At 37.8% G+C, this 54,220-nt stretch carries 62 protein-coding genes and 2 tRNA genes; 49 read left to right on the top strand and 15 right to left on the bottom strand.

The window, feature by feature from the left end:
- Positions 1–54 precede the first annotated feature (54 nt).
- The 12 genes from GHI45_RS09505 to GHI45_RS09450 all read left to right on the top strand — a co-directional run bounded on the left by GHI45_RS09505 (position 55) and on the right by GHI45_RS09450 (position 8,184).
- A tRNA-Gly gene (locus tag GHI45_RS09505) sits at positions 55–126 on the top strand.
- 10 nt (positions 127–136) lie between these two features.
- Positions 137–222 (top strand) — tRNA-Leu (locus GHI45_RS09500).
- A gap of 122 nt (positions 223–344) precedes the next feature.
- Positions 345–1,241: a class II fructose-bisphosphate aldolase gene (locus GHI45_RS09495; RefSeq protein ID WP_147780448.1), complete on the top strand. Its 897-nt coding sequence runs from the start codon at positions 345–347 to the stop codon at positions 1,239–1,241.
- Between the two features lie 303 nt (positions 1,242–1,544).
- Complete coding sequence (locus GHI45_RS09490) at positions 1,545–2,465, top strand: SDR family NAD(P)-dependent oxidoreductase (RefSeq protein ID WP_147780449.1); 921 nt, start codon at positions 1,545–1,547, stop codon at positions 2,463–2,465.
- A 9-nt stretch (positions 2,466–2,474) separates the two neighbouring features.
- Positions 2,475–2,891: a MarR family winged helix-turn-helix transcriptional regulator gene (locus GHI45_RS09485; RefSeq protein WP_147780450.1), complete on the top strand. Its 417-nt coding sequence runs from the start codon at positions 2,475–2,477 to the stop codon at positions 2,889–2,891.
- A gap of 131 nt (positions 2,892–3,022) precedes the next feature.
- Positions 3,023–4,087, top strand: coding sequence for a toll/interleukin-1 receptor domain-containing protein (locus GHI45_RS09480; RefSeq protein WP_147780451.1), 1,065 nt, complete (start codon positions 3,023–3,025; stop codon positions 4,085–4,087).
- A complete protein-coding gene (locus GHI45_RS09475; RefSeq protein WP_147780452.1) occupies positions 4,077–4,292 on the top strand; it encodes a hypothetical protein in 216 nt (71 codons plus the stop codon). The genes GHI45_RS09480 and GHI45_RS09475 overlap by 11 nt, the downstream gene beginning before the upstream one ends.
- A gap of 12 nt (positions 4,293–4,304) precedes the next feature.
- Positions 4,305–4,772: a hypothetical protein gene (locus tag GHI45_RS09470; RefSeq protein ID WP_147780453.1), complete on the top strand. Its 468-nt coding sequence runs from the start codon at positions 4,305–4,307 to the stop codon at positions 4,770–4,772.
- A 401-nt stretch (positions 4,773–5,173) separates the two neighbouring features.
- A complete protein-coding gene (gene hemH / locus GHI45_RS09465) occupies positions 5,174–6,118 on the top strand; it encodes a ferrochelatase (RefSeq protein WP_147780454.1) in 945 nt (314 codons plus the stop codon).
- A 190-nt stretch (positions 6,119–6,308) separates the two neighbouring features.
- Positions 6,309–7,439, top strand: coding sequence for a DUF4097 domain-containing protein (locus GHI45_RS09460; protein ID WP_147780455.1), 1,131 nt, complete (start codon positions 6,309–6,311; stop codon positions 7,437–7,439).
- 42 nt (positions 7,440–7,481) lie between these two features.
- Positions 7,482–7,682, top strand: coding sequence for a PspC domain-containing protein (locus GHI45_RS09455; protein ID WP_187230113.1), 201 nt, complete (start codon positions 7,482–7,484; stop codon positions 7,680–7,682).
- 25 nt (positions 7,683–7,707) lie between these two features.
- Entirely contained in the window at positions 7,708–8,184 is a 477-nt protein-coding gene (locus tag GHI45_RS09450) for a PspC domain-containing protein (protein WP_147780457.1), read from the top strand.
- 161 nt (positions 8,185–8,345) lie between these two features.
- Here GHI45_RS09450 and GHI45_RS09445 read toward each other — a convergent pair whose 3' ends face one another.
- Positions 8,346–9,095, bottom strand: coding sequence for a biotin--[acetyl-CoA-carboxylase] ligase (locus tag GHI45_RS09445; protein ID WP_147780458.1), 750 nt, complete (start codon positions 9,093–9,095; stop codon positions 8,346–8,348).
- Between the two features lie 226 nt (positions 9,096–9,321).
- On the opposite strand from GHI45_RS09445, the gene metK reads away from it, so the two are divergent.
- The 4 genes from metK (at position 9,322) to rny (ending at position 12,730) form a co-directional block, all read left to right on the top strand.
- Positions 9,322–10,515: a methionine adenosyltransferase gene (gene metK, locus GHI45_RS09440; protein WP_147780459.1), complete on the top strand. Its 1,194-nt coding sequence runs from the start codon at positions 9,322–9,324 to the stop codon at positions 10,513–10,515.
- Positions 10,516–10,549: 34 nt separating this feature from the next.
- Positions 10,550–10,693, top strand: a complete 144-nt coding sequence (locus GHI45_RS11295; protein ID WP_187230115.1) for a hypothetical protein — start codon at positions 10,550–10,552, stop codon at positions 10,691–10,693.
- 34 nt (positions 10,694–10,727) lie between these two features.
- Entirely contained in the window at positions 10,728–10,871 is a 144-nt protein-coding gene (locus tag GHI45_RS11290) for a hypothetical protein (RefSeq protein WP_187230116.1), read from the top strand.
- A 236-nt stretch (positions 10,872–11,107) separates the two neighbouring features.
- On the top strand, positions 11,108–12,730 hold the full coding sequence (gene rny / locus GHI45_RS09430) for a ribonuclease Y (RefSeq protein WP_147780460.1): 1,623 nt from the start codon (positions 11,108–11,110) through the stop codon (positions 12,728–12,730).
- A gap of 22 nt (positions 12,731–12,752) precedes the next feature.
- On the opposite strand, the gene GHI45_RS09425 is transcribed toward rny, so the two are convergent.
- Both GHI45_RS09425 and GHI45_RS09420 read right to left on the bottom strand, forming a co-directional pair.
- Complete coding sequence (locus tag GHI45_RS09425; RefSeq protein ID WP_147780461.1) at positions 12,753–14,855, bottom strand: hypothetical protein; 2,103 nt, start codon at positions 14,853–14,855, stop codon at positions 12,753–12,755.
- Positions 14,856–14,936: 81 nt separating this feature from the next.
- Entirely contained in the window at positions 14,937–16,040 is a 1,104-nt protein-coding gene (locus GHI45_RS09420) for a hypothetical protein (protein ID WP_147780462.1), read from the bottom strand.
- Positions 16,041–16,255: 215 nt separating this feature from the next.
- Here GHI45_RS09420 and gmk point away from each other — a divergent pair, with 215 nt between their 5' ends.
- From gmk to pknB, 9 genes are all read left to right on the top strand, one after another.
- A complete protein-coding gene (gmk, locus tag GHI45_RS09415; RefSeq protein ID WP_147780463.1) occupies positions 16,256–16,873 on the top strand; it encodes a guanylate kinase in 618 nt (205 codons plus the stop codon).
- 56 nt (positions 16,874–16,929) lie between these two features.
- On the top strand, positions 16,930–17,298 hold the full coding sequence (gene rpoZ / locus GHI45_RS09410; RefSeq protein ID WP_147780464.1) for a DNA-directed RNA polymerase subunit omega: 369 nt from the start codon (positions 16,930–16,932) through the stop codon (positions 17,296–17,298).
- 57 nt (positions 17,299–17,355) lie between these two features.
- Entirely contained in the window at positions 17,356–19,716 is a 2,361-nt protein-coding gene (locus GHI45_RS09405) for a primosomal protein N' (RefSeq protein ID WP_147780465.1), read from the top strand.
- A 62-nt stretch (positions 19,717–19,778) separates the two neighbouring features.
- Positions 19,779–20,294, top strand: coding sequence for an NUDIX hydrolase (locus GHI45_RS09400; protein WP_147780466.1), 516 nt, complete (start codon positions 19,779–19,781; stop codon positions 20,292–20,294).
- 44 nt (positions 20,295–20,338) lie between these two features.
- Complete coding sequence (gene fmt / locus GHI45_RS09395; RefSeq protein ID WP_147780467.1) at positions 20,339–21,289, top strand: methionyl-tRNA formyltransferase; 951 nt, start codon at positions 20,339–20,341, stop codon at positions 21,287–21,289.
- A gap of 44 nt (positions 21,290–21,333) precedes the next feature.
- Positions 21,334–22,092 carry a hypothetical protein gene (locus GHI45_RS09390; protein ID WP_147780468.1) on the top strand — a complete coding sequence of 253 codons (759 nt, stop codon included), beginning with the start codon at positions 21,334–21,336 and terminating at the stop codon, positions 22,090–22,092.
- 54 nt (positions 22,093–22,146) lie between these two features.
- Positions 22,147–23,415 (top strand): 16S rRNA (cytosine(967)-C(5))-methyltransferase RsmB, encoded by a 1,269-nt coding sequence (gene rsmB, locus GHI45_RS09385; RefSeq protein ID WP_147780469.1) that lies wholly within the window; start codon positions 22,147–22,149, stop codon positions 23,413–23,415.
- Positions 23,416–23,580: 165 nt separating this feature from the next.
- On the top strand, positions 23,581–24,360 hold the full coding sequence (locus GHI45_RS09380) for a Stp1/IreP family PP2C-type Ser/Thr phosphatase (RefSeq protein ID WP_147780470.1): 780 nt from the start codon (positions 23,581–23,583) through the stop codon (positions 24,358–24,360).
- Entirely contained in the window at positions 24,357–26,255 is a 1,899-nt protein-coding gene (gene pknB / locus GHI45_RS09375) for a Stk1 family PASTA domain-containing Ser/Thr kinase (RefSeq protein ID WP_147780471.1), read from the top strand. The genes GHI45_RS09380 and pknB overlap by 4 nt, the downstream gene beginning before the upstream one ends.
- 88 nt (positions 26,256–26,343) lie before the next feature.
- Here the strand turns inward: pknB and rpsO are convergent, their stop codons facing one another.
- Positions 26,344–26,613: a 30S ribosomal protein S15 gene (gene rpsO / locus GHI45_RS09370; RefSeq protein WP_147780472.1), complete on the bottom strand. Its 270-nt coding sequence runs from the start codon at positions 26,611–26,613 to the stop codon at positions 26,344–26,346.
- 284 nt (positions 26,614–26,897) lie between these two features.
- Entirely contained in the window at positions 26,898–27,689 is a 792-nt protein-coding gene (gene proC, locus GHI45_RS09365) for a pyrroline-5-carboxylate reductase (RefSeq protein WP_147780473.1), read from the bottom strand.
- Positions 27,690–27,923: 234 nt separating this feature from the next.
- Between proC and glmU the strand changes: the two genes are divergently transcribed.
- The 5 genes from glmU (at position 27,924) to yqeK (ending at position 31,715) form a co-directional block, all read left to right on the top strand.
- Positions 27,924–29,300, top strand: a complete 1,377-nt coding sequence (glmU, locus tag GHI45_RS09360) for a bifunctional UDP-N-acetylglucosamine diphosphorylase/glucosamine-1-phosphate N-acetyltransferase GlmU (protein WP_147780474.1) — start codon at positions 27,924–27,926, stop codon at positions 29,298–29,300.
- A 26-nt stretch (positions 29,301–29,326) separates the two neighbouring features.
- Positions 29,327–29,914, top strand: coding sequence for an NUDIX hydrolase (locus GHI45_RS09355; RefSeq protein ID WP_147780475.1), 588 nt, complete (start codon positions 29,327–29,329; stop codon positions 29,912–29,914).
- The gene (macP, locus tag GHI45_RS09350; RefSeq protein ID WP_147780476.1) at positions 29,907–30,188 is read left to right on the top strand and encodes a cell wall synthase accessory phosphoprotein MacP; all 282 of its coding nucleotides are present in this window, start codon (positions 29,907–29,909) and stop codon (positions 30,186–30,188) included. The genes GHI45_RS09355 and macP overlap by 8 nt, the downstream gene beginning before the upstream one ends.
- Before the next feature lie 32 nt (positions 30,189–30,220).
- Positions 30,221–30,901 carry a 5'-methylthioadenosine/adenosylhomocysteine nucleosidase gene (locus GHI45_RS09345; protein WP_147780477.1) on the top strand — a complete coding sequence of 227 codons (681 nt, stop codon included), beginning with the start codon at positions 30,221–30,223 and terminating at the stop codon, positions 30,899–30,901.
- Between the two features lie 247 nt (positions 30,902–31,148).
- The gene (yqeK, locus tag GHI45_RS09340) at positions 31,149–31,715 is read left to right on the top strand and encodes a bis(5'-nucleosyl)-tetraphosphatase (symmetrical) YqeK (RefSeq protein ID WP_147780478.1); all 567 of its coding nucleotides are present in this window, start codon (positions 31,149–31,151) and stop codon (positions 31,713–31,715) included.
- A 48-nt stretch (positions 31,716–31,763) separates the two neighbouring features.
- Here the strand turns inward: yqeK and GHI45_RS09335 are convergent, their stop codons facing one another.
- The gene (locus GHI45_RS09335; protein WP_147780479.1) at positions 31,764–31,937 is read right to left on the bottom strand and encodes a bacteriocin; all 174 of its coding nucleotides are present in this window, start codon (positions 31,935–31,937) and stop codon (positions 31,764–31,766) included.
- 477 nt (positions 31,938–32,414) lie between these two features.
- Between GHI45_RS09335 and pepC the strand changes: the two genes are divergently transcribed.
- The 10 genes from pepC (at position 32,415) to ileS (ending at position 44,225) form a co-directional block, all read left to right on the top strand.
- Complete coding sequence (pepC, locus tag GHI45_RS09330) at positions 32,415–33,734, top strand: aminopeptidase C (RefSeq protein WP_147780480.1); 1,320 nt, start codon at positions 32,415–32,417, stop codon at positions 33,732–33,734.
- Positions 33,735–33,881: 147 nt separating this feature from the next.
- Positions 33,882–34,610, top strand: coding sequence for a 23S rRNA (guanosine(2251)-2'-O)-methyltransferase RlmB (gene rlmB, locus GHI45_RS09325; RefSeq protein ID WP_147780481.1), 729 nt, complete (start codon positions 33,882–33,884; stop codon positions 34,608–34,610).
- 315 nt (positions 34,611–34,925) lie between these two features.
- Positions 34,926–36,302 (top strand): cell division protein FtsA, encoded by a 1,377-nt coding sequence (gene ftsA, locus GHI45_RS09320; RefSeq protein ID WP_147780482.1) that lies wholly within the window; start codon positions 34,926–34,928, stop codon positions 36,300–36,302.
- Positions 36,303–36,328: 26 nt separating this feature from the next.
- On the top strand, positions 36,329–37,585 hold the full coding sequence (ftsZ, locus tag GHI45_RS09315; protein WP_147780483.1) for a cell division protein FtsZ: 1,257 nt from the start codon (positions 36,329–36,331) through the stop codon (positions 37,583–37,585).
- A gap of 1 nt (position 37,586) precedes the next feature.
- Complete coding sequence (locus tag GHI45_RS09310) at positions 37,587–38,279, top strand: YggS family pyridoxal phosphate-dependent enzyme (protein ID WP_147780484.1); 693 nt, start codon at positions 37,587–37,589, stop codon at positions 38,277–38,279.
- Between the two features lie 109 nt (positions 38,280–38,388).
- A complete protein-coding gene (locus tag GHI45_RS09305) occupies positions 38,389–38,991 on the top strand; it encodes a cell division protein SepF (RefSeq protein WP_147780485.1) in 603 nt (200 codons plus the stop codon).
- The gene (locus tag GHI45_RS09300; RefSeq protein ID WP_147780486.1) at positions 38,991–39,293 is read left to right on the top strand and encodes a YggT family protein; all 303 of its coding nucleotides are present in this window, start codon (positions 38,991–38,993) and stop codon (positions 39,291–39,293) included. Before GHI45_RS09305 ends, GHI45_RS09300 begins: the two co-directional genes overlap by 1 nt.
- The gene (locus tag GHI45_RS09295; protein ID WP_147780487.1) at positions 39,290–40,078 is read left to right on the top strand and encodes an RNA-binding protein; all 789 of its coding nucleotides are present in this window, start codon (positions 39,290–39,292) and stop codon (positions 40,076–40,078) included. The genes GHI45_RS09300 and GHI45_RS09295 overlap by 4 nt, the downstream gene beginning before the upstream one ends.
- Positions 40,079–40,213: 135 nt before the next feature.
- Complete coding sequence (locus GHI45_RS09290) at positions 40,214–41,095, top strand: DivIVA domain-containing protein (RefSeq protein WP_147780488.1); 882 nt, start codon at positions 40,214–40,216, stop codon at positions 41,093–41,095.
- Positions 41,096–41,435: 340 nt separating this feature from the next.
- Positions 41,436–44,225, top strand: a complete 2,790-nt coding sequence (gene ileS, locus GHI45_RS09285) for an isoleucine--tRNA ligase (protein WP_147780489.1) — start codon at positions 41,436–41,438, stop codon at positions 44,223–44,225.
- An 87-nt stretch (positions 44,226–44,312) separates the two neighbouring features.
- Here ileS and GHI45_RS09280 read toward each other — a convergent pair whose 3' ends face one another.
- Both GHI45_RS09280 and GHI45_RS09275 read right to left on the bottom strand, forming a co-directional pair.
- The gene (locus GHI45_RS09280) at positions 44,313–44,420 is read right to left on the bottom strand and encodes a DUF4044 domain-containing protein (RefSeq protein ID WP_147780490.1); all 108 of its coding nucleotides are present in this window, start codon (positions 44,418–44,420) and stop codon (positions 44,313–44,315) included.
- 69 nt (positions 44,421–44,489) lie between these two features.
- Positions 44,490–44,705, bottom strand: a complete 216-nt coding sequence (locus GHI45_RS09275; RefSeq protein WP_147780491.1) for a hypothetical protein — start codon at positions 44,703–44,705, stop codon at positions 44,490–44,492.
- A 284-nt stretch (positions 44,706–44,989) separates the two neighbouring features.
- On the opposite strand from GHI45_RS09275, the gene tuf reads away from it, so the two are divergent.
- The gene (tuf, locus tag GHI45_RS09270; protein ID WP_147780492.1) at positions 44,990–46,186 is read left to right on the top strand and encodes an elongation factor Tu; all 1,197 of its coding nucleotides are present in this window, start codon (positions 44,990–44,992) and stop codon (positions 46,184–46,186) included.
- 122 nt (positions 46,187–46,308) lie between these two features.
- Here the strand turns inward: tuf and GHI45_RS09265 are convergent, their stop codons facing one another.
- The 5 genes from GHI45_RS09265 to GHI45_RS09245 all read right to left on the bottom strand — a co-directional run bounded on the left by GHI45_RS09265 (position 46,309) and on the right by GHI45_RS09245 (position 49,974).
- Positions 46,309–46,647, bottom strand: a complete 339-nt coding sequence (locus tag GHI45_RS09265) for a DUF1831 domain-containing protein (protein WP_147780493.1) — start codon at positions 46,645–46,647, stop codon at positions 46,309–46,311.
- Positions 46,648–46,669: 22 nt separating this feature from the next.
- Complete coding sequence (locus GHI45_RS09260; RefSeq protein WP_147780494.1) at positions 46,670–47,785, bottom strand: cysteine desulfurase family protein; 1,116 nt, start codon at positions 47,783–47,785, stop codon at positions 46,670–46,672.
- Positions 47,786–47,913: 128 nt separating this feature from the next.
- Positions 47,914–49,026, bottom strand: a complete 1,113-nt coding sequence (locus GHI45_RS09255; protein WP_147780495.1) for a site-specific integrase — start codon at positions 49,024–49,026, stop codon at positions 47,914–47,916.
- A 19-nt stretch (positions 49,027–49,045) separates the two neighbouring features.
- The gene (locus GHI45_RS09250) at positions 49,046–49,465 is read right to left on the bottom strand and encodes an ImmA/IrrE family metallo-endopeptidase (protein WP_147780496.1); all 420 of its coding nucleotides are present in this window, start codon (positions 49,463–49,465) and stop codon (positions 49,046–49,048) included.
- A gap of 2 nt (positions 49,466–49,467) precedes the next feature.
- Complete coding sequence (locus GHI45_RS09245; RefSeq protein WP_147780497.1) at positions 49,468–49,974, bottom strand: helix-turn-helix domain-containing protein; 507 nt, start codon at positions 49,972–49,974, stop codon at positions 49,468–49,470.
- Positions 49,975–50,141: 167 nt separating this feature from the next.
- On the opposite strand from GHI45_RS09245, the gene GHI45_RS09240 reads away from it, so the two are divergent.
- Genes GHI45_RS09240 through GHI45_RS09215 form a run of 6 tightly spaced genes read left to right on the top strand, consistent with a single transcriptional unit; the run spans position 50,142 to position 52,742 of the window.
- The gene (locus GHI45_RS09240) at positions 50,142–50,378 is read left to right on the top strand and encodes a helix-turn-helix domain-containing protein (protein ID WP_147780498.1); all 237 of its coding nucleotides are present in this window, start codon (positions 50,142–50,144) and stop codon (positions 50,376–50,378) included.
- Positions 50,379–50,398: 20 nt separating this feature from the next.
- Complete coding sequence (locus GHI45_RS09235) at positions 50,399–50,665, top strand: hypothetical protein (RefSeq protein ID WP_228386061.1); 267 nt, start codon at positions 50,399–50,401, stop codon at positions 50,663–50,665.
- Positions 50,662–51,369, top strand: a complete 708-nt coding sequence (locus tag GHI45_RS09230; RefSeq protein ID WP_147780500.1) for an ORF6C domain-containing protein — start codon at positions 50,662–50,664, stop codon at positions 51,367–51,369. Before GHI45_RS09235 ends, GHI45_RS09230 begins: the two co-directional genes overlap by 4 nt.
- Before the next feature lie 58 nt (positions 51,370–51,427).
- Entirely contained in the window at positions 51,428–52,195 is a 768-nt protein-coding gene (locus GHI45_RS09225) for a phage antirepressor KilAC domain-containing protein (protein WP_147780501.1), read from the top strand.
- 20 nt (positions 52,196–52,215) lie between these two features.
- Positions 52,216–52,533, top strand: a complete 318-nt coding sequence (locus tag GHI45_RS09220) for a hypothetical protein (RefSeq protein WP_147780502.1) — start codon at positions 52,216–52,218, stop codon at positions 52,531–52,533.
- Positions 52,534–52,544: 11 nt separating this feature from the next.
- A complete protein-coding gene (locus tag GHI45_RS09215; RefSeq protein WP_147780503.1) occupies positions 52,545–52,742 on the top strand; it encodes a hypothetical protein in 198 nt (65 codons plus the stop codon).
- On the opposite strand, the gene GHI45_RS09210 is transcribed toward GHI45_RS09215, so the two are convergent.
- Positions 52,735–52,986, bottom strand: coding sequence for a hypothetical protein (locus GHI45_RS09210; RefSeq protein ID WP_147780504.1), 252 nt, complete (start codon positions 52,984–52,986; stop codon positions 52,735–52,737). The two genes, GHI45_RS09215 and GHI45_RS09210, sit on opposite strands and share 8 nt — an antisense overlap.
- A gap of 97 nt (positions 52,987–53,083) precedes the next feature.
- On the opposite strand from GHI45_RS09210, the gene GHI45_RS09205 reads away from it, so the two are divergent.
- Both GHI45_RS09205 and GHI45_RS09200 read left to right on the top strand, forming a co-directional pair.
- Positions 53,084–53,329, top strand: a complete 246-nt coding sequence (locus GHI45_RS09205; RefSeq protein ID WP_147780505.1) for a hypothetical protein — start codon at positions 53,084–53,086, stop codon at positions 53,327–53,329.
- Positions 53,330–53,339: 10 nt separating this feature from the next.
- Positions 53,340–53,561 (top strand): hypothetical protein, encoded by a 222-nt coding sequence (locus GHI45_RS09200; RefSeq protein WP_147780506.1) that lies wholly within the window; start codon positions 53,340–53,342, stop codon positions 53,559–53,561.
- Positions 53,562–53,680: 119 nt separating this feature from the next.
- Here GHI45_RS09200 and GHI45_RS09195 read toward each other — a convergent pair whose 3' ends face one another.
- A complete protein-coding gene (locus GHI45_RS09195; RefSeq protein ID WP_147780507.1) occupies positions 53,681–54,091 on the bottom strand; it encodes a hypothetical protein in 411 nt (136 codons plus the stop codon).
- Between the last annotated feature and the right edge of the window lie 129 nt (positions 54,092–54,220).

Below are 54,220 nucleotides of genomic sequence, written 5' to 3'. Positions count from 1 at the left end.
TCAGAGGGTCGCGTGTTCGAATCATGTAGTCGGCATATAAGTAAGTTATTACTTGCGAACGTAGTTCAGTGGTAGAATACAACCTTGCCATGGTTGGGGTCGCGGGTTCGAATCCCGTCGTTCGCTTCAGTAATTGGCCGGGGTGGCGGAACTGGCAGACGCACAGGACTTAAAATCCTGCGAAGGGAAATCTTCGTACCGGTTCGAAACCGGTCCTCGGCATCAGTAAACAGAAACATTTGTTTCTGTTTTTTTCTTTATAAATTAATTGTTTCTCATACTAGAAAAATACTTCACAAAATGTTATAATAGATAGGTAATAAATATAATCGGAGGATGATGAAATGGGAATCGTTTCAGCAGAAAAATTCGTACAAGCCGCACGTGACAATGGTTACGCTATTGGTGGCTTCAACACAAACAACCTTGAATGGACTCAAGCTATCTTGCGCGCAGCAGAAGATAAGAAAACTCCAGTATTGATCCAAACTTCTATGGGTGCAGCTAAATACATGGGTGGATACAAACTTTGTAAAGTTATGATTGAAGCTCTTGTTGAATCAATGGGAATCACTGTTCCTGTTGCTATTCACCTTGACCACGGTGATTTCGATGCAGCAATGGAATGTATCGAAGTTGGTTACTCTTCATTGATGTTCGATGGTTCACACCTTCCAATCGAAGAAAACCTTGAAAAAGCTGCTATCGTTATCGAAAAAGCTCACGCTGCTGGTATCTCAGTAGAATGTGAAGTTGGTTCAATCGGTGGTGAAGAAGACGGTATCGTTGGTGAAGGCGAACTCGCTCCAATCGAAGATGCTGTAGCTATGGCTAAACTTGGTGTTGACTTCCTTGCAGCTGGTATCGGTAACATCCACGGACCATACCCAGAAAACTGGAAAGGTCTTCACATCGATCACCTTGAAAAATTGAACGCAGCTCTTGTTGAAGCTATGGGCCACAATGTTCCTATCGTATTGCACGGTGGATCAGGTATCCCTGACGATCAAATCAAAGAAGCTATCGCTAATGGTGTAGCTAAAGTTAACGTTAACACTGAATGCCAACTTGCTTTCTGTGCAGCTATGCGCGAACATGTTGCTGTATTTAACGCTAACGAAGCTGAATACATGAAGAAAAAACTCTTCGATCCACGTAAATTCCTCAAAGCTGGTTTTGATGCTATCACTGTCTCTGTTGAAGAACGTATCGATGTTTTCGGTTCAGCAAACAAAGCTTAATTACAATTAAAAATATGATTAAATCAACGTTTGTCAGTGATGGCAAACGTTTTTTGGTGCGATTTTTGAGGTTTTGCCACACTTTTGCCACAAAGTTATTTAGAAAAGTGGAGAGAGTCGTTGTTCTACTTGCTTTTCTGGTGATACTGCATACACCTAAAAACGACCTAACCTTGTTGTTAAGCCGTTTTTGGAGTGATTTTTTCCACAGTTTATATATTTCAATCTGAATTTTTGATTTATATATAGTTAAGTACTAAACTATATATAATTAAACAATAAATTAAAAGGAGAATCAAAAATATGAGTAATAAAGCAATTATTATAACTGGCGGAAATTCAGGTTTAGGTTTCCAATGTGCTAAAAATATTGCACTGGTTGATAAAGAAGCAACAATTATTTTAGCATGCCGAAATATACAAAAAGCAGAAAGTGCCATACAAGAATTAGCCAATGAAACTGGCAATAAAAATATTTCTGTTAGAAGTTTAGATTTAGCTTCACTTGATTCTGTACGTTCTTTTGCTAAAAATATTAAAGCAGAAAATCTTCCCCCACTGTATGCTCTTGTATGTAATGCAGGCTTGAATCCAACAACTTTAACTTATACAAAAGAGGGGTTTGAAACAACTTTTGGAGTAAATCATTTAGGTCATTATTTACTTGCGAATCTTTTACTTGATACCATAGAAGACAATGGAAAAATTATTTTTGTAAGTAGTGACACACACAATCCACCTAAGATTTTTCCATTCCCTGCACCAGTTTTTGAAAATGCAGAACGATTGGCACACCCACAAGAGCAAGATAATGCAATGTTACGCTATCCAACTTCAAAATTATGTAATTTGATGACTGCTTATGCTATGTCAGAAAAAGCAAGAAAAGAAACGGAAAAAGTTGTAAATATCAATGCTTTTAACCCTGGTCTTATGGTAAGTACAAATCTTAACGGTGGTTCAAGTCATGTTCAAAATGCTATCATGATTATTTTTGGAAAAGTTCTTGGAAGATTAGGAAGTGCTGAAGGTTCAGGAAAAGCACTTGCTGAAATGGTTACAAGTCTAAAATATGACAATGTGACTGGTAAATATATTGACCGTGGAGTAGATACTAAATCTTCCACAGCTTCCTATGATAAAATCGCAATTGAGAAATTATGGAAAGAGAGTGCTGAATTAGTTCATTTACAAAAAAACGAAACAATTCTATCTTTTGAGTAAGGAGAACATATGGATATGGAGTTAAAGAAAAATTATTTGCAAACTATTTTTCAATTTAAATCGCTCATTAATGGGAGTTTGAGTGGAAAAAATTGGAAAGTAAGTTTTAATGAATTTCTTGTTATGCAAGGTATAGAACAAGGGAAAAGCATGACGGAAATTCGTGAAGAACTATTTGTTACAAAAGCAGCTATTTCTCAAAATTTAGCAAGTTTGGAAAAGAAAGGGTATATTACACGAGAAACAGACTTAGAAAATCGCAGACAGATTATTGTAAATTTAACACAGGTAGGTCTCGGAGTATTGAGAGAAACAGGTGATACTTTTGATAGTGGATTTTTAAATTTTGTTGAAAAAATGGGTGTAGATGATTTAACTCAGATGTTAGAGAAGATGAATCGAATGATTGAACTATTAGGAGAATAGAATAAATATAGGGAAAGGAGTTGTTCTTGAGTTTCTTTCCCTGATTACTTTTTTTAATGATTCTTTACCAATATTTTTTGTTTAATTCAAAATGGTATAATTAAGTAAAACATTAATGTTAAGGAAGAGATATGAATAATTTAACTAAGGTACAAGAAAAAGTTCTATTCTATTTGTGCGGATGCTATAAGAGAAATTTAGCAATGATTGATGAACAAAATAATGGAGATCCTAGATTTTTACCTGATGTAGAAAATGTTACAGAAGTATTTAAAGCTAGTCATTCTTTTATTGAAATAAAGCAAGCAATGATGGCTTTGGCAGGACGAGATAAAGGATATTTGCGCCCTTTTTTCGCAGATGATACTCTGCACATGGTTGTTATCACTGATAAAGCTATCATTTGGTATGAAGAATTAAATGACATTGAAGAATTTACAACAATAGAGTTGAGTTTGTTTGATAGGCTTTTCAATAAATCTGGTTATGTACTTGATTTTTCTAATGCGAGCTTTGACTCTTTTACTAAAAATAGTATAGGAATTGGAATTCAAGAGTTATACCAACTTTCAAAGGGAAAATCGTTAGGGGAATTTTGGCGAGACCCAAGATTTACTAGAGAAACGAAGCTTAAACTTTTAAAAGAAATGCTTGAGTATTATGAATTTCTTTATGAAGAGGGAGATACAAAGAATAAGCAATTTTTAGCAATCAAACGAAATTTTTTTGAATCTCAGACAGAACAGAGTAACGAATCTCAATTTGAGTATGATGTGTTTATTTCATATACGCATACAGATTCTGCATATGTAGATGATTTAATTGCTATATTGAAAAAAGAAGGAATCAATTTTTGGAGAGATAAAGAGATAATGAGTTGGGGGGATAGTATAAGAAGAAAAATTGATGATGGGTTGGTTAATTCTAGATTTGGAATAGTTATTTTATCAAGTGAATATTTAAATAAGTATTGGACTAACAACGAGTTAGATGGGCTCTTTGCATTAGAATCTGGTGGAGGTAAAAGAATTTTACCGATTTGGCATAATATTTCTATTGATGAGATAAAATCAAAAAGTCCTATTATCGCTAGTAGACTAGCAAAAAATTCAAGTCAGGATAATCTAGAAGAAATTGTTGCGAGTCTAAAACTTATGTTAAAAACTATTAAAGAAAAGGAAAGTAATGAATTCTAAAATTTTATATGATGAAACAAAAGAGCTTGATTTAGAAAAATTGGAAAAATTAAAAAATCCATTTACGAATGTTACCAATACGGGAACACTTGTTGGAGGACTTGGGAAATTTTCAAGTATAGATATAACTTTTACTAATATTGCTCAAACATTTTTTGGATCATCCTACGTTTACCTTGTTCATGTTTTAGAAGGACAAACTTAGGGAGACTTAGAAGTGTTGAATATTCTTCATAATCTAATTATCGGAGTTGAGCTAAGTCTGAAAGCTAACTTAAGCACATATCGCCAACTAATAAGTGATGAGTGGATGTTTGATAAATTTGATATTGAGCATACTCATAAGCTAGGTAAATTGATAGGAAAAATCCGAGAATGTGCAAAGTTAGCTGATGATGAACAACTCCAAAAGGGCGAATTTACTTGGACAAATAATAGGTTAAAAATAATTGAGAAATTTGTTGAATTTACAAATGAACAAGGATTGGATTTTCAAAGTACTAGATATCCAATAAATATTAAAAACAAGGCTGCTCAATATATAGAATCTGATATCAATGTTGATTTAGTGACTCTAGGGGAATGGATAGAAATTCTATACAAGGCTTGTGAAGAATTATTTTATGTTTATGATGTGTTAGATAATGCTAGAGGTGCAGTTGACTATGATTTTTATCGTGGCTAATAGTTGATATTATATTTGCCACATACTGAACCTTGCCACAAATCTGCCACACAAACAAACGGCACATGAAGAATTATAATAATCACCCTCGTTTATTTAAAATCAAAAGAGCTCATAAAAACAAGATTTTCAACCAATAAAGAAGCATTCACCCCAATCCAACTAAATTCAGCAAACAAAGCTTAATTCTTACAAAAGAAATCAAAGTCTGTCAGTACTGACAGGCTTTTTTTGTACTTTAATTTTAGGTGTCTCTCGTAGGAGGTCTTGTTTGTTAATTTACGAACAAAATATGTTTGATAATTCACAAAAATTGTTATAATATTAAATGAATATTTATATTATTGAGTATAAAAATATTATTATGTTTATTTATTTTATTTAGAAGTGGAAGTTGTTTTGTGGAAAAGAGTAAAGGCGTATTATTAGTGGGTTTGGGGACACCTCAATCTTGTGAAGTCGATGATGTTCGAGCTTATTTAAAGGAATTTTTGAGTGATCCGTTGGTTATTCAGAAACCGCGTTGGTTTTGGTTGCCATTGTTAAATGGGATTATTTTAAAAGTTAGACCTGCCAAATCTGCTGAAATGTATAAAAAAGTATGGCGTGAGAATGGTTCTCCATTGATGGAATATACCATTAATCAAACAGAGCAACTCAATGCAATTTGTGAGGATTATCAAGTTGACTTTGCCATGACTTATGGGCAACCGCGGATTGATGATAAAATTGCTGAAATGCGTGCCAATGGCATCACAGATTTAACGGTTCTTCCTTTATATCCTCAGTATTCTTTGACTACAGTTGAGCCTATTGTAAGGCAGGTTGCGGCAGTTGATCCGAATATACCAGTGATTAAGGAATTCTGCCAGCTGCCGTCCTATACGGATTTGCTGGCTGAAACCATCAATGAAAAATGGGCAACGGGTGCTTATGATAAATTAGTTTTAAGTTATCATGGCATTCCTGTTTCTTATGTCACTAAAAAACAGGATATTTATGAGGAGCAATGCAAGCTGACGACTGCAGCAGTGGTTGAAAAATTAGGCTTGAGTGAGTCGCAATATGAACACGATTATCAATCGAAATTTGGACCAGACAAATGGCTTGGCCCGGCGACGATTGACCGTATGGCAAGCTTGCCCAAAGAGGGCTGCAAAAAAGTGTTGATTTGCTCACCTGCTTTTGTGGCAGATTGCTTAGAAACGTTGTATGAGTTGGAAATCGAGAATAAAGATGTCTTTGTGGAAAATGGAGGGGAAGTCTTTGACTTTGTTCATCCATTTAACGAGTCTGCTGCCTTTACTGAGGTCTTGAAAGAAGTTGTTTTAGAAGCAAACAAATGAAAATGAAAAAGTTGTCAGCACTGACAGCTTTTTTTTGCTGTTTTATTTAAATCTTTTTTAAAAATCAGCCCAAAGTCTTATTTCACTGTCCCAAATTCATGAGATAATAAGAGTGTGAGGTTGAAAGAAATCTCAAACAATAAAAACGAATTTAAAAAAAATAATCGACATTTCGATTGGAGGAACAACAATGGCTGATAATAAAGATAGAATTTTGGACCTGATGCGTCGGGGAATTATTTCTGAAGATGAAGCAGTAGAACTTCTTGAAAAAGGAGATTACTCAAATACTGATGAAGCAAGCGAAGCTGCTGCAGATAAAATTCATTTCAATTTTGATTTCCGTGATGGAAAGAAAAAAATGGACGACACTGATGCAGAAGGATATACTGAACACGATGTTGATTTTGCAGATGCAATGAAATATACATTCGGTAGTTTATTTGAAAAAGGCAAAGAAGTCTTCAAAGGCGTTGCCAAATCTGTAGATGATAACATTGATTTTGGAAATGGTTTTCCAAAAGTAAAATCAGTTTCGAAAGAAGTTGAAAAAGATATTGACGGCGAATTCAATACGATTGCTGTTGACATCAAAGGTGGTAAGCTTTCCGTTAAACCTGGTCAAAACACACATCTCAAAGCAAAATATGAAATCTATGGTGCGATTGAAAACAATGATGTTGATGCTTACTTGGCAGACAAAACTAAAGCTGAAGTGATTGACGGTGTCTTGACAGTGTCAAGCACAGGCAGGATTAAAGCAGATATGGAACTTTATCTTCCAGAAAAAACTTATGAAAAGGTTGCATTGAATGTTCTTCATGGAGAAACGAAAGTTGAAAAATTGACTGCAACAGAACTTGAAGTGAGTCAACTCAACGGAGACATCGAAATCAGTCAAGCAACCAGCGACAAACTCGTAGTTTCACTTAAAAATGGTGAAATCAAAGTGGTTGACGGTAAAACAAAAGACATGGCTGTTGACAGCATCAATGGTAATGTCCGCGTGACAAATGACTTTGAAATTGCAAATTTGAATTTGGTCAACGGAAATGTTCTCGTGACTGAAAGCTCAGATGCAGCACGTCAGTTGAATGTGAAAAATGTCAATGGTGACATTAAAGTATCAATTCCAGAAACACTTGGCTTGGTTGGCCACATCAGAACAATCTTTGGTGGTTACAAGACACGTCTCAAACTTGACAATCCATTTGAAGCGGGCCGTAATGGTGCAGCTGTTGTCAGAACTGGCGAAAACAGTTTGACCTTTGAATTGGAAACAAAATCTGGTACAATTTGGTTAAAAGACATTGACAAATAAGAAGTAGAAGTCATGTCTTTCGAAAAGAAAAGGACAGGAACAATGACTTCAAGAAAATTAACAAAATCGAATAATAATGTATGGGTGACGGGGGTCATCGCTGGACTTGGTGAATATTTCGGCTGGGGGGCTGGAAGAATAACTGCCATGCGGGTTGTCTTTATCATCTTGCTAATCGCAGGATATGGAACGCCACTCTTTGCTTATATTGTTGCAAGTTTATTGATTCCCAAGAAAGCTTGAACAAATAAAATAGAAGGGAAAACAAATGAAATCAAGACAATTAACAAAATCAACAGATAATAAAATGGTTAGTGGCGTGATTGCGGGAATCTGTGAATATTTCGGCTGGGGGGCTGATGTTGTAACAATTCTTCGTATCTTGTTCCTTATCATGGCTTTCAGTAGCATGGGCGGATTGATTTTCTTATATATTGTAGCAAGCTGGATTATGCCAAGCGGCTATCAAAAAGGTAATCCTTATCAGAACCAACGCAATCAATATCAAAATCGTTGGGACGCCAAGGCAGATCGCTTTGAAGAAAAAATGAATCGTAAAGCACAAAAATGGGATGAAAAATCTCGTGGTTACGAAGACAAATGGACACAAGGTTCATGGAATTCAACCAGCCAAAACAGTTGGCAAAATCCATGGGAATCACAAAATCAAAAAGGTCGAAAAATTAAAGAAGCAGAACCAATTCATGATGAAAAATCAAATGAAGATGACTGGTCAGACTTTTAATTATCGTTTAAATAAAGCTAAAAAATTTGAAACTTTCCCGCTTTAATTTGATTATTTCATCAAAAATTAAAGTGTTTATCATAAATGAACTCGTGCGGTACCACGTTAAACTGCCCTCCTTTAAATAATAATAATAAATACACACTAAAAAAATGGACTGATTAAGTCCATTTTTTTAATGAAATTTCACCGCTGGAAATAATTTTTTTCTGTCCATTTGAAAGTTGCACGATGAGCTCTCCTTCGGGCGTTAAATCGATGGCCTTTCCTTCATAAGCAAGCTGATTTTCGTCAAAGCTGATCCTTCGTCCCAAGATGAAAGAGTGAGACTTGTAAATGCTGAAATAATCGGCATTCATCAAGCTGTAAAACTCATTCCAAATCTCTGCTATCAGTTCATTGCGCGTGATGGTGGGTTCGTTTTCTGTAAAAAGAGAGGTTGCTTTATCGGCAAGTTCATCTGGAAATTCTTGAATTGAGAAATTAAGACCAATACCGATAATTACTTCCATGTTGTCAGCATTGACAGTAGCTTCCGCCAGGATACCAGCCATTTTTTTCCCATCAAGATAAATATCATTGACCCATTTGATTTGTGGCTTTTTATCGGTTCGTTTTTCGATAGCACTGATAATGGCTGCACCAGCTAAAATGGTGAAATTAGGCATTTTGTCAGCACTGACAGGCCATTTGAGCAAGAGACTCATGTAAATGCCGCTGCCTTGACGAGCAAAGTAAGCACGTCCAAAACGGCCATAAGCTTGCGTTTGATTTTCCGCTAAATAAAGGCAGTTGTCCTGTCCATCAGCTTTGGCATCTTTTTGTGTTGATGCTGAATTTTCTAAATTTTTTACGTCATAAAGATAAGAATTTTGACCTAAAATTTTATTTCTATCTAAGATATCGCTCATAAAGCAATTATATCAATCTGTCAGAAGAAGTTCAAAAAATAAAAACAGGAAAAGTACAAAAATTGAAAGAGCGGGGGCTTAAAAAAGTTCAAAAATATGGTAAAATAGAGATGTTACAAGTCCCGAAAGGCTCGATGGAAAACATTGAGGTGGCAGTTTGCCGAAAAATCCTTGTAACCGAATAATTGGCGCTGGTCGTCAAAATGAAAAGTAGGGGGACATTAAATTGTCAGAAAAAAAATTATTTACTTCAGAATCAGTTTCCGAAGGACACCCAGACAAAGTCGCTGACCAAATTTCAGATGCGATTTTAGATGCGATTGTGGCGCAAGATCCAACCGCGCATGTGGCTTGTGAAACAGTTGTTTACACAGGAACAGTCAACGTTTTTGGGGAAATCTCAACAACAGCTTATGTTGATATTGCTGGTGTTGTTCGTGATACCATCAAAAAAATTGGCTACACGGACAGTGAAAACGGCTTTGACTATAAGTCTGTTGGCGTTCATGTTTCGTTGGTTGAACAAAGTTCAGACATTGCCCAAGGGGTTAACGATGCACTTGAGGAACGCGGAAATTCTGAAAAAGATCCACTCGATGCGATTGGGGCAGGAGATCAGGGTTTGATGTTTGGCTATGCTACAACAGAAACAGCTGAATACATGCCACTTGCGATTTCACTTTCACACAAACTTGTCAAAAAATTGGCAGACTTGCGTAAATCAGGCGAAATTTCATATTTGCGTCCAGATGCTAAATCACAAGTAACGGTTGAATACGATGAGAATAATGTAGCAAAACGCATTGATACCGTCGTTATTTCAACACAACACGCACCAGAAGCAACACTTGAACAAATCGAAAAAGATGTGAAAGAAAAAGTCATCAAAGCGGTTATTCCAGCAGAACTTTTGGACGATGAAACCAAATATTTCATCAATCCAACAGGCCGTTTTGTTATCGGAGGCCCTCAAGGCGATTCTGGATTGACAGGCCGTAAAATTATCGTAGATACTTACGGTGGTTATGCACCTCACGGTGGAGGAGCTTTCTCTGGAAAGGACGCAACAAAAGTTGACCGTTCTGCCTCATATGCGGCACGTTATGTTGCTAAAAATATTGTAGCAGCAGGACTGGCTCAAAAAGCACAAATCCAGCTTTCTTATGCGATTGGGGTTGCAAAACCAACATCAATCAATATTGATACTTTTGGAACAAGCCAATACTCAGATGATGATTTGCTGGCTGCCATTCGTAAAGTCTTTGACCTTCGTCCTGCAGGAATCATCAAAATGCTCGATCTTCTTCGTCCGATTTATGCACAAACAGCAGCATACGGACACTTCGGCCGTACAGATGTTGATTTGCCGTGGGAACATACAGATAAAGTAGATGAGTTGAAAGCTTTGCTTGTAAAATAAGGCCTCGCCGAACCCTGTTCGGTCTTCGCTGACTTTGTCAGCTTCGCTCTCCACTCTCGCTAATGTTGCTGAAATTTCCAGCAACAAAGTCGAGTGGGCCTTCGGCCGTACAGATGTTGATTTGCCGTGGGAACACACGGATAAAGTAGATGAATTGAAAGCTTTGCTTGTAAAATAAGGCCTCGCCGAACCCTGTTCGGTCTTCGCTGACTTTGTCAGCTTCGCTCTCCACTCTCGCTAATGTTGCTGAAATTTCTAGCAACAAAGTCGAGTGGGTCTTCGGCCGTACAGATGTTGATTTGCCGTGGGAACACACAGATAAGGTAGATGAGTTGAAAGCTTTGCTTGTAAAATAAGAAATAAATAAAAAATCGAAGTTTTCTTCGATTTTTTTATTCTGTCAGAGCTGACAAGGGATTTGTCAAGTTTGATTTTGTGTCAGATTGAACTGTAAGCGGTCCAAGTTAAGTTTGATAATTCAACATAATAATGATACAATGGATAAGTATATTGCTGAGCAATTTACATTAATTTTATAATCAGACTGGACTGTCTATTGTGATGCAATAGATTGAACATTTAAAGGAGACGTATGGACGTTAGTATCGTTACTATTGTTCTTGTCGTCTTATTGATTGTAGTGGTTGTCGCCTTTATTTTTTATGCTCAAAAAATCAAAAATGGAAAGCAAGATGCTGAAAGTTTGATTACTGATGCAGAAAATAAGGCAAACGAGATAACGGCAAACGCGAAACGCGATGCTGAGAATTTGAAACGTGAAGCTGAACTTTACAAAAGAGATGCAGAAAATTTTAAAAAGGAAGCCCGCTATGCTCTTAAAGAAGAAGAGCAAAAGCAGCGTCGTGATATCGAAAATGAATTTAAGCAGGAACGTAAGGAGTTAAAAGAATCTGAACAACGCCTAACCCAACGTGAAGAGGTGCTCGGCCGCAAGGACGATACATTATCTAATAAAGAACGTAACTTAGATTCAAAAGAAGAAAGTCTCGCTAAAAAATCAGATACACTCAATAAGCGTGAACAAGAATTAGTGCTGATTGAAGAAAAGAAACAGCAAGAACTGGAACGTATTTCAAACTTGTCGATGGACGAAGCCAAAAATATCATCATTACAGAAACTCGTGAGGGTTTGACGAAAGAAATGGCTCAGATGATTCGACAAAGCGAGGAAAAAGCAACAGCCGAAGCAGACAAGAAGGCAAAACGAATTATTTCACTTGCCATTCAACGTGTGTCAAGCGATTCTGTTGCTGAACAGACCGTTTCTGTTGTTACTTTACCTGATGACAGCATGAAGGGACGTATTATTGGTCGTGAAGGCCGTAATATTCGTACCTTCGAAGCACTGACAGGGATTGATGTCATCATTGATGACACTCCTGAAGCAGTTGTCTTGTCTGGCTTTGATCCAATTCGTCGTGAAATTGCACGAATGACTTTGGAACAATTAGTTCAAGATGGTCGTATTCATCCCGCACGTATTGAAGAATTGGTCGAAAAGAACCGTAAGGCGATTGACCACAAAATTCGTGAATATGGTGAACAAGCAGCATTTGAAGTGGGCGCACACAACTTGCACCCAGACTTGATGAAGATTATGGGACGTTTGCATTTCCGTACTTCATACGGACAAAATGTCTTGGATCACTCGGTTGAAGTGGCAAACATTGCTGGTAATTTGGCAGCTGAGATGGGTGAAAATATCCAACTTGCCAAACGTGCAGGATTCTTGCATGATATCGGAAAAGCACTTGACCATGAAGTTGAAGGAAGTCACGTTGAAATCGGAACAGAATTGGCACGTAAGTACAAAGAAAATCCGATTGTCATTAACACCATTGCTTCTCACCACAATGATACAGAACCAAATTCAATCATTGCGGTCTTGGTTGCTGCGGCCGATGCATTATCTGCTGCAAGACCTGGAGCACGTCGTGAATCAATTGAAAACTACATCAAACGTTTGAAAGATTTGGAAAACATTTCGACAAGCTTTGACGGTGTTGACAATGCCTTTGCTTTACAAGCAGGACGCGAAGTTCGTGTCATGGTTAAACCAGAAAAATTGTCTGACGACAAGATGACAATTTTGGCACGAGATATTAAAAACCGCATCGAAAACGAAATGGACTATCCTGGAAACATCAAGGTTACAGTCATTCGTGAAACGCGTGCAGTTGACTATGCCAAATAAAAAGAAGCCTCGGCTTCTTTTTTTATTTTCTCCTTTTGAAAAAAAGGAGGAGACTGGCCACCAAACTGGCTTGACCAATTCTTGCAAGCACACTTCCAAATCGACTGCCTGTCGCAGGGAGATTGTCTTGCCCTTCAGGATTGTCTGTTAAAAGGTAATCTGGAGTCCTGTTTTCATTGTCATTTTCTGGCGAATCTGGAGGCGTGAGATTTGGTTGATTGGGCTGGTTTGGAGGTGATTGATTATCTGGATGATTTGGATTTTCAGGTGCGGGATTGGAAGTTTCAGCCAGTCGATAAGTGGCAATGGAATGAACAGCGCCCAAGCCTGCCTTGACTTCCTGGTCTGCGGTCAGTAGTTCCTGAAATTCTGCCTCACTAATGGTTACGAAATTATCAAGACTGCTGTTTTGAACAAATCCATTTGAGTTGGTTCCTGTCAGTGCTGACAGCATTGAAATTGGCGTACTTGGCTGATTGAAAACGGCAGGATCAAGAATTTCGATTTTGCGTGTCCAACTGTCAAAAACTAAGCCGTCAAGAAGAGGTGCAGTTGCTAAACTTTGACTTGCTTGTTCAATGGTGCGAAAATCATCAGCTGGCATTTGTCGCTCAAAATCCTTCTGGGCATTTATTTGTAGGTCAGCTGGAATGTCGTCTGCTAAATGCAGGTCATAACTGACAGCAAAAGGAATAGGTTGCCATTGTGCCACAAAATAATAACTGTCATTCTCGGGGGCAAACTGACTCTCGTCCCACAAAAATTGTGCTTGAGCCTCTAAGTCCAAATTTTGTTCAATATAATTTGAGATATGCGCAAGCACGTCATCGGGAATTCCGTATCTCAGAATTTGATTATTTTGAGGATGTCCAGCAGGGTGACCGAGTTCAAGCGAATGCACGTTTCCATCTTGCCCAATCAGTTTTAAGGCATCATTGGTCATTGCCATTTTTGCCCATCCAGCAAATCGGTAGCCATCAACTTGCAGACTTGATTTTGTCTGAATATTGACGGGGCTGTCAGCACTGATAAATCTTGCTTTGCTAATCTCATGGTTGGGGATAAAGTTAGGACGTGAAAAACTCAAAGCTGCCCAGTTTTCCACAGGCAAATCTTCATTTTCGAGGCGAATTTTAGTGCCAGCTAGAGGCAATCTGACAAAATCAGGGCGCTCAAGAATGGTTTCTTGAATGTCTTCTTGTTCCAGTGGTGTCATCAGTTCAGCAGCAGGAAAAAATCCGTCTGCGCGTGATTCTTCGATGAAGTCATTGAAGACAAGCTCCCAGTACTGTTCGTCAGCGCTGACAAAACCATTTTCGGTCATTGCCGTTTGCATTTGCTGAGTAATTCCAGAATTTAGGAAAATTTCATGCACGTCAGCGTTGAATGGTGTCTCTGCCGGAGTGTCTGATTCGTCCTTGTCATTTCCATTGTCATCATTATTAGCATTATCATCATCTGGTTGGCGGAAATTTGTTCTATGAGGCGCAAGATAGGCTTTTGAAATGTTATCGCCTTGATTTTGTGTGCCTTGTCCAAAACGATAAATACCGGGTGTAGTCAAGTGAAATTGAACCTTGCTGAAGTTATTGTTGTTGTCATTGCCAGTCGTAAAAAAGAGGGTCAAATCATAACTTTGGACATCGTCTGGTAGCTCTGACAAGATGATATTCCAGCTTCGCACGCCGTCATGTTCTAACACTTGTAGCCAAATGTTTGGTGCAAGTGCTGTCGTTGCTCCAGCAGCATTGGTAGCATGAAAAACACCACCTCCGTGCAAGTCATGGCTGTCAAGCTGATTGAAACCAGAGCCGACTTGCTCCGCGTTGGTTTTTTCATGGTCAATGTAAAAAATTGGAAGGTCACCGGCAGAATCTAGCCAACCTAGGATAGCCGTTCGCTCGCTTTGTGTGTTTGCAAAAACGCGTGGTAAGACAAGATTATAACGCACCAAATCATTTTTGTAGGACTTTTTGATTAGACGAGGAGCGGGGGATACAGCAGCTCCAAAAATGGTCAGCAATGACAGGATTTGGAGACCGTAGCGTATTTTCTTGTCAGGAAGCCAGCCTTCGCTGGACTTGATTTCTTTTTCAAGCCTTTCAAATTCTTGTGGGCTCATCATTTTTCCTTTCTATTGGGCATTTGAGGAATGAAAAACAGGCAGGTGTGCCTGTTTGTTGGTTTGTAAGGTGTTCTAAATGATTTATTGAAGGACATGTCCTGGATCCATATAGTGTTGACCATAGAAGCCCTCTAAAAGTGCCTCAGTAAATGTATGGTGTCCGATTGTATGACGATCAGCATGTTCCGTAGTAAAGGAACCAAATCCAGATTTCTGATAAGTAGGTGTATCGGTTGTTCTTATTCCACCTCTTGCGTACCAATCTTCGTAAGCTGCATCTACAGCAACCCAGTCAATCATATTACGTTCTTGTAACTCGATATTGTAAATGCTTGTAGAAAGGATTTGGCCATCAAACTTATAGTAGCCGATAAAGCCAAGGTTGACAGCAGGCATTGGCTCAAGATAGCCGGGATCGATAAAATGACGCCCATAGTAGCCCTCAATTAAATCTTCAGTAAATGTATGATGACCGAGTTCTTCTCTGTTATTGAAATGAGTAAGGAAAGAGCCGACGCCAGATTTTTGATAGCTTTCGTTTTTAGGCCTCAAGCCGCCTTGAGCATACCAATCTTCGTAAGCCTCATCGACTTTCCCCCAGTCAATAGGATCTCCTTCATTCAAGTCAATATTGTAGAATGACGTTGACATGATTTGTCCACTATTAACATAGTAGCCAATAAAACCAAGTGATACAGGCGCTTTATTTGATGTATCAACAATCAATTCACTAAATTTTATCTTGGTTAGATTTTTTGTTCCAGTAATGAGTGTCGCTTTTTGTAGGTCCTCGCCTGTTCCGCTAAAGCTGACGACATGCGTTTGATAATCATTTCCCTTGTGATTGTGGTGGGCTTGAATACTACCTTTAAATCCTGCTGGAGCAGTTATCGCCCAGTTTTTATTGGCACCCGTGCCTTCAACGATGAGCTGTAATCCAGAGCCAAGCTCAACAACCAGCCCGTTGGCAGCACTCGTAACTTCAATGTCCGCTTGGGCTTTATTGAATTTATGATGAATTTGAGGATCTTTTTTAACATTGACTGCTTTGGCTTTTTCGGCAAAGGCGCCTGCTCCTGTGGCAAGTGCAACGGCAGTTGCTGCTGTGATGGTGTACTTGAGTTTGCGATTACTCATTTTTTCTTTGATGCTTTGTTTTGCTTTTTCTGCTTCTTGTGGGGTCATAGGCTTTCTCCTTATTATAAAAAAATTAGAAACAAATTTGTATTCTATAATCATATTAACATTTAAAACTCATAAACCTAAATGATATACGAAATATATCATTATTGTTACATTCGCTAGAAATCACTTGTGTTTTTTGATAGAATAGATTTATAGTCATTTTGAATAAAATCAATCTGGCATAAAATATTTTTTAAAGAGTATCGGAGGAAAAAATGCCCGAACGTGGTTTATTGATTGTTTTTTCTGGCCCTTCAGGAGTCGGAAAAGGTACAGTCCGTGCAAAAATTTTTGAACAAGAAAACAATTTCAAGTATTCAGTGTCGATGACGACACGCAAGCAACGCCCAGGAGAAGTGGACGGGAAAGATTACTATTTCCGCACACGTGAAGAGTTTGAAGAATTGATTCGTAAAGGTGAGATGTTGGAATATGCGGAATATGTGGGCAATTATTACGGCACGCCGCTGACTTATGTCAATCAAACCCTCGATGAAGGGAAAGACATTTTCCTTGAAATCGAAGTTCAAGGTGCCCTGCAAGTTAAGCAGAAGAAACCCGATGCAGTCTTTGTATTCTTAACACCACCAGATTTAGATGAATTGCGTGAACGCTTGGTTGGTCGCGGAACAGATAGTTCTGAAGTGATTGCCAATCGTTTGGAAAAAGCAAAAGAAGAAATCCGCCTGATGAGTGAATATGATTATGCTGTTGTCAATGACAAAGTTGAACTTGCTGCTGAGCGGGTCAAGATGATTATTGACGCGGAGCATTTCCGTGTTGACCGTGTCATTGGACGCTATCGCAAGATGGTAGATGACAGCAATCTTTAATTGAACAAGGGCTTGTCAGAGCTGACAAAGCCAATTATTAGAAGAGGTACAAAATTATGATGTTAGAACCATCAATTGATAAATTATTGGAAAAAGTTGATTCAAAATACTCACTCGTTATTTTAGAAGCAAAACGTGCACACGAATTGCGTGAAGGCGAACGTCCAACAAAAGGAAATTACAAATCTGTAAAACGTACTTTGCAAGCATTGGAAGAAATCGCTGATGGAACAGTAACCATTCACCCAGCACCAGAAGCAAAACGTAAAACTTTGGTTGAACGTCGCGAATTGGAACGTTTGCAAGCGAAAATGACTGAAAAGAAAATTAAAGAACAAATCGCCAAGGAAGAAGAGGAAGAGGAAGCAAAATCAAAAGTAAATCGTGCTGCTAAAAAATCTTCCGAAGCTGCTTCTGAAGAATAATAAGTTAAAAAGCACGCGATTGGCGTGTTTTTGTTTTCAATGAGTATCGGAGAAAAGATGAAAATTGCTAAAATTATTGTTGACGTTCCTCTGATGCAGACGGACAAGCCTTTTACTTATTTACTTCCAGCGGATTTAGAGGCACTTTTTGAGGTCGGAATGCGGGTTCATGTTCCTTTTGGAAATGGAAATCGCTTGGTTCAAGGCATTATCGTTGAGCTTGTTGATGAGTCGATTGAGCCAGCAGATTTGGAGCAATACAAGACCGTCGCAGAACTTCTTGACATTACGCCAGTGCTGACAAATGAGCAACTTTGGTTGGCTGACGAGATGCGTCATCAGGTTTTTTCATACAAGATTTCCTGCTTGAAGGCCATGTTGCCGAGCCTGCTCAATTCAAGTTATGACAAACTTTTCATTGATCAATCTGGGCAAGAATGGAAATTCTCACAGCTGACAGAAGATGAAAAAGTTGAGTTTACAAAAAAAGCCCATGCTGGTGATTTGAAGGTTAAATATCTTGCCAAATCAAAAGAAAATCGAAAAGTTGAGAAGTTTATTGTCATTCCTGACCATAAAAAGTTGGCACTTTTTGAAATCCGAAAGGGAGCGAAAAAGAGAGACGAATTCAAGCGCTTTTTATTGCGTCATTTCGGTGAAAAAATTCCAATGAAAAACTTAGAATTTTCTCAAGCACAGGTTAAATTCTTTCGTGAAAATGAGTTAATTCAAATTGAAGAAGTTGAGGTATCACGAACGCAGGCCGTTTTTGATGCCGTCAGCAGTGACGAAGCAAAAAAATTGAATGCTGAGCAAGAGGCTGCATATCAAGCTATTATTAGCCCATTTGATAAAGAAAAAGGGCCAAGACCATTCTTACTCGAAGGGATTACAGGCTCTGGAAAAACGGAAGTGTATTTGCAGACCATTGCTCACTTTTTGGATTTGGGAAAAACGGCTTTGATGTTGGTTCCCGAGATTAGCTTGACTCCGCAGATTTCAAACCGTTTTATTGCACGATTTGGCGACAAAGTGGCCATTATGCATTCGGGGCTTTCTGATGGTGAAAAATACGACGAATGGCGTAAAATCAAAGAAGGACGTGCAAAAGTCGTCGTTGGTGCGCGGTCTGCGATCTTTTCTCCTGTGGAAAACTTGGGCGTGATTATTATTGATGAAGAGCATGAAACAAGTTATAAACAGGACTCAAGTCCTCGCTATCATGCGCGTGACATTGCACTTTTGCGCTCCAGATGGCATGGCGCAAGGCTTGTTCTAGGTTCTGCAACACCAAGCCTTGAGAGTCGAGCGCGCGCCATGAAAGGCAATTATCAACTTTTGCGACTGACGCAACGTGCCAATGAAAATGCGCTGCTTCCGGATGTTAAAATTGTCGATATGCGTTCGCAAATCAATGACAAATCTGCTAATTTTTCTAGTCTTTTATTAGAAAAAATCAAAGAAAAATTAGATAAAAATGAGCAAATTATTTTAATGCTCAATCGCAGGGGATATTCATCATTTGTCATGTGTCGTGAATGTGGCTTCGTCGTAGAATGTCCCAACTGTGACATCTCACTAACCTTGCATATGGATACCCGAACACTAAACTGTCATTATTGTGGCCATGTTCAAGGTGTTCCACAGACTTGTCCTAACTGTCAGTCACGTAAAATCAGATATTATGGCTCAGGCACCCAAAAGGTTGAAGAAGAACTGAAACAACTGATGCCTGACGTTTCGATTTTGAGAATGGACGTTGATACAACCAAAACGAAAAATGCGCATGAGAAAATTCTGAAAAAATTTGGTGATGGAGATGCAGAAATCTTACTTGGCACTCAGATGATTGCAAAAGGCTTAGATTTTCCTAATGTTACTCTGGTTGGTGTCATCAATGCTGATACAGGTCTCAATCTGCCAGACTTTCGAGCGAGTGAGCGAAGCTTTGAGCTAATCATGCAGGTAGCTGGTCGTGCCGGTCGTGCCAACAAGGCTGGTGAAGTACTTATCCAGACATTCAATCCAACGCATTATGCCATAAAATTGGCACAGGAACAGGATTATGAGAAGTTTTATGAGACAGAGATGAAATTTCGAAGAAATCTCTCATATCCGCCTTATTATTTCACAGTTCAGGTCATGCTGTCGCATCAAGATGAAGATGTAGTCATTCAAAAAGCGTATGAAGTTGCTAGTTTATTGAGACAAAATTTGACACCACAAGCGAAAATATTAGGCCCTACACCGCGTCCGATTGCACGAACGCACAACCTTTATCATTATCAAATCTTGGTCAAATACCGCTTTGAAGATCGCTTGGAAATGGCATTAAATCAAGTCTTAGAATTGACTCAGCTGAAAGAAAATAAGGATTTGCGTATCTTGATTGATAGTGAACCGCAGAATTTCATCTGACCAAGAAAACTCAGTTGTGAAAACAGATGAATAATAAAATTTAAACAGAAAATGTGAATAAAATGAAAACTAATTTCAAACTTGGCAAGCATTTTGGCGTTTATGGCGTGGCAATTAAAGAGGATAAATTGCTGGTCATCAAGAAGAATTCGGGCCCCTATCAAAATCGTTACGATTTGCCAGGCGGCTCTCAGGAAATTGGCGAGTCAATGAGAGAAACATTAGACCGTGAAGTTTTGGAAGAAACAGGTTTTTCAGTTCTTGACGCAGAAAATAGTCGCCTTTATTCAGCCTGGGTTTACGAAAATGAGGCAGTGCTTGTCAAACATCACGTTTTTAATCTTTATAATATTTCTGTGAGTAGTGAGCGGCAAGATTTGCCGAAAATGGTGGCTGACGGGAAAAATGACTCGGACGAGGCAATGTGGAAAAAGCTGTCAGTACTGACAGAAGCCAATAGTTCTCCACTTATCCTCAAAGTAATTGCAGAAATAAATGCTTATCCGGATGTGGGTAAGTCCGAGGTGTATGAAAACTGGAAAATTTTATCCACTTTTCCCTCTGATGTGGAAAAATAGATACTCTATTTTTTAATTTTAAAAATAATCGAACAGGAGAAAAAATGACAAAAACAAAAATTTTATTTATGGGAACACCAGACTTTGCAGCAACAGTTTTACAAGGAATTATTGATAGCGAAGCTTATGAGATTTTGGCTGTTGTAACTCAGCCCGATCGCAAGGTAGGCAGAAAACATGAGCTCAAAATGACACCTGTTAAAGTTGTCGCACTTGCTCACGATTTGCCAGTTTATCAGCCTGAAAAATTGTCAGGTTCACAAGAAATGGAAGATCTGATGGCACTTGGTGCAGATGGTATTGTGACGGCTGCTTTTGGCCAATTTTTACCAACAAAATTGCTCGATTCAGTTAGCTTTGCAGTCAATACGCATGGTAGCCTTTTGCCAAAATATCGTGGAGGTGCGCCAATTCAATATGCGATTATGAATGGCGACGAAAAAGCAGGCATTACCATTATGGAAATGGTTAAAAAAATGGACGCTGGTGATATGATTTCACAAGCCCCAATTCCAATTCTTGAAGAAGATAATTTAGGAACCATGTTTGACAAATTGGCAATTGTCGGCCGTGATTTGTTGCTTGAGACCTTGCCAAAATACTTGTCAGGAGAGCTCAAACCGGTGGCACAAGATGAATCTCAAGTTACTTTTAGTCCAAACATTGCACCAGAAGAAGAAAAAATTGACTGGAATAAATCAGCGCGTGAGATTTTCAATCAAGTCCGTGGCATGAACCCATTTCCGATTGCACATACATTTTTGAATGGCGAACGTTTTAAAATCTATGAAGTGGTGGAAGTTCCAGATGTAGCAACGACTGCAAAAGCAGGTAGCGTCATTGAGAAGACGAAAAAGCACCTGCTTGTTGCAACAGGCAATGGCGTTTTATCACTTCAACGTGTCCAACCTGCAGGAAAACCACAAATGGATATTGCAAGTTATTTAAATGGATTGGGGCAAAAACTAGCCGTCGGCGATATTTTTGGGGAGTAAAAGTATTCGCTTAAAACAGTGTTAAAGTAATTTTGGGAGAAATTATGAAAAATATTGGAAAAATTATTTTTGGTGTCGTTATTGGACTTGGCGTTTTGACTTATTGCACATTTCTTTTCTTGTTGCAAACGTCAATTCCATTGCCCTTTTCAAGATATAAGGTAAATACCGACATTGAGAAAACAATCGTTCAAGGCCAAACCTACTATATGTCGCCTTATTTCAGATTAAATTATACTGTCAAAGATGACGATAGTCACTTGACGATATACGATGCAACATATTTGCGTAAAAAGACAGAAAAATCTAAAGCTGAATATTGGAAATTTAATAAAATTCCACAAGAAAAAATGATTGCTGAAATTGAATTTAAAGGGGCTAAGAAAAAGGATGACGGATATAATCTCATGTCCGCCATTTGGGTTTCAAAAAACATGAAAAAAGGACATGAAAATCTTGAATTTCTAAATCCAAAATATTTGGAACATCGTGTCTATCCAAAATCAGGAAATTTTTTTGAATCAAGTCTTAAAAAGATGGATGAAAATAATCAAGCCAAATTGATTGCTGCATTGAAAAAAGTGACGGCTCAAAAACCAAAATATGGGATTTTAGATTCCGACCTAGGCAGAGTTAAATCAACAGATGAAATATATCTGTACAACGATAAAAACTGCTCGGTCAGTATGCAAGCTTCCGTTGTCACCATCTATGACGGCACAAGTTATCTTTCATTTTCAGGCGATGCATACGCTGAACAATGGAAACTCGATAAAGAAACGCTTAAACTCTTGAAAAATTAAGAGAATAGTCCAGAAAGCTCATCAATAGGTGGGCTTTTATGGTACAATTACTTTATGAAAAAAAATGCAAGACAAATCGCACTTGAGGTGCTAAATGACATTTTTGGAAATGACGCTTATGCTAATATTTCGCTTGACCGTCATCTCAGAGACAATGTGATTGAAGAAATCGACAAACCATTCATTACGGCACTTGTTTATGGTGTCGTCTCTAAAAAAGACTTGCTCGAATGGTACAGCCGTCCATTTTTGAAAAAAGCACCAAAACCGTGGGTTCAAATGTTGCTTAACATGACCATCTATCAAATTCAGTTTATGGACAAAGTTCCAACCTCAGCTGCAGTTGATGAAGCAGTTAAGATTGCCAAAATTCAAGATGGACAATCTACTGCCAACTTTGTGAATGCTGTTATGCGCTCATTCACGCGTTCTGAACACAAAGATGAAGAACCAAAAACCTGGGAAATTAAATATTCGATGCCAAAACTTTTGCTTGACAAAATGGTCAAACAATTTGGTGGAAAAAGAACAGGTGCTATTTTGGAAAGTCTTGAAACACCAAGTCATGTCAGTTTGCGCGTGATTGATAAAACGGTCGAAATCGCGGGAACGCGTCCGTCAGAGCTGACAGAGACAGCGGTCATTGCTGACAGCGGAAATTTTGCAGCTAAACAAGACTTTTTAGCTGGAAAATATACCATTCAGGATGAGTCTAGCCAGTTGGTTGCCCCTCAACTTGAGCTTCAAGGCGATGAAATCGTGCTTGACGCCTGCGCGGCACCAGGTGGTAAAACAACACACATGGCAAGCTATTTGACAACAGGACATATCATAGCATTGGATTTGTATGACCATAAACTCAAGCTGATTGAAGACAATGCCCAACGTCAAGGTGTTGCTGATAAAATTACGACAGAAAAAATGGATGCGACTGAGATTTATGAAAATTTTGGTGCAGAAAAATTTGATCGTATTTTAGTGGACGCCCCTTGCTCAGGCATAGGCTTAATTCGTAGAAAGCCAGACATTCGTTATCGGAAAGAAAGTTCGGATTTCAGCAATTTGCATGATATTCAACTAAAAATCTTAGATAGTGCATCGAAATCTTTGAAAAAAAATGGTATAATGGTTTATAGTACTTGCACAATCTTCGATGAAGAAAATTTTGATGTGATAAAAGCGTTTCTCGCTAGCCACGAAGACTTTGAGCAAGTAACAATCTCCCACGAAAAGAACGATATTATCACAGACGGCTGCATCTTTTTGACGCCTGAAATGTATCACACCGACGGATTTTTTGTCGCTAAATTTAGAAAAAATTAGAATTTAAATATGATATGAAGTGTAAAAATCAATCAAATGACTTGTTTTTTGCAACTTTCTTTTATTATAATAATTGAATATCATCATACTCAGCTGTTCAAAAGAAGCAGTCATGGGGATGTAAAATTCTTAATTTTAAATAAACTTATTCTTTAAGGAGAAAAAGTGGAATATAGTATCTTATCGGACATTGGCTCAAAACGTAGCACCAACCAAGATTATGCCGGAACATTTGTCAATCGTGCAGGCTTTCGCCTCTTTCTTTTGGCAGACGGTATGGGTGGTCATAAAGCCGGAAATGTCGCAAGCAAACTTACAGTCGAAGACTTAGGGAAACTCTGGACGGAGTCATTTTTTGACCAAGGAACACCAGATGAAACAATTGAAACATGGTTACGTAATCAAATTCGCAATGAAAATGAAAACATTGCAAATCTTGGTCAACTTGATGAATACAGAGGCATGGGAACAACGTTAGAAGCCTTAATTATCAAGAATGGTCGTGCCATTTCAGCCCATGTCGGCGACAGTCGCAAATATTTAATTCGAGACAATGAATTAAACAAAATTACAGTCGATCATTCACTCGTTCAAGAGTTGGTTGATGCTGGACAAATTACCGAAGCCGAAGCCGAAGTGCATCCAAATAAAAATATTATTACACGTTCACTCGGTCAACCTACGGAAGTTCAAGCAGACATTCAAACTTTTGATTTGAAAATAAACGACTTTATTTTGATCAATTCAGATGGTCTCACCAATATGGTGTCTGCCCATGAAATCATGGAAGTGGTAGAGCGTGAAGATTTAAGCTTGGACAATAAGGCCGAAGCGCTTATTCGTCTTGCCAATGAACATGGTGGAAATGATAATATCACAGTTGTTCTCGTTCATTGTGATCAAGCGTCAGACTTAGAAAATATTTCTCAGGAGGATCCTAGATGATTCAAATCGGGAAAATCTTTGCAGATCGATATAAAATCATCACTGAAATTGGCCGAGGAGGCATGGCAAATGTGTATAAAGGAGAGGATACTTTCCTTGATCATCGCCCAGTAGCCATCAAGGTTTTACGGTCAAATTTCGAAAATGATAATATTGCAATCGCCCGTTTTCAGCGTGAAGCTTTTGCGATGGCAGAGCTTTCTCACCCAAATATTGTAGGAATTTCAGACGTTGGTGAATACGAAAATCAACAGTATATCGTCATGGAATTCATTGATGGGATGACATTGAAGCAGTATATCAATGGACGCGCACCTCTATCAAATGAGGAAGCCATTTCAATCACGATGGAAATTCTATCTGCTATGGAAATGGCGCATGGTCATGGGATTATTCACCGTGACTTGAAGCCCCAAAATGTCATGATTTCAAATAGCGGTCTTGTTAAAGTTACAGACTTTGGGATTGCTAAGGCTTTATCTGAAACGTCATTGACGCAAACGAATACAATGTTTGGTTCAGTTCATTATCTGTCACCAGAACAAGCACGTGGTGCAAATGCAACAGTTCAATCGGATATTTATGCGATTGGGATTATTCTTTTTGAGTTACTCACAGGTCAAATTCCATTTGATGGAGACTCAGCAGTTGCCATTGCCTTGAAACACTTCCAAGAAAACATTCCTAGTATCATCAATCTAAACCATGATGTGCCACAGGCTTTGGAAAATGTTGTCATCAGAGCAACAGCCAAAGATATGAATGACCGTTATGCTGACGTAACAGAGATGATGGAAGATTTGGCTACTTCAACTAGCCCTGAGCGCCGTGGCGAAGAAAAATTGGTCTTTAAAAAGGATAATAGTGCGACGAAAATGATGCCGTCAAACTTGATCAATCCTTATGATACCAAGCCATTGATTGATTCAAAAGCGGATAAGATGCCGGAGCGTCATTCTGAACAAACGGACGACGCCAAAGCTGAAGCAGCAGAAAAAACACCTGAAAATAATAAGCCCAAGAAAAAATCACGTAAAGGTTTAATTGCACTGATTATTGTCTTGATTGCTGTTATTGCCGGTGTGGCATTTGCTTGGACATCAATGACACCTAAGAATACGACGGTACCAGATGTTGCAGGCTTAACTTATGATGAAGCGAAAACTGAGATTCAAGCAGCCAATCTAAAAGTCGGAAAACAAATCAAACAACAAAGTACCGATGTTGAATCAGGTAAAGTAATGAAAACTGACCCTGCTTCTGGTACAGAAGTTCGCGAAAATAGCTCTGTCAACATTTACGTTTCTAAAGGAAATTCAAATGTGATTAGCATGGACAATTATGTTGGTCAAGATATTGACTCAGCATTAAACGACTTGTTGGTTAAATATAACATTACTTCAGACATGGTCACTAAAAATTATGTCGCCAATGATTCTTACAAGGCTGGTACAATCTTTAAACAAACACCAGCTAAGGGAGAAAGTTTTGACACTTCTGGTAACGATAAGATTGTCTTTGAAATTTCGAAAGGTGCAGAAGCAACCATTCCGTCATATCGAGGACAAAATGCAGTCAGCTATCAAAGCGCATTGCAAAATCTTGGCTTTACCAATGTAACCCTCAATCCAATCGCAACGCCTGGTTCAACAAGTGGCTGGGTCGCTGGTTTGAATGTTGAAGTTGGCAAGTCTTATACATTGGACACACAAATTGTTATTGATGTGACACAAGCTGTTGAAAGTTCATCAAGCTCGTCAAGTTCATCAAGCTCTACTTCAGAATCAAGTAGTAGTAGTAGCTCGCCTAGTTCAAGTTCATCAACAACGGAAAGTTCATCAAGTCCAACAACGTCTAGTTCATCTGAAACGACGACTACCCAATCAAGTAATTAAAAAAAATCTATCCTTTGAGGATAGATTTTTTAATGTTAAGAAAATAAAAAAAGAGCCGAGGCTCTTTTTTTGCTTGAATGTTGACGAATTAACGACGAAGTCCAAGAGCTGCGATCAATTCGCGGTAACGTTGGATATCTTTTGAACGAAGGTATGACAAGAGGTTACGACGGTGACCGATTTTTTTCATCAATCCACGGTAAGTTGCGTGGTCTTTTTTGTGTGATTTGATGTGGTCGTTAAGGTGGTTGATTTCCCAAGTAAGTACAGCGATTTGTACTTCAGGTGAACCAGTATCGCCTTCTTTGCGGGCGAACTTAGCGATGATTTCTGATTTTACTTCTTTTGAAATTGCCATGAGTTTTTTCTCCTTTGAATTTATTGCTCTTTCCGAGTATCAGCTTGGCAAGCGTGAAACCAAGAAAAAGTTGTAAAAAACTACTCTCCTATCATACACTATTTTGTCAGCTTTGACAAGTTTTTCTGCTGAAAATGGTTTTTGTCAGCTTTGATAGGTTCTTGATTGTCGATAGTTTCTCGTTTGTTAAAGCGAGTGGTTGTATTTGATGACAGAGACCGCTGATGCATGAAAGGGAAAAATACTTTCTTCATCAAAAAAAGTGTCTCTTCAGACACTTTATATTAAATCAATCCTTTTTCCTTATCAATCGTTGCTGTAATCGCGTCGATGACAGTTGCTACGAAGCGATTTTGTTCAAGACTGACAACACCTGCGATAGTAGTTCCACCAGGGCTTGAGACTTGGTCAACTAAAGTCCAAGGATTTTCGCCAGATTGAAGCACCATTTCTGCAGAAGCGGCAACCGTGTCCGCAACAATGGAAAGTGAAGCTTCTTTTGACATGCCGTGCAAAACACCAGCTCGGCTCAGGGCGTCAATAAACATATAAATGTAAGCAGGGCTTGAACCAGCAAGTGCTGTAAATGTAGAAAAATCTTTTTCAGCAACTTCGTGAACAGAACCCACATTTTCAAAAACTGCTTTGGCAAAGGCATAGCTGTCATCGCTGACAAAATCATTTTTGACAATGGCAGAAGTTGAACGACCGATTTGGGCGTTGATATTTGGCATAACTCGAATGATAGGCATACTTTCAAGCGCCATCAAATGTTCCAAATCGCTCAAAGTATAACCTGCAGCAATCGAGAGGATTGTTTTTTCAGCGGTCAGAGCTGACAAGATTTCGTCAGCGATTTTTGGAAGGACTTGTGGCTTGATAGATAAGACGATCAAGTCCGATTTTTCGACCAATTCGTGATGGCTGCTGACAGCAGATACTTGCAGGTCTTTTGCTTGTTGTTTTGTCTTTTTAATGTCGCGGCCAGAAATAAATACTTTAAATTTATCTTTGTCCAAACCAGAAATAATGGCGGTTGCCATTTTCCCAACACCAATAAAACCAATTGTTTTCATGAGATTCTCCAAACTATATGATAGGGCTATTTTAACATAAAAAGAAGCCCTTAATAAAAAAAGAAGCTGACGATTTAAAAATACGTTACTTGTCAGTGCTGACCGCAGGAATGATATTCAAAATAGGGGAGGCATTTTGATAAAAGACAGGTGTTTACTGAATAAGGGCTTGTTTTATGATATAATAGCTATAATATAAATGAAAATTTAATGAGATAAATCGGAGGAAAAACGATGAATAAATATGCCATTATTTTAGCGGCGGGCAAAGGGACACGCATGAAGTCAAAACTGCCAAAAGTGCTTCATGAAGTTGCTGGAAAATCAATGCTTGCTCATGTCTTATCACATGTTTCGTCAGTTGATACGGAAAAGAATATAGTCATTGTTGGGCATGAAGCAGAACGTGTTATTGCCACATTGCCTAAGGAAACAAACTATGTCAAGCAAAGTGAACAGCTTGGAACAGGACATGCGGTAAAAATCGCGGCTGATTTGCTCGCTGATCAAGAAGGCATGACGCTTGTCATTGCTGGTGATACACCTTTGATTACTGGCGAAACGCTCAACCGTTTATTTGCTTACCACCAATCTCAAAAAGCAACAGCAACGATTTTGACTGCCATTGCTGAAAATCCAACAGGCTACGGCCGTATTGTTCGTGGCGATGATCTTTCTGTTGAAAAAATTGTTGAACAAAAAGACGCATCTGAGTCAGAAAAAGCCATTAAAGAAATCAACACAGGGACTTACGTTTTCGATAACAAATCACTTTTCATGGCTTTGAACAAGATCACAACCAATAATGCACAAGGCGAATATTATTTGACCGATGTCATTGAAATTTTCAAATCAATGCAAAAAACGGTTGCAGCCTTCAGTCTCGATGATTTCAACGAAAGCCTCGGTGTCAATGACCGTGTTGCACTTGCACAGGCTGAAAAAATCATGCGTGCGCGCATCAATAAACAACACATGATTAACGGTGTTACTTTGATTGACCCTGAAACAACTTATATCGATGCAGACATTGAAATCGGTGCAGAAACGGTGATTGAAGGAAATGTTGTCATCAAAGGTAAGACGACAATTTTTAATCATGTACATATCACGAACGGCAGTCGCATTATTGATTCAGAAATTCATTCAGATACAGAAATTCGCAATTCGACAGTCGAAGGAAGTCGCATGAGCGTTGGTTCAAACGTTGGCCCTTATGCTCATTTGCGCCCTGAAACCGTCTTGAGCGAAGATGTACATGTTGGTAACTTCGTTGAAGTCAAGAGTTCAACGCTTGGAAAAGGAACAAAAGCAGGCCATTTGACATACATTGGCAATGCTACAGTTGGCGAAAAAGTCAATTTCGGAGCTGGAACAATCACAGCGAATTATGACGGACACAATAAATTCAATACTGAAATCGATGACTTTGCTTTTATTGGCTCAAATACAACCTTGATTGCACCTGTTCATGTTGGTAAAAACGGATTGACCGCAGCCGGTTCTGTTGTCATTGATGATGTACCAAACGAGGCAGTAGCGATTGCTCGTGGTCGCCAAGTCAACAAGCTCAATCGTGCCAAGAAAATGCCACATTACCGTGGTCAATAAGTAAAAATTAGAGATTAAGGGAAGTTATGTTAGAAGTTGAAAATAAAAAATATGAAGAAAAAACATTATCACGTGATTTGATTTTTCATGGAAAAATATTTCGTGTGGTATGCGATACGGTAAGCTTGCCTGATGGAAATTTAGGCACACGCGAACTGGTTTTTCATAACGGAGGCGTTGCAGTCGCTCCGATTATTTCCGACAAAATGATTTTGGTTGGTCAATATCGCAAGGCGATTGAACAATTTATCTATGAAATTCCCGCTGGTAAATTAGAATTCGGAGAAAATTCTAAGATTGAGGCAGCTGCACTCAGAGAACTAGAAGAAGAAACAGGATATACTGTTGAAGATGGATTTGACTTGGAAGTTATTGCTCCATTTTATGGTACCATTGGCTTTTCATCAGAACAAACACATCTCTTTTTCTCGGATCATTTGAAAAAGGTAGAAAATCCGCGTCCAATGGATGACGAAGAATTTCTGGAAACCAAACTTGTCACTTTGCAGGAAGCTAAATTGATGATGCAAAAGGGAGAAATTTGTGATTCTAAAACAATTATGGCAATACAATATTGGGAGTTAAAAATTTTACGTGGAGGTTTAAATGCCTAGACCAATTTTAACGGATGAAATTATTGAGGAAGCACGACGGAACCGCAAGCATCTCGAACGTCATTTGCAAGAAGAAATGGCGCAAGACGAAGAACTATCCGAAAAGTACAGTAAAATAGAAAAAGACTTGTCAAAAAAGTCCGTCTATAAAAGTCGTCGGATTGAAAATGCCAAGCAAGTTGAGCGGAGCAAATCAGTCAATAAATGGCTGATTATCGTCGCATTATTCGCACTGGCATTATTTGTCGGCTTCGTGTGGTATTATTTCTTCTAATATATCACTCACTAATATAGAAAGTTTTAAACATGAAAATAGGAATTATTGCTGCAATGGACGAAGAAATTCGGACCTTGGTCAATCGACTTGACAATTCAGGAAAGCACACACGCCACAATCTAGTCTTTTATACAGGGTCAATTGGCCGTCACGATGTTGTGCTTGTGCAGTCTGGTATCGGAAAAGTCATGTCAGCACTGGCGGTCAGCTATTTGGTAGATATTTTTGAAGTAGATGCAATCATCAATACAGGTTCAGCAGGTGCAGTCGATTCAGCCCTCAAAATCGGTGATGTTGTCATTGCTGACAGACTTGCCTATCATGATGTTGACGTTACAGCCTTTGGCTATGCTTATGGTCAAATGGCACAACAGCCACTCTATTATGAAGCCAGCAAATACTTTACTTCGGAGCTGAAGAAAGTGCTTGAAAATGTTCATGTTGGTTTGATCACCAGCTCTGACAGCTTTATTTCAAGCCCTGACAAAGTAGCGGAAATCAAATCTCACTTCCCAGAAGTTTTGGCAGTTGAGATGGAAGGCGCATCAATTGCTCAAGCGGCAACAGCCTTAGGAAAACCTTTTGCGGTCATCCGTGCCATGTCTGATACGGCTGATCATGACGCCAATGTCAAATTTGATGAATTTATTATTGAAGCAGGAAAACAATCTGCGCAAACCCTTATCAAGTTATTAGAAAAAATGCTGTAAGAGCTTACAAAAATCTACCTAATCGTAGATTTTTTTGATATAATTAAAAGAGCCTGAAATTGTCAGCGCTGACAAAGAAAATACACTGATTAAAAATTAAAACATGTATCAGTTGATATACAGATAAGAAACAATAATAATGTGACCAATAAAACTTGACTTGTAGGAGTCAAATTTTTTGGGTCTCAGGATGAAACGGAATAATAGAGGCAAAAAACACAAGGAACAGTGTTAGAGAGAAGATGTAATGGAAGACTTAATCGAAAAAGTAAAACAATTTTTAGGGGATGGAGAGTTATTTGAACACTCCGTTGCTGTTGCCAAAATCGCAGAAGCACTGGCAGAAAAATATGGCGAAAACACGTCAAAAGCATTTTCAGCAGGTATTTTGCATGATGTAGGAGGAATCTACCCAGCAGACAAGCAAATGGCGATTGCTGCAGAAGCAGGAATTGTCCTCTTGCCTGAGGAAGAAGCATATCCTGTGCTCCTTCATCAAAAAATATCAAAGTTTTTGGCGCGCTGGAAATTCGGCTTTTTTAATGATGAAATCCTTTCAGCAATCGAATGTCATACCACTTTAAAAGCTCATTTTACACAGCTTGATTTGATCGTCTTTTTAGCTGACAAATTGAGCTGGGAGAATGCTGCTTATCATGCCGGAATGAAAGAAGCACTGAGAAGTTCACCAGAAGCTGCAGCCTTATTTTACATGAATTTCATGTTAGAAGAAGGCATGCCAGTAGTTCATCCTTGGTTTTTGGAAGGTAAAGCAGCACTTGAAGAAAAATTAAATACGAAAAAAGGTGAATAAGTTCACCTTTTTTTATTTACTCTTCAAACTCGTTTTTAGGTATAAAAACTAAAAAGCGCTGAGATTTGGAGCTTTCGTGATGGTCATGGTTTCTCGATCCACAACACGACGCTCCAAGTTTTCTCGCTCAATAACTATAATATTCTTATATTTGGTAAGGTCTGCACTCACTATCCGAACGTTTTCGCCAGTTGGTAGTGTAATAATATCATCTTTCTTCATCCTTATAATTCTCCTTTTTGTTGAACTCAAGCGATACAAATCATTGAATAGTTTATTCAATGAAGTCTGTTAAAGTGATCAGATTATTTCAGAAAAGCCTCTCTTTTCTCGGTCAGTCTAATAGAACTGAAAAGTTTGAATTGTCCCCCTTAATCATTTTATATTTGAGTAACTACAAAAAAGTGCTCATAATAAAAACGTTAAATATTATAATAAAATATCAATCATATATCTTATAATTATATATTTTACACGTTTTTTAAAATTTTTCAACCATATAAATTACAAATAGACAAAATTTGTCTAAAAATTTCAAAAAAATTATAAAAGAAAACGCTTTTTATGACTTTTTTTCTAATAATTATGACAGAAATTGAAAGTTATCCAAAGGAGACATTAAAAACAAAAGACAATATAATAATAGACTTATCTGAGAATTTAGATTATAATGTAAAATGACAATGTAAAGGAGAAATAATGACTTTAACTAAAGATTTTACTCAAAAACTTTATGATAACTTTGCACAAAATGCAAAATACAGAGCAGTAGAAAATGCTGCAACTAAAAATGGTTTGCTGAACGCACTTGAAAACCGTGCCTCACACGCAGCCAATCTTCCTGAGTTCTCAATTGACTTGACAAAAGATCCAGTTGCCAATCAAAAACAATCAGGACGTTGCTGGATGTTTGCGGCTTTGAATACTTTCCGCCACAAAACAATCGCTAACTTCAAATTGGATAACTTTGAATTTTCACAAGCCTACACATTTTTCTGGGACAAATATGAAAAATCAAACTGGTTCTTTGAACAACTTTTAGCTAATCCTGATATGGACAAAGAACACCTTCGTTTCTTGCTCCAAACACCTCAAGGTGACGGCGGACAATGGGACATGATTGTTGCCATTTTCCAAAAATATGGTGTTGTTCCAAAAGCAATCTATCCTGAATCAGTTGCTTCATCAGCAAGTCGTGAACTTGACCAATATTTAGATAAATTGCTCCGTCAAGATGCACAACTTTTGCTTGAAGCTGCAAAAGCTGGTAAAGATACAGTAGCTCTTCGTGAAGAATTGCTTGCTGAAATCTTCAATTATCTTGCAGCAACATTGGGCTTGCCACCACAAGATTTTGATTTTGCTATTCGCGATAAAGAAGGCAAAAACTTGACTAAATTCTCTGGTACACCACAAGAATTCTATGACCAATTTGTTGGCGTTGACTTAAACGAATACGTTTCAGTTATCAATGCACCAACAGCTGACAAACCTTATAATCAAAGTTATACGGTTGAATTCCTCGGTAACGTAGTTGGAAGCAAACCAGTGAAACACTTGAACGTTGAAATGGATCGTTTCAAGAAACTTGCCATTGCTCAAATGCAACAAGGTGAAACAGTTTGGTTTGGTTGTGACGTTGGTCAAGTATCAAATCGTTCAGCCGGCTTGTTGACACTCGATGCTTATGATTTCGAAACAGCTCTTGACATCAAATTCACACAAGACAAGGCTTCACGTCTTGATTATGCTGAAAGCTTGATGACTCACGCAATGGTAATCACAGGTGTAGATTTGGACGAAAACGACCAATCAACAAAATGGAAAATCGAAAATTCATGGGGTAAAGACGCAGGTGCCTTTGATGGTTACTTCGTTGCTTCTGACGAATGGATGGATGAGTTCACTTATCAAATCGTTGTTCGTAAAGAATTTTTGACAGCAGAAGAACTTGCTGCCTATGAAGGTGAATCAAAAGTTTTACTTCCTTGGGATCCAATGGGTGCATTGGCAATCTAATCAATTAAAATAATAAAAGCAATCCATTTGGGTTGCTTTTTTGTTAATTTAATCAATTACATAAATAAAAGCGTGAATTACATAATTTATAAAAATCTTTTAAAAAATAATCTGACCTTTTCTTTCAAAATTTGATATAATAAAATCATGGAAAATACCGATATTATCTACGGCTTGCACGCTGTAACAGAGGCCCTAAATTCAAGTACCGTTAACAAACTTTATGTCGAAGAAAATCTTCGCGGAAAAAATGTAGAAAAAATCAAAGCATTGGCACGAGAAAAGAAAGTCAATATTTCTTGGACTCCAAAAACAGAACTAAATAAAATGTCTGATAATGGCGTCCATCAAGGATTTGTTGCCAGAGTAGCCGAATTTGCTTATACTGAACTCGAAGACATTATAAATTTGACTCAGGATAAAACGACAGCAACGCTTTTGATTTTGGATGAGTTGACCGATCCTCATAATCTAGGTTCTATTGCGCGGACGGCCGATGCCACAGGAGTAGATGCTATCATTATACCCAAACATCGTTCCGTTGGAATCACACCGGTAGCTGTAAAAGCAAGTACAGGTGCACTTCAGTATGTCCCTGTCGTTCGTGTAACGAATCTTTCACAAACGCTTGACAAATTAAAAGATGCTGGGTTCTGGATTTTTGGTACCGATATGGATGGAACACCTTTCAACAAATGGAATACGGCTGGAAAAGTTGCGCTGATTATCGGAAATGAAGGACACGGAATCGCCCAAAATCTTAAGAAACAAGTGGATGAAATGATTACCATTCCGATGGTTGGTCATGTTCAAAGTTTAAATGCATCTGTTGCAGCAAGTGTTTTGATGTATGAAATTTTTAGAAATCGAAATTAAGTTAAAAATAAGAAATGGTAAGCCCTTTCTTATTTTTTTGTAAACTAAATTATAGTGTAAATCTAGTTTACAGTAATCATAAAATCAAGTAAAAATAATTCGTAAATATCATGCAAATTTTCATCATTTTTCTAAAAATGTAATAAACTTACAAAATAAAATCAAAAAAGCTAAAAAAACGCAGTTCTTCTATTGTTTTACTGTAATTTTGTGTTAAAATAGATAATGGGCGTGATTAGGTAAAACTTGTCTAATCCCCCCTTTTAAATATTGATAAAAAATGAATTGTGATGGATGAGGAAAGGAGTCGCTTTTATGGCCAAAAGTGGACTTTATACAGGCGTAGATATCGGAACAAATACAATCAAAGTATTGGTAGCTGAATACGTCTCAGGTGAAATGAATATAATCGGCGTTGGAAACGCCAAAAGTGATGGACTCAAAAATGGGATCATCGTTGACATAGAAAAGGTTTCGCAAGCTTTAGTAAAAGCTGTCAATGCGGCAGAGGAACGTGCAGGAATTACCATTGATCACATCAATGTAAGTATTCCAGCTAACCAACTTGAAATGGAAAAATGCCAAGGTATGGTTCCAATCGTTGGAGAAACGAAAGAAATCACTGACAATGACGTACTTCAAGTAGTACAAAACGCTTTGATGCGTGGTATCGTACCAGAACGTGAAATCATTGCTGTTGAAATCAATGAGTTTACAGTGGATGGTTTCCAAGGTATTTCAGATCCCCGTGGGATGTTTGGTGTACGTTTAGAAATGCATGGTTTGGTTTACACTGGGCCAAAAACACTTATCCACAACATTCGTAAAGTCGTTGAACGTGCAGGTTTGTTGGTTGACAACATCGTTATTGCACCTTTGGCTATGGCACACTATGTGCTTTCTGAAGGCGAACGCGAATTTGGTACAGTAGTGGTTGACCTTGGTGCTGGACAAACAACAGTAAGTGGTGTAAAAGAACAAAAACTTGTCTTTACACATACGCGTCCAGAAGGTGGAGATTATGTCACAAAAGACATTTCTACAGTTTTAAACACATCATTGACTGCAGCGGAAGATTTGAAAGTAAATTATGGTGAAGCAAGCACAGAACGTGCAAGCCAAGACGAATTCTTTATGGTTGACGTCGTTGGTAAATCTGAACCAGAACAAATTACTGAATATTATCTTTCACAAATTATCGAAGCAAGAATGACGCAAATTTTAGACGGTGTTCGTCAAGATTTGGAAGCTCATCATAACTTTGAAGCCCCAGGAGGCATTGTTCTTCTTGGTGGTGCAGCTGCAATGCCGGGCGTTGTTGATTTGGCTACAAACATGTTGAACATGAATGCACGTTTGTTTGTTCCTGCTGAAATGGGACTTAGAAATCCTGCATTTGCCCAAGTCATTAGCGTGATTGATTTCGTAGGAAATCGCAGTGATATTGACGTATTGGTATCACACGCAGTACGTGGTGATTATAGCTATGTTCCTTCAGAAACTGTTGAAACTTATGTTGCACCAGTTGCTCAAGTACAAGCTCCTCAAGTTTCACCTTCAAATTCTGAACAAACCGTTGAGCCTGGTTTCTATCAAGCACCAGTTGCTCCTACACAAAAAGTTGAAGCAGATGAAGAAAAAGAAGGCGTTGTTGGTCGCATCTCGAAGATGTTCGGCAACCTATTTGACTAATCACACAGAAAACGGAGAATTAAAAAATGGAATTTTCATTTGATACAGATTTAACACAAGGTGCCGTAATTAAAGTCATCGGTGTTGGCGGTGGTGGTGGCAATGCCATCAACCGAATGATTGAAGAAGGTGTTTCTGGCGTTGAATTCATCGCAGCAAACACCGATGTGCAAGCTTTGCGTAGCTCTAAAGCAGATACGGTCATTCAACTTGGCCCTAAATTGACACGTGGTCTTGGTGCTGGTGCACAACCAGAAGTTGGACAACGTGCAGCTGAAGAATCAGCTGAAACAATTTCACAAGCGCTCGAAGGCTCTGATATGATTTTCATCACTGCTGGTATGGGTGGTGGAACTGGTACAGGTGCTGCACCAGTTATTGCACAAATTGCTAAAGAACTTAATGCTTTGACAGTAGCAGTTGTAACACGTCCATTTGGATTTGAAGGTTCAAAACGTTCATACTTTGCAACTGAAGGTATCGAAGAATTACGTGCTAATGTTGATACTTTGTTGATTATTTCAAACAACAACCTGCTTGAAATCGTTGACAAGAAAACACCTTTGACAGAAGCTTTACGCGAAGCCGATAATGTTTTGCGTCAAGGTGTTCAAGGTGTTACAGACTTGATTACTAACCCAGGAATGATTAACCTTGACTTTGCTGATGTGAAAACAGTTATGGCAAACAAAGGTGATGCCCTCATGGGTATTGGTGTGGCTACTGGTGAAGACCGTGTCATTGAAGCTACTCGTAAAGCAATCTACAGTCCACTTCTTGAAACAACAATTGAAGGTGCAGAAAATGTCCTCTTGAATGTTACTGGTGGAATGGACATGAGCTTGACAGAAGCTCAAGATGCATCTGAAATTGTTATTCAAGCAGCCGGCAATGATGTAAATATCTTGCTTGGTACTTCACTTGACCCTGATATGAAAGATGAAATTCGCGTAACTGTTGTTGCAACTGGCGTTTCTAAAGAAGAAGTTGATGCTGTTTTAAATCCAGCACCTCGTAAAGAAGAACCACGTCGTCAAAACTTTGTTCACAATGCAAACTTGACACACACACCTGTTAGCCGCGCAGCACAACCAAGTGCACCTGCAGCTCAAACAAATAATGCAGCAGCATCTGCATTTGGTGATTGGGATATTCGTCGTGATGCTTCACCACGTCAAGCAGTTTCAAACAACAATCATGAAGCTTCAAACGTAACAAGTTTCAGTGGCGTTCCTACTTCAGAAGAAGATTTGGATACACCTCCATTTTTCCGTAAACGTTAAGATGACGATAGCTGAAAATGTTAAGAGAATCAAGGATAATGTTGAAAATGCGATAAATCTTTCAGATTTTTCAAATCAAAAAGTATCGATTTTAGCAGTAACAAAATATGGAGATGCAAATTTGGCGCGTCAAATCGTCCAAGCAGGCATTCAAAATATCGCTGAAAATCGTACAGAATTATTCTTAGATAAATATAATCAACTCAAGGATTTAGAACTTACTTGGCATTTGATTGGAAGCTTACAACGTCGAAAAGTAAAAGAAGTAATCAACTGTGTTGATTACTTTCATGCTTTAGACTCGTTGAAGTTAGCTCAAGAAATTGAAAAAAGAGCGGATCACAAAATCAAATGTTTCTTGCAAGTGAATATTTCAGGTGAAGAAAGTAAACATGGCTTTACGAAAACGGAACTGATGGATATTCTTTCTGAATTTGCTCAGTTTACAAAAATTGAAATTGTTGGTTTGATGACGATGGCACCACTTGAAGCAACTGATGAAGAATGCGCTAGTATTTTCCATGATTTAAAACAAGTACAAGTTGAAATTTCCGAGATGAATCTCGAAAATGTTCCTTGTACGGAATTAAGCATGGGAATGAGCAGAGATTATCAAATTGCAATCAAAGAGGGAGCAACTTTTGTGAGAATTGGACATGACTTTTTACGTGATGTTGATTTAAGCAAAGAGTGATAAAAAAATTAGTTTTGATACTTTATAGAAGCTGACAGACATATTGGTCAGTTTCTTAAAAAAATGTTAAAATGATAATATTAAATTAAGTTAGGAACTGGAGGAAAAAATGGCCTTTAAAGATTGGGTAAATGGTCTTCGTGATTATTTTGTAGAAGAAGACGAAGAATTTGAACAAGCTTCTCCTGCACAAAAACCAAAACCAGTAGTTGTCTCTACTACGCCATTAAATTCAGCAGTTGAAGAAAAAGTAAGACCGGTTAATCCACCCAAGCGTGAAGCACCACGTCCTACTGTAAGACCTCAAATGCAACAAACGCAAGCACGTCAAATGCCAAAACGTCCTGCTGCATTAAAAGAAAAAACGATAGAAAAGACTTCAATGAACCAAACAATAACTGCGCAACAACAAGCTGTAGCAAGTGTTTCTACCATTGCAATTAAAGAACCTCGTGCTTATGCTGACATTATGGAAGCAGCGCGTATCGTTAAAAATGGTGAATCTGTTCTTGTTAATTTTAAATATATGGGTGACAACCAAGCACGTCGTTCAATCGACTTCATGACTGGTGTTGCATTCACTCTTGACGGTGACATTCAAAACGTCGGTGGACAGATTTTCTTGATGACACCTGCTCACATTACCGTTGATGCTGCTAAAGAAATGTCAATCCTTGCAAGTCAAAATTTTGAAAGTTACGATTTATATTAATGACAACTTATACTACTTTAAATCTGATTGCTCAAATCATTAATTATCTGTTTATTTTGATTAATATTTATAGCTGGGTTTTAGTTGCCTATGCTTTAATGAGTTGGGTACCGCAAGTTCAAAATAGTGCGATTGGCCGCTTGATCATCAAATTAAGTCAGCCTTATATTAGCTTATTTGAACGTCTCCCCTTAAGAATTGCTGGCCTTGATTTATCAGTCCTCGTGGCTGTTATTTCACTGCAAGTCATTCAACAATTTATCAAAATTATGTTTCAACTTCTTGTTAATGCTGTCTTATGAGCAATGACAATATCTATCAGCATTTTAAAGCTGAAGAACGAATTTTTATTGATCGTGTGATGGACTGGCTGGATCAAGTTGAAAATGCTTATGCTGTTATTTCAACTTATTTTCTAAACCCACGTGAAGCCTTTATTTTAAAGAGTTTGCTGGGTAAGAAAGAAATTCAATGCTTTTCTTCTCAGGATTTAGCAGAAACGGAACTGACTAAATTTATCTTAGCACCTGATTTTTATGTTTTGGATCAAGCCGATTTTGATTTGTCTTTATTAAAGATTTCTTATGCAATCAAGTTCAATCAACTGACGCATGCTCAAGTTTTAGGTGCCTTTCTCAATCAGACGGGCATTAAAAGACAGGAATTAGGTGATATTGTCATTACTGACGAAGCTGTCCAAGTTTTTGTCAGCAGGCATTTGGTCGAGCTGTTCAAAAGTATCGATAAGATTGCTCGCATTTCTGTTAAGATTAAAGAAATTCCGCTGTCAGAGCTGACAGAAACAGTCACACAAGCAAGTGCTGAGATTTTATTGGTTGATAATTTACGTATTGATAAAATAATTGCTTCATCTTTTAAAGTTTCTCGCAATATTGCGAAGAATATGTTAGAATCAAAGAAGGTAAAATTAAATTACCTTGAAATTGAAAAAAAAGATTTTTCTGTTGAAATTGGCGATTTAGTGAGTGTTCGAGGATTTGGTAGAATCAAAATCATTGATGAACTTGGGATAACCAAAAAAGGAAAACAGAAAATTTCTGTTGAAATAACAAGAAATAAAAAATAAATTAGAAAATCGTAAGAAATGTAAAGGATTTTTTCTAAATTTTAGAAGTTAAAATAGAATTAATTTTTAAAAGTTGGAAATAATTTTTTGACTTGAATTTGCATTCATTTCATTTTTACATTAAAAGGAGGAACGATGACACTGAATAGTCTTGACGTCCAAAATAAAACCTTTAATCCACAATGGCGTGGTTTTAACAAGCACGAAGTTGATGAATTTTTAGATATTGTTGTACGTGATTATGATGATTTTGCTCAAACTTTGAAAGACCAAGAACGTGAATTGAAATCTTTGCGTGAACGTGTGAAATATTTTGATGAAATGAAAGACTCATTGAATAAATCAATCGTTGTTGCTCAAGATGCAGCTGATAATTTACGTGCGCAAGCGGAAAAGGAAGCAGATGGCATGATTACTGATGCCAAAGCAAAGAGTCAAATGAACTTATCTGAAGCCGCTGCGAAGAGTCAAATGATAATTGAAGCAGCGAAAAAAGAAGCAAGTTTGATTTTGAATGCTGCTTCAGATGATGCTCGTGAATTGGTTCGTAACACGGATGATTTGAAACGTAAGATGCGCATGTATCACCAACGTATGTCATCACTTATTGAAACACAAATGGCTTCTATCCAATCTGATGATTGGGAAAATGTCATTAAACCAGCATCTAGCGATTATTTGATTAATCCCGAAGAAAAACTTCAAGAAATCATTGATACAACAACTCGTCTTTCAGCCGAAGAAGTGGTTGATATGACACCAGCGACTGAGGAAGTCGTTGAGCAAGTTGTTGAAACACATACAGTAACTGTTGAACCTACTTTTGGTACAGGTCAAACAGTAGCTGAAAGTCTTGAAGAAGTTAAATCTGACGCTGCTCAAGCCGTTGAAGCTGAAGAAGAACATGAAACAGAAATTTTCCCAGAACTTGACCAAGAGCCAGTTTCTGTAGAAAATGTTGTCAACGAAACTTTGCCTACTGAAGATTCAGAAAGTGAAGAAGAGACACACGAATAATAAAATTTAAAAATCAAACCACGAGTTGAAGTAACATATTTGTAGCAAGCGAAAGTTGATGGAAGTTTCGCATTCCCTGTGTTTCAACTTATCAGTTGATTGGGTCACCCCACAAATTCTGGCTGAACAAATTAAGCTAGGACGGATAACAAACGTTACTTGTTTTGAGTTTTTGATTATTGTTTAGACAATAATTGAAAAAATAAAGGTGGTAACACGGTTTTCGTCCTTTGCGAAAGCCGTTTTTTTAATTCTTTTTTCCACTGTGGATAAATGAAATCAGCATGATGACTTTATTTATCCACAGTGGAAAACTAATAACACTTGGAGAGGTTAAAAAATGAAAATCAAAGATACTTTAAATCTTGGTAAGACTGCATTTCCAATGCGTGCAGGTCTTCCCAAGAAAGAACCAGTCTGGCAAAAAGATTGGGAAGATGCAGACTTGTATGGTCAACGTCAAGCCCTAAATGAAGGTAAACCTTCATATATGCTTCACGATGGCCCTCCTTATGCGAACGGAAATATCCATATTGGACACTCATTGAACAAGGTTTCAAAAGACATTATTGTTCGTTACAAATCAATGTCTGGTTTCCGCGCTCCTTACGTTCCTGGTTGGGATACACATGGGTTGCCAATCGAGCAACAGCTTGCTAAAGCAGGCATGAACCGCAAGGAAATGGATCGTGCAGCATACCTTGAAGAATGTCGTAAATATGCGCTTTCTCAAGTTGACAAGCAAAGAACAGACTTTAAAACACTTGGTGTTTTAGGCGATTGGGAACATCCTTATTTGACTTTGCTTCCAGAATTTGAAGCACAAGAAATTCGTGTCTTTGGAAAAATGGCAGAAAAAGGCTATATCTACAAAGGTGCAAAACCAATCTATTGGTCTCCATCTTCAGAAAGTTCACTTGCTGAAGCAGAAATCGAATACCATGATGTTAAATCTCCATCATTGTATGTTGCTTTTAAAGCGGCTGATACACACGGAAAATTGCCAGAAGACACTGAATTTGTCATTTGGACAACGACTGTTTGGACATTCCCATCAAACCGTGGTATTTTTGTTCATCCTGACTACACATATGCTTTGGTTGCTGTCAATGACCGTAAATTCTTGATTGCTCAAGATTTATTGGCAGATGTTACTGAAAAATTGAGCTGGGAAAATCCAGAAGTTATTCAAACCATCAAAGGTTCTGAACTTGACCGCATGACTGCACATCACCCATTTTATGACCGTGAGTCATTGGTTATGGTTGGGGATTATCTTTCACTTGATTCTGGGACTGGACTTGTCCACAGTTCACCAAACCATGGTGAAGATGACTATTTCTTCTCACGTTCTTACAATCTGCCAGTTATCGAAGACTTGGATGGTCAAGGGCATTTCAATGAAAATGCACCTGGACTTGAAGGCATGTACTATGAAAAGGCCATCCCAACGATTCAAGGCTGGTTAGAAGAAAATGACCGTTTGTTGTCAATCACTTACTTTACTCACTCATATCCACATGACTGGCGAACTAAAAAACCGGTTGTTTACCGTGCGACACCACAATGGTTCGCGTCAATCGATAAATTCCGTCAAAACATTTTGGACGAAGTTGAACGTGTAGATTGGATTGTGCCATGGGGCAAAAACCGTCTTTACAACATGGTTCGTGACCGTGGAGACTGGGTGATTTCACGTCAACGTGCTTGGGGTGTTCCATTGCCAATTTTCTATGGCGAAGATGGTACACCAATCATTACGCCTGAAACGACAGAACATGTTGCTCAACTCTTTGAAAAACATGGTTCTGGATACTGGTTCACGCATGAAGCAAAAGAATTGTTGCCTGAAGGTTTCAGCCATCCAAGTGCTCCAAATGGTGAATTTACTAAAGAAAATGACATCATGGACGTTTGGTTTGACTCAGGTTCATCTTGGAACGGTGTTTTGAACACACGTGAAGAACTCAGCTATCCTGCTGACCTCTACCTTGAAGGTTCTGACCAATATCGTGGATGGTTCAATTCATCAATCACGACTTCTGTCGCTGTCAATGGTGTAGCGCCATATAAGGCAGTCCTTTCACAAGGGTTCGTTCTTGATGGTAAAGGCATGAAGATGTCTAAATCACTTGGCAATACGATTGTACCAGCGGATGTTACCACAAAATTCGGTGCAGACATTCTTCGCTTATGGGTCGCTTCAGTTGACTATGAAAATGACGTCCGCGTCTCAATGGATATCTTGAGCCAAGTCGCTGATACTTACCGTAAAATCCGTAACACATTGCGTTTCTTGATTGCCAATACTGCAGACTTCTCTGTCAGCACTGACAGCATTGAATACAGCGAATTATCAGGGTCTGATAAGTACATGTTGGTTAAGTTCAATGAACTTGTCCGTTCAGTTCGTAAGAGCTACGACAGCTATAGTTTCATGAATGTTTACAAAGAAATTGTTAACTTCATGACCAATGACTTGTCTGCATTTTATCTTGATTTTGCCAAAGATGTTGTCTATATTGATGCCGAAAAATCTGCGACACGTCGCGGCATGCAAACGGTCATGTATCATATCTTGGTAGATTTGGTTAAGATGTTGGTTCCAATCTTGCCTCATACTACAGAAGAAGTATGGACTTACCTCGAAGAAGAAACAGAAGCATATGCTTACTTGTCAGAAATGCCAGAAGCCATTGATTATCCAGGTTCTGAAGAACTTTTGGAAAATTGGTCAGCCTTCTTTGATTTCCGTAATAAAGTCCTGAAAGCACTCGAAGAAGCGCGTGAAGCCAAATTGATTGGGAAGTCATTTGAAGCCAAAGTAACGGTTTATCCAAATGAAATTACGCGTGCATTGCTCGGATCATTGGACGAAAACTTGGCCAAATTGTTGATTGTGTCAGAGCTGACAGTTTCGCATGAAGTAGCGCCAGAAGCTGCAAACGTCTTTAACGACTGTGCAATTCTTGTTGAACACGCCAAAGGTGAAGTTTGCGACCGTTGTCGTAGAACTGACGAAACAGTTGGCAAACACGCCAATGAACACCTTCACATGCTTTGCCAAAACTGTGCAAGCATTGTTGAAAGTGAATTCCCTGAAGTTTTGAGTCAAGGCTTTGAAGCTTAATAAAATGAAAACCTGTCAGTACTGACAGGTTTTTTTGTATGAAAAAAGGCTCTCTCGAGCCTCTAATTCCTGAAATCTTTTTAATTTTTACAGCATTGAAGCAACGACAGTAAGAAGAGTCAGTGCAATCATCACAATAACAAAAACGAAAACGATTTTTTGAAAGGTACTTTTGGGTTGTTTTTTATAAGCCATAATTTCCTCAATGTTAATTTTAATTTTTTTCTAATTGTAGCAAGAAAATGGCGAAAATTCAAATCCTTTTTATTTATTTTCAGCTTCGTCAGCCGTTTTTAAAAATTTGGCAAATGGATCTTCGGTTGTTTCTTCATCTTTTTCTAAAAACTTAGCAAATGGATCTTCTTTTTTATCAGTTTTAGTTGTTGTTTCATCTTCTAAGTTGACTAAATCAACGGTGGTGATGCCGAGTTCGTCCATCAATTTATCGTAATCATCGCGTTTTCTAAAGGTAAGTCCCATGGATTTTCGTCCTTTCTATTCGAAATTTACATGAGATAATCATAACATTTTTAGGTTTTTACTACAAGAAAAGCGAGATTTTATTTGAAAAGAAGAGGAAATAAAGCCACTTAATGATTAAAAGCCCTTAAAAATGGAAGATTTGCAAAAAAAGTAGTGAAAAGGGCTGATAAAACTTGCTTTTTTCCCATATTTTCGTTATAATTGTCAAGAACGGTAGATTGTGGCAACACAGCCTGCCTATAAAAAAATTTTATTTTTTCAAAATAAGGAGACATTTTAAAATGGCTAAAGCTGTATACGACCGTAGCAAACCGCACGTTAACATTGGTACAATCGGACACGTCGACCACGGTAAAACTACATTGACTGCTGCGATCACTAAAGTTCTTGCTGAAAAATACCCTTCAGCAACTAACGTTGTTAAAGACTATGCATCTATCGATGCTGCTCCAGAAGAACGCGAACGCGGTATCACAATCAACACTGCTCACGTTGAATACGAAACTCCAGCACGTCACTACGCTCACATCGATGCGCCAGGTCACGCGGACTACGTTAAAAACATGATCACTGGTGCTGCCCAAATGGACGGTGCTATCCTCGTTGTTGCTGCTACTGATGGACCAATGCCACAAACACGTGAACACATCTTGCTTTCACGTCAAGTTGGTGTTAAATACCTTATCGTATTCCTCAACAAAGCTGACCTCGTTGACGACGAAGAATTGATGGAACTTGTTGAAATGGAAGTTCGTGACCTCTTGTCAGAATACGACTTCGATGGCGACAATATCCCATTCGTACAAGGTTCAGCACTTGGTGCTTTGAACGGTGAAGAAAAATACGTTAACGCTATCCTTGAATTGATGGACATCGTTGACTCATACATTCCAACTCCAGAACGTGACCTTGACAAACCATTGCTTCTTCCAGTCGAAGACGTATTCTCAATCACTGGTCGTGGTACTGTTGCTTCAGGACGTATCGAACGTGGTGTTGTTGAAGTTGGTAACGAAATCGAAATCGTTGGTATCAAAGACGAAATCAAAAAAGCTGTTGTTACTGGTGTTGAAATGTTCCGTAAGACACTTTCACGCGGTGAAGCCGGCGATAACGTTGGTGTATTGCTCCGTGGTGTTCTTCGTGACGAAATCGAACGTGGACAAGTTATTGCTAAACTAGGTTCAATCACTCCACATACTAAATTCGAAGGTGAAGTTTACGTATTGAGCAAAGAAGAAGGCGGACGTCACACTCCATTCTTCGACAACTACCGTCCTCAATTCTACTTCCACACAACTGACGTTACTGGTTCAATCAAACTTCCTGAAGGAACTGAAATGGTAATGCCTGGTGATAACGTTCACATCAACGTTGAATTGATCCACCCAGTTGCTATCGAAGAAGGAACTACATTCTCTATCCGTGAAGGTGGACGTACTGTTGGTTCAGGTATGGTTGCTACAATCGACAAATAATTCGATCATATACAATCTAAGTCTTAAATGACTATAAATGAAAGTCTGTCAGTTCTGACAGGCTTTTATTGTGTTAAAAAAAGGGTAAAAAAAATCTGTCAGCAGTAAAACTGACGGATTTTTTATTTTGTAGCAAAGACGCCACGGTCAATAAGCACATCCATTTGGAAATAGAATTTCTCTTGAATGACGGAACTTGCATTTTTGAAGATGTTGACGTTACGAAGACCAGATTTATCTGTAATCGACATTTTAAATCCTGTTAAATCAGGACTGATAATGATTTTCAGTAAAAAACCAGAACCAGAATTAGGAACTTCTTCAAGCATACGCTTGAATTCATAACTCCCAACTTTCGTTTGAATAAAAGTGTTATCTTTCAAAGTGAATTTCTTGACTGTTGGTGCAAGCACGTAAGTGTATTTGCAGTCGTCAAGATGTTTTTCAGTAACAAAAGCCATAAACCCTCCAAATGTCTGTTGCTTATTTCAAAGCATTTTTTAATTTGATTGCGAATTCATCAATTTCATCGATTGTGTTAAGTTCTGAAAATGAAATTCGAATATTTTCTTTTAATTTTGGTGAACTTTCACCGTAAATGCTAGCAAGCACGTGTGAAGGTTCAATGGTACCAGCAGTACAAGCAGAACCTGTTGAGATGGCAATTCCAGCCAAATCAAGTTTGGTCAACAGCAAGTCATGATTTCGTTCAGGAAAAGCAAGATTCACAACATGAGGCATGCTTTTTCCAAATTCATTTTTATAAAAAGTTAAATCTGAGATTTGCTCAAATAAATGTGTCTTAAGCTGCTCAACCTTCTCATAATTCTCGCTCATATGCGTAACGGAAATCTGTAAGGCTTTCGCCATTCCTACTAGTGAATGAAGGTTTTCTGTCCCTGCCCGACGTTTTTCTTCTTGCTCGCCACCATGAATCAATGGATCAAACAAAAGGTCTACATGATACAAAAAGCCAACTCCTTTTGGCCCATGAAATTTGTGACCAGAAGCGGAAACAAAATCAGCTTTGATTTCTAAGGGATGAACAGGGATTTTTCCCATAACCTGTGTGGCATCCACATGAAAGACAGCTTGGTGATGACTCAAAATCTCGCCTACTTCACTGACGGGCAAGAGTTGCCCTGTTTCATTATTTGACCACATCATGCTGACGAGAATGGTGTCAGGACGAAGGGCGTTTTTAATGCTGTCAGCGCTGACAGAACCATCTGGTTCAGGTTGGACAAAAGTAATATCAAAGCCATGTCGGTCATGAAGGTATTGTACCGTGTTGATGACTGACGGATGCTCAATCGCAGTTGTCACAATATGGTTGCCAAGCTTGCGGTGCGCCAAGGCGTAACCGATGATGGCAGTATTGTTTGACTCACTTGCACCAGAAGTAAATGTAATCTGGCGAGCTGAGACCTGAAGTGCTTGAGCGATTACTTCTCGACTTTGACGAACGGTTTGAAAAGCTACGCGTCCGTAAGAATGAATACTTGAAGGATTACCGAAAGTTGTGAGGAGTGTGTCAGACATTACCTCCACAACTTCAGGCAATACTGGAGTTGTAGCAGCATTGTCTAGATATATAATTTGGATTTCTTCCTTTCTTATAAAAGTTAGCTAACGTTGATTTAGCAGTATTTTGGGCATGTCTCATAGCTAAAAAATTTAAACAGATTTCAATATTTTTGAACATCTTTGCCCCTTTTTTGCCCCTTTTAATTCAAATTGATACCATTTAATTTACTAACGGTATTTTCATTAAGTTTTTTTGTGACATGGGTATAAATCGATAAGGTTGTTTTAGGCTCGTTATGTCCCACTCTATCCATTATTACTTTTAGTGGGATTCCCAATTCAGTTAAGAGGGCGATATGCGTATGCCTAAATATGTGGCTCGATAATGGTTTCTTATAGTTCAAGCCATGCAAAAATCTATTGAAAGCTGCATCATAAAGTGGCGTACCATTCCTTGTGACAAAGATGAAATCGTTAGGTGAATTCTTAGTTCTCTTTTCTTGTATATTTTGAGAAATTATCTCAACTAATATTTCTGAAGCTCGGTCTGATAGAGACACTATTCGTTCGGAATATTGATTTTTGGGAAGCACTTTTTCATGAGCATATCTGTCATAAGTTCCACTGATTTCTATTCTATCATTTTTTATGTTTTTTGTCTGCAATCCCATCGCTTCACCTTGTCTTAGCCCAGTGAGCGACATGAATTCTATTAAATTTGCCCATCTTTCATTTTTAGAGTTTGCTAGTTGAATTACTTCCTTAAGCTCATCAACTTCTAAATATTTGTTTTTCCTTTTCTCTCTCTCGGACAAACTTATTTTCTTTTTAGGCAGTAGTATATTTTTAGTAGGATTAGTATTGATATAGCCTTTGTTAATAGCATACTCAAATATATTTGATATAGTAGATTTTATTATTCCAATGTATGAATAAGATAAATTCTTTTCATAATATAAGTCTGACAAGATGTCGTGTATCGTTGGACGAGTTATTTGCTCCAGTAGAGTATCTTGGGAAATATAATTCTGTACGTTTTTTAGCGCATTTGTTTTCGCTCTGATCGATGCTGGTTTTAAAGTTAATTCAGCAATTGTTAGCCATTCGTCTTTAGTATTCCAGAATGTCTTGCCTATTGAAAGAGAAGCGCTGTTCTTTTGGTTTATCTTTTCAAATAATATTTTTTGAGCTTCGTTATTAGAGCGAGCTGTGTTTTTATCTAAAGTAATTGATACTTTTTTTGTGCGATCAAACTTATCTTTGTAACGTTCAGTGTATTTAAATTTTCCGTTTGGAAGTGTTTCTACCCACATCACAGACCCCCTTCATTTTTTAACTCATTTTACTTAATAACGCCCATCCTAGTATATCGTGAAAAACATCTTCGGCTAAGTCATATAAGTGATCATCTATTTCAAAAAAACTGAGAAAGCTATCAATATCGATGTATTCAGGTTCCCAGTCATATGCGCTTAACCACTCATCTGCACGTTGTTTAATCATATATCTATTAGCTTCAGCTTCTTGCTTCAAGCTATATATTTTTGAATTAATGTCAAAATGTTGGTGCCCATATGCGTGATGTCCGATTTCATGATATACAACATTTTCTTGTCTTTTTGCACTTGATAAAACGTTGAGACAAATTAGATTTAGTTCCTTATAGTACATTCCATCTTTATTAGTAAATTCTTCTGGAGTAAAAAATACAATATCAGCTCCCAACTCCCTTGCCAGTTTCCATACATCCATACCTATTCCTCATCTTTACCCTCTAAGTGGTTCTTAATGAGATTGAAGAAGAATTCTTTTTCTGCTTCGGTCTGTTCTGTACCATCACTTGCAACACCACGTGAAATAATGTCCATAAGTTCTTCATCGGTATAAGTATTCTTACCAATTGGAATTACCTTATTATTTTGTTCAGTTTGTTCTTTTAATTGATTTTCAGCAAAATCCACTACCTTTTCTTGACGGGGTGTATCAAGTTTATCGAATATTTTATCGATTTTAAGATTTTTCTTGGAAATAACACTATTATCAACATCTTCTTTTGATATCCCCAAAAGATACTCTGTAGATATGTTTAAGACTTTTGCAAAGTCATCAGCTTTATTCAAAGGGAATTCTCTGGAAAAATTAAAATATCGTGAAAGTGCAGACTTAGCCATATCTACTCTTCTAGCAATTTCAGATAATGAAAGACCTTGTTTTTCTTTTTCGCTTATTAGAATCTTTACTATTTCTTCATTTGTTCGCATATTTTTGACCTCTTTAATTGATAATTATATTATAGCACCGTTCCCAAAAAAGCACAATAGGTTGATAAAAAAACTTTTTTGATAATTTTTTTAACTTTTGTGTTGACATACGAGAACAAACGTGTTATTATTGTTTGTTCCCGAAAGAGAACGGAAAGGAAAAATATATGACGATAAATTTGAGCAGAATTAAAGCTGAACGAATTGCTAATGATTTAACTCAAGATGATGTTGCAAAACAGATGGGGTGGAAATCAAGAGCACCATATGCAAAAAGGGAAAATGGCTTAGTTGCTATCGGAGCTAATGAATTAATTAAACTAGCATCAATTTTTGGGTATGGCAAAGATGATTTGGGGCTTTTTTTTAAAGAAAACGTTCCCGAAAAAGAACACAAAAAATAATTTAAAAGATGGAGGCGAAAATGGAAATTCCAGTGATTAAAGAAGTTACAATCCCCAAAATTTCTGCAGACGATAAAACACTATCGCAAATATTCAGCATTAGTGTTGGGCATGCAGGCACAGTAAGACGAGAAATGGATTGGTTTCCTAAATTCAAAAATGGGCTTCAAGATAATGGACGGATTGTACGAATTGATGCATTCGATGCTTACCTCACTTATAGAGGCACACGAGAATGGAAGAAGGAAAAAGCAGAAATTGACAAAATGAAAGGAACAAGAAAATGACACAAGTACAAACATTCAAAAACGAACTATTTAATCTATCAGTGCAAACTGATGGAACAGAAAATCTATTCAATGCTGAAGATGTTGCAAAAGCACTTGGATTTACCACCGTTGCCAAAAGTGGCAACGTAGTAGTTCGGTGGTCTAGAGTAAATGAATATCTTTCCCAACGAGTTGGGAAAATTGAAAAAGGTTCATTCATCAGTGAGCCTATGGTTTATAAACTTGCTTTCAAAGCAAACAACGCTGTTGCTGAAAAATTCACGGACTGGCTAGCTATTGAAGTTCTCCCAACAATCCGCAAAACGGGTGGCTACCAACAACAACCACAAATCCCAACTACGCAGCGTGAACTTGCTTTATTAGCCTTGTCAGTAACTGAAGAAACAAACCAACGTGTCGATGACTTGAACGACCGCTTGATAGAGATTGAGCAAAACAAGCTGATCACGACAGAAGACAAAGGCACAATCGATGCACATGTGCGTAAAAAGGTTTACTCAATTTGTAATGACTTCAATTATGAAAAAGAAGCTAAGAGCATGTTGTTCCAAGAGCTAGGTGCAAACATCAAGCGACTGTTCAACGTTCCAAATCGTGGACGGATTAAAGATGTTGACTTTATGACTGCACTGGAATTCATCGATACCTGGCAACCGTCATCAGTAGTCAAAGCGCAAATCAATCAGCTTGAGCTGTTTTAAGGAGAAGAAGATGGAAAAAGGGAAAAGCAGAAATTGACAAAATGAAAGGAACAAGAAAATGAACGAATTACAAAACGTTGAAGGATTTAAAGCAAAAATTTATGGTACAGCAGAAAATCCGTTATTTTTGGCGAAAGATATCGCAGAGATGATTGAGATTAAAAATAATCGTGACATGCTTAATAATATTGATGATGATGAAAAGCTGATGTCGTTAGTATCTACATCAGGTCAAAATCGTAACATGTGGTTTTTAACAGAAGACGGACTTTATGAAGTTTTGATGCAGTCAAGAAAGCAACAAGCAAAACTTTTCAAGAAGAAAGTTAAAGAAATTCTGAAAACAATCCGCAAGCACGGAGCGTACATGACAAGCGAAGTCATCGAAAAGACATTGACTAGCCCAGACTTCATCATTAAACTTGCCACACAGCTTAAAACAGAGCAAGAAAAAACAGCGATGTTATCTCAACAAGTCGCTGAAAGTCGTCCAAAAGCTGACTACTATGATCGCATTCTTAAGTCTAAGTCGCTCGTAACGATTAGTCAAATTGCTGATGACTACGGTATGACAGCACAGGCACTAAACAAAATGTTGTATGAATTACAAATTCAACATAAAGTTGGCGGACAGTGGCTATTGTATGCCAAACATAAAAACCACGGATACACGTTTAGTGATACAACAAGCCTACCTAACTATAAAAAAGGTGGTGAAAAAGTCGTTATGAATACTAAATGGACTCAAAAAGGACGGATATTCATTTACAACGTGCTTAAGTCAGAAGGTATTCTACCAACTATTGAAAAAAATGATGCAGCTTGAGCTGTTTTAAGGAGAAGAAGATGGAAAAAGGAAAAGTAACATTAAAAGTTGAATTGGAAAACGGAGATGTATTGGCTAAAGGGCTAGAAAAAATCATTACTAAAAGCAATGAGCTAAAACTTTCAGTAGATGAGCTGTTGGGAACTGAGCTAAAGTTATCCGTAAACCCAGTGGCAACAGATAAAAAGGTGCGTATAGTTACAGGTGAAATGTTCTTTGACACAATATTGAAGCTCGCAGAAGAAAATAAACTAAGCTATCGTGAACTAAATAATTACTTAGAACGTTCGATTCATTATTTAGATAGACATCAGGGCCAAGTGAAAGTTAAAAAATAAGGAGATATAAAATGAACGATTTTTCAGATCAAATCGAGCAACTTATCAATAAACAATTGGAAACAATTCTTGCGAACTCATCAACATATAAGGAAGCAATTATCATGAATTCCAAATGCTCAGCTCTCACACCTCAAGGAGTAGAAATAAAAAAAGTTATCCAATCAAGAATAACAGAACTTGCATTGAATAACTTAATTGTTAAATGACTTCCACTTTCACAACGGAATTAGAAGCATAACAAATTTTAGGGGTTTCCAGTTCATAGAAAAAGTCACAATTAACTAGCATTTCCATAAAGCTAGGAATTAACTCATAATCAGGATGTACCCATAATGTGTATGGCTCAGCAGTTGAAACATTTTTTCCTGATTTTTTCCAAGGAATAACAATTTGACCCTCATGAAAAGTTTTAGATGTTCCATCAGAAAAATTTACAATAATTTTATCCATACGATTCTCCTTTCTATATTCTAGGCTACTACCAATAGCCTACAGACATTATAGCACGAGAGAGACATTAAAAAAAATTAGAAAAGGAAACAAGAAAATGAATATTATCGAAGCAACAAAAAAAGCCTTAGACGAAAATAAGGCGATTACAAACGATGATTACAAAGAAAGTGGAGTTATTATTATTCCAACTACCTCAGCTTCGCTTGGCATGGTACTTATGGGAGATAAACCGTACTTTCGCAAAACAAATAATGGGTATGAAGAAAAATATCCCGAACCTAGAAGGTATTGGAATCCAGGGAGCGAAGACATTCTAAGAGAAGACTGGAAACTGTATTAAGGAGAAGAAAATGAATTACGTGCCGAAGTATTCGAGAGAACGACAAAAGAAAAGAAGAAATGACAACATCCGTAAAGGTTTAGATGTTGATCAAACTACTGTTAATTATTTCTTTGATCTGATTGAAGGAGAAACTAAAAATATTAAACGAAATAGAAATAGCCCAGAAATGACTATGGCCATAACTGAGCTATATAGAACGATACGAGAGTATCAATTTGGCTTATTTTAAGGGGAGAGAAATGAAAACAGCATCAGTTGTATTAGTTTGGTTAGCAGCAGTGATATGTTGCTTTGTTATGAAAAAAATAGATGAAGAATTAGTCCTAATCTATTCTATCTATGCACTGTTTATTTGCCTTCTGGTGACTCTGATAGGAGTTCTCGGATAACAGGTAATATATTTTGGGTAATATATTCCCACCAAGATTCCTTATTCTCATTTTTGTTAATGGAATTGATAATTTGATTAAATTTTTCAATTTCTTCATTGGGGATATAGGGGATGATTTTATAGTAACTAGCATTCAATTTAGCAGTGCTGTCAATATCACTATCGAAAGTTGAATTACTAATGCAAACAAGAAAAGTTTCAAGCAGTTCACGTTTATGAAGATAATAACTATTCTGGTTGTTTTCCTGCATATCTAATTTTTTCATCTTTCTTAGATGTTGGTTATTTATAATTGCAGTTAATATCGGTGAAAATAAAGCAGATAAAGCAATTACAACTGTGACTGTAAAAGTCATGTCAAATCTCATAGACACCTCCTTTCTATAATCTAGGCTACTACCAATAGCCTACAGACATTATAGCATGAGAGAGACATTAAAAAACATTAAGAATAGGAAACAAAAATGGAAAAAAATAAAATACAAGTCAACGTAAAA

It is taken from the genome of Lactococcus sp. dk101 (assembly GCF_009601055.1).
In the GTDB taxonomy this organism is placed as follows: domain Bacteria; phylum Bacillota; class Bacilli; order Lactobacillales; family Streptococcaceae; genus Lactococcus.
Note: the sequence above shows the minus strand (reverse complement) of the source record. Positions and strands in the feature narration are given on the sequence as shown.

Excerpts from the sequence above, each read along its gene's own strand:
- GHI45_RS09495 (WP_147780448.1), top strand. The coding sequence starts at position 345 with ATGGGAATCGTTTCAGCAGAAAAATTCGTACAAGCCGCACGTGACAAT.
- GHI45_RS09490 (WP_147780449.1), top strand. The coding sequence starts at position 1,545 with ATGAGTAATAAAGCAATTATTATAACTGGCGGAAATTCAGGTTTAGGT.
- GHI45_RS09485 (WP_147780450.1), top strand. The coding sequence starts at position 2,475 with ATGGATATGGAGTTAAAGAAAAATTATTTGCAAACTATTTTTCAATTT.
- GHI45_RS09480 (WP_147780451.1), top strand. The coding sequence starts at position 3,023 with ATGAATAATTTAACTAAGGTACAAGAAAAAGTTCTATTCTATTTGTGC.
- GHI45_RS09475 (WP_147780452.1), top strand. The coding sequence starts at position 4,077 with ATGAATTCTAAAATTTTATATGATGAAACAAAAGAGCTTGATTTAGAA.
- GHI45_RS09460 (WP_147780455.1), top strand. The coding sequence starts at position 6,309 with ATGGCTGATAATAAAGATAGAATTTTGGACCTGATGCGTCGGGGAATT.
- GHI45_RS09455 (WP_187230113.1), top strand. The coding sequence starts at position 7,482 with ATGACTTCAAGAAAATTAACAAAATCGAATAATAATGTATGGGTGACG.
- GHI45_RS09450 (WP_147780457.1), top strand. The coding sequence starts at position 7,708 with ATGAAATCAAGACAATTAACAAAATCAACAGATAATAAAATGGTTAGT.
- GHI45_RS09445 (WP_147780458.1), bottom strand. The coding sequence starts at position 9,095 with ATGAGCGATATCTTAGATAGAAATAAAATTTTAGGTCAAAATTCTTAT.
- rny (WP_147780460.1), top strand. The coding sequence starts at position 11,108 with ATGGACGTTAGTATCGTTACTATTGTTCTTGTCGTCTTATTGATTGTA.
- GHI45_RS09425 (WP_147780461.1), bottom strand. The coding sequence starts at position 14,855 with ATGATGAGCCCACAAGAATTTGAAAGGCTTGAAAAAGAAATCAAGTCC.
- GHI45_RS09420 (WP_147780462.1), bottom strand. The coding sequence starts at position 16,040 with ATGACCCCACAAGAAGCAGAAAAAGCAAAACAAAGCATCAAAGAAAAA.
- gmk (WP_147780463.1), top strand. The coding sequence starts at position 16,256 with ATGCCCGAACGTGGTTTATTGATTGTTTTTTCTGGCCCTTCAGGAGTC.
- rpoZ (WP_147780464.1), top strand. The coding sequence starts at position 16,930 with ATGATGTTAGAACCATCAATTGATAAATTATTGGAAAAAGTTGATTCA.
- GHI45_RS09405 (WP_147780465.1), top strand. The coding sequence starts at position 17,356 with ATGAAAATTGCTAAAATTATTGTTGACGTTCCTCTGATGCAGACGGAC.
- GHI45_RS09400 (WP_147780466.1), top strand. The coding sequence starts at position 19,779 with ATGAAAACTAATTTCAAACTTGGCAAGCATTTTGGCGTTTATGGCGTG.
- fmt (WP_147780467.1), top strand. The coding sequence starts at position 20,339 with ATGACAAAAACAAAAATTTTATTTATGGGAACACCAGACTTTGCAGCA.
- GHI45_RS09390 (WP_147780468.1), top strand. The coding sequence starts at position 21,334 with ATGAAAAATATTGGAAAAATTATTTTTGGTGTCGTTATTGGACTTGGC.
- rsmB (WP_147780469.1), top strand. The coding sequence starts at position 22,147 with ATGAAAAAAAATGCAAGACAAATCGCACTTGAGGTGCTAAATGACATT.
- pknB (WP_147780471.1), top strand. The coding sequence starts at position 24,357 with ATGATTCAAATCGGGAAAATCTTTGCAGATCGATATAAAATCATCACT.
- rpsO (WP_147780472.1), bottom strand. The coding sequence starts at position 26,613 with ATGGCAATTTCAAAAGAAGTAAAATCAGAAATCATCGCTAAGTTCGCC.
- proC (WP_147780473.1), bottom strand. The coding sequence starts at position 27,689 with ATGAAAACAATTGGTTTTATTGGTGTTGGGAAAATGGCAACCGCCATT.
- glmU (WP_147780474.1), top strand. The coding sequence starts at position 27,924 with ATGAATAAATATGCCATTATTTTAGCGGCGGGCAAAGGGACACGCATG.
- GHI45_RS09355 (WP_147780475.1), top strand. The coding sequence starts at position 29,327 with ATGTTAGAAGTTGAAAATAAAAAATATGAAGAAAAAACATTATCACGT.
- macP (WP_147780476.1), top strand. The coding sequence starts at position 29,907 with ATGCCTAGACCAATTTTAACGGATGAAATTATTGAGGAAGCACGACGG.
- GHI45_RS09345 (WP_147780477.1), top strand. The coding sequence starts at position 30,221 with ATGAAAATAGGAATTATTGCTGCAATGGACGAAGAAATTCGGACCTTG.
- yqeK (WP_147780478.1), top strand. The coding sequence starts at position 31,149 with ATGGAAGACTTAATCGAAAAAGTAAAACAATTTTTAGGGGATGGAGAG.
- GHI45_RS09335 (WP_147780479.1), bottom strand. The coding sequence starts at position 31,937 with ATGAAGAAAGATGATATTATTACACTACCAACTGGCGAAAACGTTCGG.
- pepC (WP_147780480.1), top strand. The coding sequence starts at position 32,415 with ATGACTTTAACTAAAGATTTTACTCAAAAACTTTATGATAACTTTGCA.
- rlmB (WP_147780481.1), top strand. The coding sequence starts at position 33,882 with ATGGAAAATACCGATATTATCTACGGCTTGCACGCTGTAACAGAGGCC.
- ftsA (WP_147780482.1), top strand. The coding sequence starts at position 34,926 with ATGGCCAAAAGTGGACTTTATACAGGCGTAGATATCGGAACAAATACA.
- ftsZ (WP_147780483.1), top strand. The coding sequence starts at position 36,329 with ATGGAATTTTCATTTGATACAGATTTAACACAAGGTGCCGTAATTAAA.
- GHI45_RS09310 (WP_147780484.1), top strand. The coding sequence starts at position 37,587 with ATGACGATAGCTGAAAATGTTAAGAGAATCAAGGATAATGTTGAAAAT.
- GHI45_RS09305 (WP_147780485.1), top strand. The coding sequence starts at position 38,389 with ATGGCCTTTAAAGATTGGGTAAATGGTCTTCGTGATTATTTTGTAGAA.
- GHI45_RS09300 (WP_147780486.1), top strand. The coding sequence starts at position 38,991 with ATGACAACTTATACTACTTTAAATCTGATTGCTCAAATCATTAATTAT.
- GHI45_RS09295 (WP_147780487.1), top strand. The coding sequence starts at position 39,290 with ATGAGCAATGACAATATCTATCAGCATTTTAAAGCTGAAGAACGAATT.
- GHI45_RS09290 (WP_147780488.1), top strand. The coding sequence starts at position 40,214 with ATGACACTGAATAGTCTTGACGTCCAAAATAAAACCTTTAATCCACAA.
- ileS (WP_147780489.1), top strand. The coding sequence starts at position 41,436 with ATGAAAATCAAAGATACTTTAAATCTTGGTAAGACTGCATTTCCAATG.
- GHI45_RS09280 (WP_147780490.1), bottom strand. The coding sequence starts at position 44,420 with ATGGCTTATAAAAAACAACCCAAAAGTACCTTTCAAAAAATCGTTTTC.
- GHI45_RS09275 (WP_147780491.1), bottom strand. The coding sequence starts at position 44,705 with ATGGGACTTACCTTTAGAAAACGCGATGATTACGATAAATTGATGGAC.
- tuf (WP_147780492.1), top strand. The coding sequence starts at position 44,990 with ATGGCTAAAGCTGTATACGACCGTAGCAAACCGCACGTTAACATTGGT.
- GHI45_RS09265 (WP_147780493.1), bottom strand. The coding sequence starts at position 46,647 with ATGGCTTTTGTTACTGAAAAACATCTTGACGACTGCAAATACACTTAC.
- GHI45_RS09255 (WP_147780495.1), bottom strand. The coding sequence starts at position 49,026 with ATGTGGGTAGAAACACTTCCAAACGGAAAATTTAAATACACTGAACGT.
- GHI45_RS09250 (WP_147780496.1), bottom strand. The coding sequence starts at position 49,465 with ATGGATGTATGGAAACTGGCAAGGGAGTTGGGAGCTGATATTGTATTT.
- GHI45_RS09245 (WP_147780497.1), bottom strand. The coding sequence starts at position 49,974 with ATGCGAACAAATGAAGAAATAGTAAAGATTCTAATAAGCGAAAAAGAA.
- GHI45_RS09240 (WP_147780498.1), top strand. The coding sequence starts at position 50,142 with ATGACGATAAATTTGAGCAGAATTAAAGCTGAACGAATTGCTAATGAT.
- GHI45_RS09235 (WP_228386061.1), top strand. The coding sequence starts at position 50,399 with ATGGAAATTCCAGTGATTAAAGAAGTTACAATCCCCAAAATTTCTGCA.
- GHI45_RS09230 (WP_147780500.1), top strand. The coding sequence starts at position 50,662 with ATGACACAAGTACAAACATTCAAAAACGAACTATTTAATCTATCAGTG.
- GHI45_RS09225 (WP_147780501.1), top strand. The coding sequence starts at position 51,428 with ATGAACGAATTACAAAACGTTGAAGGATTTAAAGCAAAAATTTATGGT.
- GHI45_RS09220 (WP_147780502.1), top strand. The coding sequence starts at position 52,216 with ATGGAAAAAGGAAAAGTAACATTAAAAGTTGAATTGGAAAACGGAGAT.
- GHI45_RS09215 (WP_147780503.1), top strand. The coding sequence starts at position 52,545 with ATGAACGATTTTTCAGATCAAATCGAGCAACTTATCAATAAACAATTG.
- GHI45_RS09210 (WP_147780504.1), bottom strand. The coding sequence starts at position 52,986 with ATGGATAAAATTATTGTAAATTTTTCTGATGGAACATCTAAAACTTTT.
- GHI45_RS09205 (WP_147780505.1), top strand. The coding sequence starts at position 53,084 with ATGAATATTATCGAAGCAACAAAAAAAGCCTTAGACGAAAATAAGGCG.
- GHI45_RS09200 (WP_147780506.1), top strand. The coding sequence starts at position 53,340 with ATGAATTACGTGCCGAAGTATTCGAGAGAACGACAAAAGAAAAGAAGA.
- GHI45_RS09195 (WP_147780507.1), bottom strand. The coding sequence starts at position 54,091 with ATGAGATTTGACATGACTTTTACAGTCACAGTTGTAATTGCTTTATCT.